Raw genomic sequence first — 56548 nt, forward strand, 5'->3', positions numbered from 1 at the left:
ACGCCGCGGGGACCCCGCACGCGAACATGGCGTTCTTCGCGGTGGGGAGTGAATTCGACCTCTTCTTCGTCAGCGAGCCAAGCACACGGCATGGGAAGAACTCCTCGGCGCGTGCGGACGCCGCCGCGGCGATCTGGCTGCCGCCGCCGGAGTTCGGCGAAGGGCTGCGGGGGATGCAGGTGAGCGGGGAGTGCGAGGCGGTGATCGGGACGGACGCCGAGGCGGCTTTCGAGGCGTACCGGGGGCGGTTCCCTTCGTTCGGGGGCGATCCGGAGGTGCGGACCGCTTATCTCGCGGGGACCGGCGCGGCGCGTTTGTACCGGTTGCGGGTGGCGCGGCTGCGGCTGGTGGACGAGCCGCACCTCGGACGGCGTAACTATCTGGAGCTCAGGGTGCTGAGGTAAGGGGCGGCGCTCGGGGCTTTTCACGCGCTCTCCGGGGCGTTTTCGGGCTCTCGGGCACGCTCGGCGGAGCTGACGTCACTGTGGGTGGCTCGCGGCCGGGGTCTGTGACGTGCCTCTTCTTTCAGACGTTGTGGTTGCGGCCCGCAATCAGGTAAACAGGCCTGCGTGAGGAACGGGCTGGTCGAGGGCGTGTCGCTGCGCGCGGTGCTGCGGGAGTCAGAAGCGATGACGCCGGAGGCCGCGGCCTCGGTGCTCGCCGGGATGCTGGTGACGCTGGCCGTGGTGCACGGCGACGTGCGCCCGGAGCACGTGCGGGTGAACGGCTCGGGCGGCATCGCCCTGACCGATTTCGCCGGCCCGAGCCCCCGGTTCGTCCCGAACGCCCCGACATATCTGGCACCCGAACGTCTTCGAGGCGGGGCGGCGAGCGCGGTCGGCGACGTCTTCAGCGCCACCGCGGTGTTCTTCGAGTGCCTGACGAACGAGAGCACCTTCGTCGCCGCGACCCGCGACGACCTCGAGGCACTGTACGAGTACGCGGAGGTCATCGCGGAGTTCGCGCCGCCGCTGCTCAGCCCCCTGGTACAGCGCGGGCTGGCGATGCACCCGAGCCGGCGGCCGGGGAGCCCGCACGAGTTCCTGGACGAGGTCACGACGGCCGTGACGGCGGCGTACGGGCCGGACTGGCAGGCGCGCGGGCAGGCTTTGTTGGCCGAGTGGGCCGCGGCGGCCGCGCGGACCGAGGGCGTGGAGCTGGCGGTGCCGCCGGCGCGGGCGGACTCGCTGCGGGCAGTGGCGGAGGCGGCTGAGGCGGCGGAAGCCGCGGAGGCTGTCGCGGCGATGGAGGCGGCTGCGGCTTTTGAGGCGCCGCCGGTCGGTGAGCCGATCGACGAGGCGTTGCTGGGGCTCGGGGGCGAGGACGAGGCGGCTGCGGCTGCTGGCGTCGGCTTCGAGGCGGAGGAGATGCCGCCGCCGATCGGGGAGCCCATTGACGCGGGGTTGCTGGGGCTGGGGGACGAGTCCGACGGCGACGGTTCCGGCGAGGTCGCTGCGGAGGAACCGGTCGAACCTGAGACGGTTCCAGTTGCCGAGGTTGTGCCTGAGCCGGAGACCCTGATCGAGGCCGAGAGCGCGACTGAGGCTGAGGTCGGGACTGAGGTCGAGGACGCCGAGGACCACGACTGGTTCAGCAAGTCCGGCAAGGCGGGTTCGGCGGCCGACGGCGAGGTGCCGGGTCCTGAGGGCGACGTGCTGACGTCGTTCGACGGCGCGCGTGCGGGGCGTTCGGCGGAACCGGCGCCGACGGACTTCACGCCTACGGGATTCGACGTGTTCGCCGACCGGTCGGGAGGAGCGGCGGCGGAGGTCGCGGCCGAGCCGGTGAGCGGGCACTGGGATGAGCCCGCGGCTGAGCTGGATGAGCCGGGCGATGTGCTGGCTGGGGACGGCTCTGACGCCGATGGCGATGGCGACTCGGAGTTCGAGCCGCTGATGGAGGACAGCGAGCTTTTCGCGGCATTCGATGCGTTCTCGCCGCCGGCTGCTGCCGAGGAGCCCGAGGAGGCGAGCGCCGAGCCGTTCGCGGGACTCGACGCTGCCGAGGACACGCCTGTTACCGAGCCACTGCCGAAGCGCGAGCCATTTGCGGGTCTCGGCATCGAGACGCTTGCCGCTGCATCGTTGTTTCAGGAGGGCTCCGATCCGGCCGGCGTCGAGGCCCCGGCCGAGACGGCGACCGGTTCCGAGCCCGAGGCCGAGGCCGAGCCGGAACTCGAGGCCGAAGCCGACGCCGACGCCGCATCCGAGCCCGAGGCGCAGTCCGAGCCCGAGGCGCAGTCCGAGGCCGAGCCTGAGGCCAAGTCCGAGGCCGAGCCCGAGGCCGAGGCTCAGGCCGAGCCCGAGTCCGAGGCCGAGTTCGAGTCCGAGCCCGAGCCCGAGGCTCAGGCCGAGTCCGAGCCCGAGGCCGAGCCCGAGGCCAAGTCCGAGCCCGAGTCCGCCGAACCCGAGCCCGACTCCTCCTCCGCCGCCGACTTCGAAGACGACTGGGTCTTCCCCACCAAGCCCAGCCCCAAGGCGCCGCGCTCGCTCTCCGCCTTCGCGGTGAGCCTGCCGAGCCTGCCGCGGCCGGCGGCGGAGACCGAGGAGCCGGCGCCGCCGGTGCAGACCAGCGCGCCGGACGACTGGTTCCGGCCGGGCGTGGTCGAGGCCGTGGGGGTCGACGCCGATCACACCCGGGTCATCAACCCGGATCGGGACAACACCATCGAGGCGGAGGCGACGCGGACCCTCGACGAGGTGCCCGCGGAGGTCGCCTCGGCCGCGTCCGCCGCTTCGGCCGCCTCGGCCAAGGCGGCCGGCGAGAGTGGCACGGCTGACGCGGGCGGCGGCGGCCGGGGCCGTGTCATCGACGACGACGAGTTCGACCAGCCCAGCGCTCCCGGGGGACCTCGGCGCAAGACGCTCATCGGGGCGGTGACCACGGCCGTGTTGCTCGTCGCCGGTGCGACTGCCGTGGTGTTGGGCGGCGGGTCGGGGAACTCTCCGCAGGGGACGAGCGGGACGCCCACCGAGTCGTCGTCGGCGAGTGCGCCGTCGCCGACCGACGTGCCGTCCACGCCGGTCGGGACCAGTACCGGCTCCGGCGACACCACGTCGACGGCCAACTCGCCGAGCCCGCGGCACACGACGTCGCACAGCCGGAGCCACACCTCCTCCCCCACCACGACCACGCACTCGTCCAGCGACGAGACGCCGACGCACAGCTCCTCCAGCGAGACGCCGACGAACCCCACGACCTCGTCCACGTCCTCGACGCCGACCAGCACTACTCCGACGTCGCCGTCGCCGACCTGCACCGTGGGCATCCTCGGGATCTGTGAGCCCACCAGCCCGTCGAAGACGCCGGGCGGCAACTAACCGATCGGCCGCTCGCCGGACGGCGGCGTCGCCACCAGCCCCCACCACCGCCACCCCCGCGCCATCGGCGACGCCTGCCCGCGCACGAGCGGGTAGCACCCCAGCCCGACCAGCACGGCCGTGAAGTGCCCCACGTCCGTGAACGTCCGTCCGCGCACCATCGCCACGCCGTAGAACACCAGTACGCCTCCCGCGTACGCCCACCGCATCCACCCGCGCGGCCACCAGTACGCCAGGACCGCGACGACGCCCGCCAGCGCGTAGCTCACGCCGTAGTCGAGCGTGTAGCGCATGCGGCCGGACACCGAGTTGTTGTGGATCGCCCAGGCGAGCACCCCTTCGCTCACGTACGTCGCCAGCACGTGGCACGTGAACGCGATGCCCAGCCAGCGCCAGGTGCCGAGCCAGCGCTCGGCCTGGGCGTGGAACAGCGTGTAGAGCGCGAGGTAGAACAGCCAGCTGCCGCCGTCGATGTACAGGGCCGACTGGATGAGGACGCGGACCGGGTCCTCAAGGAGGTAGTGGATGTTGGTGCTGCGGCGTTCCAGGATCCAGTGCGCGGTGCGCGGGCTGACGTGCTTGAGGATCGCGGTCGTGACCAGCAGGATCAGCAGCCAGGAGTAGGTGCCGGGAGCGCTGCGGACGTACCTCTCCACGCCCCGCGCCGCCCGGTTCAGCATGCCCCAAGCGTCACCGGCACGTCACAGCCGTGTCCCGACGGGTACCGCCGAACGGGCGAATCGTGGGAGGCTGCGTGGCCGTGAGCATGAGCATTTCCAACCTGGACGACGTCTGGCACCGCGTGACCGGCACCCAGCCCGATCCGCCGCGCAACCTGATCCTCGCGGTCGGTGCGGCGGCCCTGGTCGCGGTGCTGTGGCGGCCGGTGTGGCGGATAGCGCGCAACACGGTGACGATCGCGCACGAGGGCGGGCACGCCGTGGTGGCGCTGCTGTGCGGGCGGCGGCTGTCCGGCGTGCGGCTGCACCACGACACCTCCGGCGTCACGGTCTCGTACGGCAAGCCACGCGGCCTGGGCATGATCCTCACGGTCGCGGCCGGCTACACCGCCCCGAGCCTGGTCGGGCTCGGCGGCGCGTGGCTGCTGGCGGCGCAGCACATCACGATGCTGCTGTGGGTGAGCGTGCTGCTGCTGGCGCTGCTGCTGGTGGAGATCCGGAACTTCTACGGCGTGCTCACGGTGGTCCTCACCGGCGGCGCGGTGTTCGCGGCGTCGTGGACGAAGAACACGGATGTGCAGGCCGGGTTCGCGTACCTGATGGTGTGGTTCCTGCTGCTGGCCGGGGTGAAGCCGGTGCTGGAGCTGAGCCGGACGCGGGCACGGTCCGGGGCGCGGGACTCCGATGCCGACCAGTTGCATCGGCTGACCGGGTTTCCGGCCGGGGGGTGGTTGTTCTTCTTCGCGGTGGTGGCGCTGGGGTGTGCGGTGGCTGGGGGGCGGTGGCTGTTGCACTTGTGAGGCTCAAGTGTGCAGCCCGATCACGCCCACGAAGATCGGTCCGGTCAGCGGCAGCAGGAAGTTCGACAGCGTATAGGTGATCGTGTACCCGATCATCGGCACGCTGCTCTGCGCGGTGTTGGTGATCGCGGTGATGGCCGGCGTCGAGCACTGCTGGCCGGCGATGGCGCCGATCAGGATCGGCTTCTCGATCTTGAGGAACCTGCGGCCGATCCACAGTCCCAGGAAGGCCGGGATCAGCACCATCGCGATCCCGGACAGCGGCAGCAGGAGCGGGTACTTCTTCAGCAGCGGGCCGGCGTCCGGGCCCGCGGACAGGCCGGTGACCGCGATGAACACGGCCAGGCCGAGGTCCTTCATGGTCGCCGCGGCCACTGGCGGGTAGGCGCCGAAAGTCGGCTTCGTGGAGCGGAACCATCCGAAGATCAGGCCGCTGATCAGGCAGCCACCGCCGGTGCCGAGGGTCAGGTTGGCCGAGCCGAGGTGGATCACGATCTCGCCGAGCAGGACGCCGAGGCAGATGCCCAGGCCGATGTAGATCCAGTCCGCGCTCTCGGTGCGGACCTTGGCGCCGAAGGCCTTCTGGAAGCGGTCCACCTTCGACTTCATGCCGACCACGTTCAGCGTGTCGCCGACGTGGATCTCGGTGGTGCCGGAGGCCGGCAGGTCGTTGCCGAGGCGGTTGATGCCCGTCAGATACACGCCCTCGGTGGGGACCGGGAACTCGGCGTTGATGGTGTCGACGGTCTTGCCGTTGATCTTCTTGTCGGTGACCACCAGCTCGCGCGTCTGCATCGGGCTGTCCAGGCCCGGAACGGCGTTGGTCTCCGGCCCCAGCTCGTGGCCCGCCGTCATCACCGCCTCGCGCTGCCCGACCACCAGCACCCGGTCGCCGAGCAGCAGGCGCAGCGCCGGATCGACCGTGAGGACCTTCTTGCCGCGCTTCACGCCCTCGATCGAGGCGTGCTCGCCGACCGAGTCCTCCAGGCTCTGCACGGTGAGGCCGTCGCCCTTGGTGATCTGGTACGTCCGCCCGACCAGCTTGGGCATCGACGCTTCCTCGTCGGAGTCCAGCGCCGCGTTGCCGCCGCGCATCTTCTCCCACAGCTCGCGGGAGGCCTTGGCCAGGTTGATGCCCAGCAGCCGCGGGAAGATCTGGCTGGTCAGCAGGACGATCGAGATCAGGCCGAACAGGTAGCAGACCGAGTACGCGGTGGCCACGTGCGCGGAGAGCGTCGTGACCTGGCTCGGCGTGATGCCGGGCAGCTTGGTGATGGCGTCCTGCGCGGTGCCGACGACCGCGGACTCGGTCGCCGAGCCGGCCAGGATCCCGGCGCCGGTGCCGGTGTCCAGGTTCGCGACCTTCGTGATGCCGACCGCGATCACCAGGACGAGGACCATCTCCATCAGCGACAGCACGCCGAAGCGCAGGCCCCTGGGATTCAGGTTCGCGACGAATCCGGGCCCGGCGATGTAGCCGAGCGAGAAGATGAACAGGGCGAACATGATGTTCTTCACGTCGCTGTTCACGGCGATGTGCTTGCCGTTGACGGTCTGCGCCCCCAGCAGCATGGAGACGATCAGCACGCCGCAGATGCCGCCGAGGGTGATCGGCCCGACCCGCAGCTTGCCGACCAGGTAGCCCAGCGCCAGGCACGCGAACAGGGCCAGGACCGCGTTCTCCTGCATCAGCTTCAACACAGGGACCATCAGATCCCGACCATGATCGGCGCGCGCCCGCACCACGCCCGAACGGGTGAGCCGGGCGTGATCGGCATCGGGTACCGTCGTTGGGATTTTGTGCCCCGCCCAGCGGCGGCCGCGGTGTCATGGAGCGGGAGGAACGCCGTGCCCTTCTTCAAGAAGCGCAAGGATGAGCAGCACGGCGAGGAGGGCCCGGAGGTTCGGAAGGGCCCTGAAAGCGCGGCCGAAAACCTGCCCGCGAACGCGCCCACCAACGCGCCCGCGAACGCGCCCGAAAACCGGCCCGAGACGCCTCGCCGGTTCGCCGCCATCCGCCGCGTCCGACCCGGAACGACCTGGGGTGCCGGCCGCGTCGGCGCGTTCGGCGACGCCCTCGCCGGGCCGATGGGCTCGCTCGACAAGGGCATGGACACCGCGTGGCAGGGCCTGAAGACGGTCGGCGGTATCTTCCGCGACCGCCGCCGGGTAGGGGTGCGGGCCGAGGACCAGGCGACGGTGCAGTGGCTGCGGCAGCTGGCCGGGCTGCTGAGCACGCTCGGCGCGGAGATCCTGCGCTCCGGGGCGAACACCCGGGACGTCGAGACCCAGATCGTGGACATCGCGGCCCGGTACGGCGTGGACGCCCGCTGCTTCGCGCTGCCCACCGGGATCTTCGTGCGCGTCGAGGCGGTGGTCGGGGACGCCGGCAGCGAGCTGGACTTCGCGCCGGTCGGCACCGCCGGGATGCAGCTGAACCAGGTGGAGGCGCTGCAGAACCTGGTGCAGCGGATGCTCGGCGAGGCACTGCCGTTCGACGAGGTGCGCAAGGCGCTGCGCGAGGAGCAGAGCCTGCCGCGGCGGTTCCAGCCGGCCACGGCGATCTCCGGGTACGCGATGCTGACGCTGGCGCTGGGGATGTTGCAGCACCCGACGTGGAACGCGGCGGCCGGCTACGTCACAGCCGGGACGGCGGTCGGCGTGCTGCAGTACCTGGTGCGCCGCTACGCGCCGAACCTGCTGACGCTGCTCCCGGTGGCCGCGGCGATCATGGTCACGGTGCTGGCGCTGCGCTTCGCCGGGCCGATCCTGCATCAGGACCCGGGCTTCCTGTACATCCCGCCGCTGATCGGCTTCCTGCCCGGCGCCGCGCTCACCCTCGGGGCGATCGAGCTGTCGACGAACTCGACGCTGTCCGGGATCACCCGGCTGGCCGGGGCGCTGAACGTGCTGCTGATGCTGGCGCTCGGCATCCTGGTCGCGACCGACACCGTGCGCCCGCACCCGATCGGCGACCCGGTGCCGGCACAGCTCGGGGCCTGGGTCGGCTGGGCCTCGGTGCTGCTGCTGGCGGTCGGCTTCACGCTCAACCACGACGCCCCGCGCCGTTCGCTGGCCTGGCTGACCGTGGCGCTGCTGGCCACGCGCGTGGTCCAAACGGCCGGCACGCTGGTCGGCGGCCAGGCACTCGGCGCATTCGTCGCCGGAATGGCATTGGTACCGGTGGCAACCTGGATCGGCAAGCGCGCGACGATCCCAGACCAGGTGATCTTCCTACCGGCGTTCTGGATGGTCGTACCCGGTGCCCACGGCCTGTCGGGAGTCCAGCAACTGCTGGTCGCACACAGCTCGGCAGGCTGGCAGACACTACTGAACGTGATGATCACGGTCGGCTCGATCGCACTCGGCGTCCTCGCCGGCGCTTCACTGCGGCGCACGACGCGGCTGGAGGTACTGCCAGCGGACGAGGCGGGCGGGACCGGGTAGGTTGCCGGCCTCGATGTGAATCAGCAACCTCGAAACCCGGCCGGCAGAACTGCCCGGCTGGAGCTGCGACCTCGACGGCGACGGGCCAGGCCCGGCCGCCCACACGCTTCGTCGAGTCCGACCGGACCATGCGGGGTGTTGGTTCTGGGTCCCTCGCCGCGTCGGCGGGCGAAGCCAACCTGGCCGGTTTGGTGGTGTCAAGCCGGACGAAACAGCACCACAGCAGCAGCGATCCGGCTTTACTCCACCGGACCGGCCTGGTTCCGTTTACGGCGACGACGCGGCGAGGGACCCAGAACCTCGGCGACCACAAGCAACACCGCCACCCAACCACGCAACGCAGGCAACAGCGGATAGGAAGCCGAACAGTCGCGGGCCGCCGCCGAACCGCCGGACGCACGGGTCGCCCCCTCGCTGTAGAGCGCCCGCCGGAGGCCTCAAGGTGCCCACCACGCCCAACGATTGCCGCCTACGCAACGCGTGCGCAGTGACTCGGACCTGTGCGCGGTCGTGTCCGCGAAAACCGCCAGCCGCCAGCGAAACCTGCGGGGCACAACCGAACTGCGTCCCCCTGCGAGGCCATCAAACCCTGTGCGAAGCCGTAAAAATCGCCTGTAAACCCCCAGGCCAATCGCACACCCGGCAGCGCACCGACACCGAGCAGCGCCCGCCCCCCTTCGACCCTCACCAACCCTCGCCCCATCAGCCCTCCGCGACCGGCCCCCGCCGCTTCCGCCAGAACCCGCGGAACCCCGCATACAGCGCCGCGATCAGCCCCACCCCCAGCAGCCCCGGCTGCCAGTGCTTCGTCGCGCCGGGGGCGGCGGCGCCGGCGAGGGCGTCGGGGCCGTCCGTCAGTTGCTCGCGGACTGTGCCGCAGGCCAGGGCGGGGCCGGTGGAGGAGCTGCGGGCGCAGGCTGTGGAGGTGAACTGGTGAGTGACCGTCCCCGGCTTGGCGTCGCGAGTGCGCGGCGTCAGGTGCTCCGACTCCTCGACGGTGCCGGCCATCACCTGGTCGGTGAAGACCAGGGTGCGGCCGGCGGGGATGTTCGCGGTCCAGCGCAGGGTGTTGTCCTCCTGCTTGGCCTGGGGGCTGGAGTCCACGAGTTGGAAGCCTGCCGGGACGAGGTGGTAGACCTCCAGGTCCGGGTAGGGGGTCTGGGATTCGTTGTCGACCCGGACCGTGTAGTCGACGATGTCGCCGGAATGGGCCGAACGGGTGTCGTCGCTGATGTCGACCCGGACGCCGTTGGCGCTTCCGGTGGCGCTGGCGTCGGTGGGCAGGGTGGGCACGGCGCCTGCCCGGGCGGCGAGGGTGGACATGGTTCCGACCGTCACCGCCGCGGCGGTGACCACGCCGATGGCCGCCGCGCTCCGCATCATGGTCCGCATTCACTTTGCTTCGGCACAAACCGGGGTCCGGTTTAACCCATACGGATCTGCCGGCGTTTCGGGACCGCCTCGGCTGACCGACCACTCCCCCGTGAGCGATCCCTCGGTGCCGCCGCGCCAAGACCCCGGCCAGCCCTGGCGCGCGGAGGGCACGCCGCCGGAGAAGCCGGGTCCGCCGAACAAGCCGCAGCGGGGGCCGAACGTGCCCGGCGGCTGGTGGCGGCTGCTGCTCACCATGCTCCTGGTCTTCCTGGCCACGGATCTGCTGCTCTCGCTGTTCAACTCCGGCGCCTCCTCGACGAAGGTCCCTTACACCGAGTTCACCAGGCAGGTCGCGGCGAACAACGTCAAGGAGGTCTACTCCAAGGGCGACGCCATCCAGGGCGACCTGAAGGAGAAGGCGCCGGTGCCGGACGACGGGGGCGACACCTACGTCAAGTTCGACACGCAGCGGCCGTCGTGGGCCGAGGACCCGTTGTGGCAGCAGCTGTCCACCAACGGGGTGACGATCACCGCCAAGCCTGTGGTCCAGCAGCAGAGCGTCCTGCTCAACCTGCTGATCTCGCTGGCTCCGGTGGCGCTGCTGCTGGGCCTGTGGCTGCTGGTCGCGCGGCGGATGAGCGCCGGGGCGATGGGCGGCCTGGGACGGCGCGGGCCGCCCAAGCCGGTGGCGCCGGAGGAGGGCAAGCGGACGACGTTCTCCGACGTGGCCGGCATCGACGAGGTCGAGGCGCAGCTGGCCGAGGTCGTCGACTATCTGAGGAATCCGGCGCCGTTCCAGGCGATGGGCGCGCGGATGCCCGGCGGCGTGCTGCTGGCCGGGCCGCCCGGGACCGGCAAGACGCTGCTGGCGCGGGCCGTGGCCGGCGAGGCGAACGTGCCCTTCTTCTCGGCGTCGGCCTCGGAGTTCATCGAGATGATCGTCGGCGTCGGCGCCTCCCGGGTGCGCGAGCTGTTCAACGAGGCCCGCAAGGTCGCGCCCTCGATCGTGTTCATCGACGAGATCGACACCATCGGCCGGGCCCGCGGCCGCGGCTCCGGCATCGGCGGCCACGACGAGCGCGAGCAGACGCTGAACCAGATCCTCACCGAGATGGACGGCTTCACCGGCAGCGAGGGCGTGGTCGTGGTCGCCGCCACCAACCGCGCCGACGTGCTGGACCCGGCGCTGACCCGGCCGGGCCGCTTCGACCGGGTGGTGCAGGTCGGGCCGCCGGACCGGGCCGGCCGCGAGGCCATCCTGAAGATCCACACCCGTCGCATCCCGCTGGCCCCGGACGCGGATCTGCGCCAGGTCGCGGCGATGACGCCGGGCATGACCGGCGCGGACCTGGCGAACCTGGCGAACGAGGCGGCGCTGCTGGCGGTGGCGCGGCAGCGGCGGGACGTGGGCCCGTCGGAGTTCTCCGACGCGCTGGAGAAGATCCAGCTCGGCGCGGAGCGTCCGGTCCTGATCCCGGAGGAGGACCGGCGGCGCACGGCGTACCACGAGAGCGGGCACGCGCTGCTCGGCATGCTCCAGCCGGGCGCGGACCCGGTGCGCAAGGTGACGATCGTGCCGCGCGGCCGGGCGCTCGGCGTGACGCTGTCCACGCCGGAGAACGACCGGTACTCGCACACCGAGGACTACCTGCGGGGACGGATCTGCGGCGCGCTCGGCGGCATCGCGGCCGAGCAGGTGGTCTACGGGGACGTGACCACCGGTGCGGAGAGCGACCTGGAGCAGGTGACGGCGATCGCCCGCGGCATGGTCGGCCGCTGGGGCATGAGCGAGCGGATCGGGCGGCTGACGGCGATCCCGGACGACGCGGCCCAGGCGTACGGGCTGTCGGCGGCTCCGGCGACACTCGACGCGGTGGACTCCGAGGTGCGGCGGATCGTCGCCGAGTGCTACGAGAAGACGGTGACGGCGCTGATCGAGAACCGGGGACGGCTGGACGCGCTGGCCGCCGCGTTGATGGAGCACGAGTCGCTGGACGAGGCGGACGCCTATCGGGTGGCGGGGGTGCCGCGGCAGGTGCGGGACCCGGATTAGCGAACCAGGTCGGCGAGTCGGATTAGCAGGGGGCGGGCGTGGCTATCGTGACAGTGTGCTGAGCCGGCTGCCCGCCGACGTGTGGGACTACGTGCGCGACGCTCCTGGTACGTACCTGTGGCTGCTCGCGCTGGTCGGCGTGTCCCAGTACGTCAGGCGGCTGCCAGCGGACCGTGCGGCGAAGCTGCTGGAGGCGAACTCCACCAACCTGGACCGGCTGCGGCACGCCCCGATCAAGGTGATGATCACAAGTCTGTTCTTCACCGTCGGGACCAGCTGGTTGTTCTACGCCGTGACCTACAGCGTCTTCCACGCCCCGGCCGAGCACTGGCTGGGCACGTGGCGCTGGCTGGCGGTCCTGGGGATGGCGCACGTCGGGGCCACGCTGCTGAGCGAGGGCTGGGTCGCGCGGGAGATCCGGGCCGGGCGGCTCCCGCAGTCGGAGCGGACCACGACCGACTACGGGGTCAGCTACGCGCAGGCCGGGGCGGCGGCGGTGTTGGCGTACCGGATCCCGATGCCGTGGCGGGTGCCGTATCTCATTGTGCTGATCGTGTTCTACGGGTACGGGTGGTTCAAGAACCGGCGCGACTTCACGGCGATCGGGCATCTGTGCGCACTGGCGATCGGGTTCGCGTGCTTCTGGATCGCACCCTGAGTCGTTCACGCCTGAGGCATAGGGCGGACTTGAGGGACTTGAGAACTGTGCCGGTTGTCCACGCCTTGTTCTAGGTCTTGCCCTTCTTGTCTTCGTCGGACGGCCGAACTTTGATGGCGACGAACCGCCCGGCCTCCCACTCCAGTGCCGCCTTCTGCGCGGCGTGCCAGGTGCACAGGCCGAGGAGGTTGTCGACGGAGTGATCATCCTTCTTCCCCGCGTGGACGACCATGCCGGCCTCGCGGGAGCAGCCGACGGCGAAGTGCGCGTGCTTCCATTCGCAGCGCCGGTTGCAGCGCCGCATGACCTTGCGTACCAGCCGGTTCCAGTTTCGCGGTAGCTTCACCAGATCCTGCGATCCACTCACATAAGAGAGTTCCCCTGAATATCCGATCGGCGCGCGGGGCGCATGTATTGATCACCTCAACGAGTGACGCGCGCCGCCGTGAAGTGACAGTCGCAGTGAATGGTTAGGCTCGCGGGATGCTGATCGTCACCTCCGCGCTGCTGCGGCGCACCGGATCCGATGGACGTCCCGAAGTGCTGATGGGTCTGAAGAAGACCGGCTTCGGCGCCGGTCTGATCAACTGCCCGGGCGGCAAGCTCGAACCCGGGGAGACGCCGGCGGAGGCGGTCGTGCGCGAATTCGCGGAGGAGACCGGCATGACGCTGGCGGTGGGCGACCTGAATCCGGCCGCCGAGCTGGTGTTCCGGTTCCCGGATGTGCCGGAGTGGGACGACATCCGGCTGCATTACTTCACGGCGACGAAGTACGCCGGGGAGCCGCAGGAGAGTGAGGAGTTCGCCGCGGAATGGATGGCCGAGGCGGATCTGGACTACGGCCTGATGTGGGACGACTCATGCCTGTGGCTGCCAGCGGTGCTGGCCGGCGAGCACGTCGTGATGGACGTCACCTACGCCGGCCGCAGCAAAGTGGCCTCTTTTGTCCGCGAGCCGTCGCCGGCCGAGTGAGGTTACTGCTCCACCGGGTGCAGCGACATCGGACCGTAGACGACGGTGCCGTCCTCCAGCAGCGTGACCTGGTCGACTCCAGCTTCCAGCAGGTCCTTCCAGTTCTCTCCGATCCAGCTTTCGGCGTCGGACTGCGTGGAGAACTCCTCCGGCTTCGCACCGGTATCCTTCTCGCCGCCAGCGGTGTCCTCATAACGCCACATGAAAGTCACAGTGTTGACCCCTTCGATCGCCCAGCCGTCGTTGAATAACATAACGCGCACGTTGATCCTTGGCGGCGCGCGCTCGGGGAAGTCCGCCGAGGCCGAGCGCCGACTCACCCGGCTGGCTGATGACGCCGTGTATGTCGCGACCGGTGGCCACCGCGAGGGTGACGAGGACTGGGCCGAGCGAGTGCGGCGGCATCAGAAGCAGCGGCCGGACTCGTGGGAGACCGTGGAGACGACGGATGTCGCGGCGGTGTTGCGCGCCGCGACCCGGCCGGTGCTGGTGGACTGCCTGACGCTGTGGCTGACCGCGATGATGGACCAGGTCGGGGCGTGGGACGACGAGGCGTGGCGCGACGGCGGGGAGCAGGAGCTGGCGGCGCGGTTCGACGAGTTGGACGCGGCTTGGCGGGCGGCGGCGGTGCCGGTGCTGGCGGTGAGCAACGAGGTCGGGCTCGGGATCGTGCCGGAGAGCGCCGGGGTGCGGCGGTTCCGGGACGAGCAGGGGCGGCTGAACCAGCGGATCGCGGCGGCTTCGGACGCGGTGGTGCTGATGGTGGCGGGGATCGCGGTCGGGGTGAAGTAGGGCTTCCCCGTGCGCGGTGCGCCGCCGCTAGGCTGTTCGGCACCATGAACGCGTCCGAGAACACCACCCCCGAATCGGCCGACCAGCCCGAGCCCGTCGAGGTCGTCGAGGCAGCGGTCGAGACCGAGACCGTCATCGAGACCAGCGATTCGGCCGCGGATCCGGCCGCCGAGTCCGCCGACGAGCCCGACGTCTCCGCCGAGTCCGCCGACGCCCCGGCCGGTCCCGAGCCGCTGAACCTCGACAAGCTCGCCGACCAGGCCGAGCGCCCCGACGAGGCGGCGCGCGAAACGCTGCGGACCCGGCTCGCCGAGCTGGCGGTCCCGGCCGCCGGGCTCGGGCGGCTGGAGGAGCTGGCGGTCTGGCTGGCTGGCGCGCGCGGCGAGGGGCAGGCGCGGCCGATCGAGCGGGCCCGGGTCGTGGTGTTCGCCGGCGACCACGGCGTGGCCTCGCTCGGCGTGTCGGCGACGGCGCCGGAGCAGGCGCTGGCCGTCACCGCGGCGCGGGTGAAGCAGATCGAGGACGGCGGCGGCGCGGTCGGCGTGCTGGCCCGGCTGCACGGCGCGACGGTGCGCGTGGTCGACGTCACGGTCGGCCGTCCATCGGGCCGCATCGACAAGGAGGACGCCGCGACCCGCGAGGAGACCGAGGAGGCGTTCCGGCTCGGCATGGCGATCGCCGACGCCGAGGCCGACTCCGGCGCCGACGTGCTGATCCCGGCCATGGTCGGCGTGGGTGGCAGCACCGTGGCCTCGGTCCTGTCCGGGGTCCTGACCGGCAAGGACGCGGCGGCGGTGACCGGACGCGGCTCGGGCGTGGACGACGCGGCCTGGATGCGCAAGTGCGCGGCGGTGCGCGACGCGATGCGCCGCGGCCGTCCCGTGCTCGGCGACCAGATGGACCTGCTGGCGAAGGTCGGCGGCCGCGACTTCGCCGCGCTGACCGGCTTCCTGCTGCAGGCCGTGATCCGGCGCGTGCCGGTGCTGCTGGACGGCGTGACGACCACCGCGTGCGCGATGCTCGTGCAGCGCATCGCCTACCGCTCGCCGCAGTGGCTGCTGGCCGGCGCACTGTCGCCGGAGCCCGCGCACAAGGCGGCGCTGGACCGGCTGTCGCTGGAGCCGCTGGTCGAGGGCTACGACGTGCGCCAGGCCGAAGGGGCGCTCGGACTGCTGGCGCTGCCGATGCTGAAGGCCGCCGCCGCGCTGGCCACGGAGCTGGCGACGTTCGGCGAGGCCGGGATTCCGGAGCCGGTGCTGCGGTCGCGGGTGTGAGGGAGTTCGGCGTCGGGGCCTTCGGCGAGCGGACTTCCGGCGCGCAGGCTTCCGGCGCGCAGGCTTCCGGCGCGCGGGAGTTCGGCGCGCGGGAGTTCGGCGCGCGGGCTTCCGAGCGCGAAGGCTCTCGGCGCGAGGGGTTCTGCCGCGAAAACTCTCGGCGCGGGGGCTTCCGGCAGGCCGCCGCGAACTCGGAGCACCGCGCCATGACGGCAGCATGACCGCGCTCTCCGGCCTCCGTCTCGCCTTCTCGACCCTGACCGCGCTGCCCGTCGGACCGCCCCGCGACGTCGACCGGTCAGTGGCCGGACGCGCGATGGCCTCCGCGCCAGTGGTCGGCGCCGTGCTCGGCGCGGCGGCGGGGGCGGTCGGCGCGGGCTTCGGGTGGTGGACATCCAGTCCCGTCGTGGCGGCGGTCGGCGGAGTGGCGACGCTGGCCGCACTGACCCGCGGACTGCATCTCGACGGCCTCGCCGACACCGCCGACGGCCTGGGCTCGGCGAAGCCCGCCGCCGATGCGCTGCGCATCATGAAGGCCTCGGACATCGGCCCGTTCGGCGTCATCACGCTCGTCCTGGCACTGCTCGGGCAGGTGCTGCTCCTCGCGAGCGCCTGGAGCCGGCATGGCGCGTGGTACGGAGCCTGCGCGATCGCAGTGGCCTGCGTCACCGGACGCCTCACGGTGACCTGGGCCTGCCGCCCCGGCGTCCCCTCGGCCCGGCCCGACGGCCTCGGGGCGTGGGTCGCGGGGAGCGTGTCGCGGGCGGCGGTCGGCGCGGCGTCGGCCGGGGCGCTGGTCGCGGCGGGCGTCGCAGGGTTCTGCGTGAGCCATGATGGCGCGCGCTGGCTGCTCTGGCCGGCTGCGGTCGTGGTGGGCATCGCAGCGTCAACAGCGTTGCTGCGCCACACGATCCGCCGCTTCGGAGGGATCACCGGGGACGTGTTGGGCGCCCTCGTCGAAGTCGGCTTCACCGCGGCGCTGGTGGTTCTGGCCGGCCGCTAACGACCAAGCACCCGAGCCCGGAATCCCCGCGCCTGAAACAGGATCTTCGCCAGCCCCGCGGGCTCGGAGAACACGATGAAGTCCGCGAACCGGTGCGCACCGCGACGACCCTCGACCCGCACCGCCGCGTCCCGCAACGCGGTCAGCTGCGCGACCGTCATCGGCAGCGCCCGCTCGTGCGGCTGGTACGTCGAGCCGATCGGGTAGTCGCGGTACGGCCGGTCCGTCATCTCGACGTGGCAGCCCATCACCCACGTCACCTCGTGCGCGGCGCAGAACGCCACGAGGCGGTTCAGCGTGGCCACCAGTTCGGCGAAGTCCGCGACGTAGATCCGGCCCGGATACACCGTGTCGCCGGTCAGGAGGAAGCCGGTCGCGGGGTCGTGGAACACCACGCCCGCGGCGTGGTGCCCCGGCGCGCCGATGGCCCGCAGGACGCGGCCGCCGAGGTCGAACGGGACTTCCTGGTCCGGCCAGCGCGCGTCGTCGAAGCCGAAGAACGCGCGGACCGCCTCCGGCTCCTTCGCGACGACCACCGTGTCCGGCCGCCCCGCGAACTGCGCGTCCGCCGCGACGTGGTCGCCGTGGCCGTGGGTGTGCGCGACCACGAGGTGGTACCCGTCGCGCGGGTGGCGGCGCAGCCAGTCGGCGACCAGGGAATCGACCGTCTCGCGCAGCGGGAAGACCGCGGGGTCGGCGGTGGCCCCGGTGTCCAGCAGCAGCGCGCGGTCGGCGCCGAACAGCAGGTAGATGAACGGCGCCTCGTAGTTCGTGCTCTTGCTCTGCCGCAGGATCACCGTGCGCTCGTCGTACGCCTGCACCTGGAGCGGCGGCTCCGACGCCGAGCTCCAGCGGGAGACGCCGTGGTTCCAGCGGAGGTCCAGCGGGCTCGCCACCGCGCTACGCCGCCCCGACCACGATCCCCCAGGTGTGGGTCACCGAGGCGCCGGGGGCCAGGTCGATGACGCCCTTGCCGGTCGCGAAGGCGTTCGGCGGGCAGCTCATCGGCTCCACCGCGAGCGCCGAGCGGTGGTAGGGCTCGTCCAGCGGATCGCCGGAGAACAGCTGGACCCACTCCAGCCCCTCGCCGAACCACATCGTCACGCCCTCGGTGCCCTGGCCCAGGGTCACCCGGGCGCGGCCGTCGGCGTCGCGGACGATGTCGGTGTAGGCCGTGTCCAGCGTCACGCCGCGCAGCGAGCGGCGGTCGCGGAAGTCGTACGGAGTGCCGGCGACCGGCACCTCGCACTGCGGGATCATGCGCTCGTCCACCATCAGCCAGCGGCCGGCCGGGACGCGGGCCAGGCCCTGCGGGCCGTCCAGGCCGCCGTCGGTCTTCAGGTACGCGTGCGAGCCGATGCCGTAGGGCGCGTCCCAGTCGCCGGCGTTGCGCGCGCTCACCGTGATCGTCAGGCCCTGGTCCTCGTCCAGCGAGTACTCCGCGACGAGGTCGAGCAGGAAGGGGTAGCCGGGCTGCGGTTCCAGGCGGAGGGTCAGGCGGAGCAGGGAGTCTTCGTGGGTGTCCACCTGCCAGGAGGCGTGGCGGGTCAGGCCGTGGATGGCGTTGTTGCGGGCCGGCTCGCTGATCTCCAGCTCGCGCTCGACGCCGCGGAAGGTGTACTTGCCGTCGCGGATGCGGTTCGGCCAGGGGATGAGCAGCTGGCCGCTGCCGCCGACCGGGACGCCGTCCTCGGGGAACTCCATGATCAGTTCCCGGTTGTCCAGTCGCAGGGACCTGAGAGCCGCCCCGACTTCCGTCACCACGGCGGTGTACTCGCCCGCCTTGATCGAGTACTGCTCTCCGGTCGGCCGCTCGGCACCAGTGCCGGTATGGGGGACGCTGATCATGCCGCCATGGTCCCACGAGCACGCCCCCGGCGCTCGGGCCGGGGGCGGATCGCTCGAGCGGGGACTCAGCCGCGGGTGCGGACGTCGACGAACGGGGGCTTCACGACCGTGAACGCCGCCGCCTTTCCGCGCACGTCCAGGTACACGGTGTCGCCCTCGGTGTGGTCGCGGTCGAGCAGCGCCAGGCCGATGCCCTCGCGCAGGGACGGCGAGAAAGTTCCAGAGGTGACCTCGCCGATCTGCTTGCCGTCGGCGTCGTTCACCACCATGTGCGCGCGCGGGATCGCGCGGTCCACGGCGCGGATGCCGCGCAGCAGGCGCTTCGCGCCGGCCTCTCGCTCGGCCAGCAGGACCTCGCGGCCCCAGAAGGCCGGCTTCTTCCAGCCCACGGCCCAGCCGGCGCGCGCCATGTTCGGCGTGATGTCCATCGACAGGTCCTGGCCGTGCAGGGGGTAGCCCATCTCGGTGCGCAGGGTGTCGCGGGCGCCGAGGCCGCAGGCGCGGATCTCGAACTCCTCGCCGGCCTCGATCAGCGCGTCCCACAACGCTTCGGTCTTGTCCCACGGCGCGACCAGTTCGTAGCCGTGCTCGCCGGTGTAGCCGGTGCGGCAGACAGTGAGGGGCGCGTCCTGGAAGGTGGCGACTGCGAAGGACATGTAGTCGTGGTCGGTGGGCAGGCCGAGCTTGGCCAGCACCTCGGCCGACTTCGGGCCCTGAACCGCCAGCACGCCGAAGTCGCGGTGCCGGTTCTCGATCGTGACACCCTCGGGGGCGGCGGCCTGCAGGCGGCGGACGACCTCGGCGGTGTTGGCCGCGTTCGGGATCAGGAAGACGTCCTCGGGGCCGTTGAGGTAGGCGATGAGGTCGTCGACCACGCCGCCGGTGGCGTCGTCGCAGCACAGCGTGTACTGGGCCTGGCCGGGCTCGATGCGCTGCAGGTCGTTGGCCAGCACGGAGTTCACGAAGGCCGCGGCGCCGGGCCCGGTGACCGAGGCCTTGCCGAGGTGGCTGACGTCGAAGACGCCGACCTGCTCGCGGACCGCGGCGTGCTCCTTGAGCACCCCTCCGGTCTTGCTGTACTCGATCGGCATGTCCCAGCCGCCGAAGTCGGACATCTTCGCGCCCAGGGCGACGTGGCGGGCGTGCAGGGGCGAGGTCAACAGATCGCTGGTCACAGGCCGAGACGATACCCGAGGACGCGCCGTGGCCGGGCCGCGGGCGAGGGCCGCCGGCCGGTCCGGCACGCCGTCGCCGCGGCCCCGGCCCGCGCGGCCGGTGGTCATCCCGGCGCTTCGCCCGGCATGCCGGTACGGAATACAGTCGCCTAAAGTAACGATGACCCGGGTGACGGCCGCCTCGACCGTGTGAATGAAGGGCGACCCCCTTCCCCGCCAGAATCTGCAGATGTCCTAGCGAGAACTGGATCAACGATGACCTCGATCTCCCTGTCCGCTACCGCGACCGGCAAGGCGGACGCCGTCGTAGTCGGCGTGTACGCCACCGAGACCGCCAAGGGGGTCAAGGGCGTCGCCCTGGCGCCCGGCGCCGAAGCCGTGGACGCGGCCTACGGCGGCGCCCTGGCCAAGGCGCTGGACCTGGTCGGCGCAGCCGGCAAGGACGGCGAGCTGACCAGGGTGCCGGCGCAGGGCGACGTCAAGGCGCCGCTGGTCGTCGCCGTGGGCCTGGGCAAGAAGCCCGGCAAGGGCGGGCACCCGAGCACCGACACCCTGCGCAAGTCGGCCGCCGCCGCGGCCCGGTCGCTGGCCGGCAAGGCCAAGGCCGTGTTCGCGCTGCCGGCCGAGGACGCCGAGCAGGCCGGCGCGGTGGCCGAGGGCGTGCTGCTCGGCGCCTACGCCTGGGAGGGCCTCAAGGCCCCGCGCAAGGACGCGAAGGGCCCGGTGGCCGAGGTCACGCTGGTCACCGCGGCGGCCAAGCAGGCCGCGGTGAAGAAGGCCGTGGACCGTGCCGCCACCGTCGCCGGCGCCGTGAACCTGGCCCGCGACCTGATCAACACCCCGCCGTCGCACCTGTACCCGCAGACCTTCGCCGAGCGCGCGCAGGCCGAGGTGAAGGACGCCGGGCTGGCCACCCTGACGATCGAGGTGCTGGACGAGAAGGCACTGGTCAAGGGCGGCTACGGCGGCATCATGGGGATCGGCAAGGGCTCGGCCAAGCCGCCGCGCCTGGTGCGCGTGACCTACCGGCACCCGAAGGCGAAGAAGCACCTGGCGCTGGTCGGCAAGGGCATCACGTTCGACACCGGCGGCATCTCGCTGAAGCCGGCCAACGCGATGGACACCATGAAGTCGGACATGAGCGGCGCGGCCGCGGTGTTCTCCGCGACGCTGGCCGTGGCGCGCCAGGAGGTGCCGGTCAACGTCACCACCTACCTGTCGCTGGCCGAGAACATGCCCGGCGGCGGCGCGGTGAAGGTCTCCGACGTCATCACCATGTACGGCGGCAAGACCGTCGAGATCATGAACACCGACGCCGAGGGCCGCGTGGTCATGGCCGACGCGCTGGCCCGGGCCAGCGAGGACGGCCCGGACCTGCTGCTGGACGTCGCGACCCTGACCGGCGCGCAGGTCCTGGCGCTGGACCGGTTCTCCGCGGTCATGGGCAACGACGACGACCTGCGCACCACCATCGTGGAGACCGCGAAGGCCGCCGGCGAGGACATGTGGCCGATGCCGCTGCCGGAGTACCTGCGCGAGACCATCGACACCCAGAGCGCCGACATCTCGAACATGGGGCAGCGCATGGGCGGCATGCTGGTCGCCGGCCTGTTCCTGCGCGAGTTCGTCGGCGAGGGCATCAAGTGGGCGCACCTGGACATCGCGGGCGCCTCGTTCAACGAGAAGGCCCCGTACGGCGACACGCCGAAGGGCGGGACCGGCGCCGCGGTGCGGACGCTGGTGAAGCTGGCCGAGGACCTGGGCTCGGGGAAGTAGCGGCCTTGCCGCCAGCCTCACGCTGATCCGAAGCGGTCATTTCCCGGCATGGGAGGTGACCGCTTCGGCGTTCGCGGGTAGGCGTGTCGCCATGAGCGCGGACGACGGCACCGGTCCCGGCAGATCCGCCGATTCCAGCGGTTCCATCGAGTCCAGTGAATTCGGCGACTCCGGCGACTCCGGCGATTCCGCCGCGCATCCCGCGCACGACCCGCACGAAGGGCTCGGGGCGCGACTGAACTGGCTGCGGGCCAGCGTGCTGGGCGCCAACGACGGCATCGTCTCCACGGCCGGCCTGGTGGTCGGCGTCGCTGGGGCCACCGACACCCAGTCCACGCTGCTGGCCTCCGGCATCGCCGGACTGCTGGCCGGTTCGCTGTCGATGGCCTCCGGCGAGTACGTCTCGGTCTCCACGCAGCGCGACACCGAGAAGGCCGCCCTGGCGCTGGAGCGCAAGGAACTGGCCGAGTCGCCCGAGGCGGAGTTCGAGGAACTGGTCGGCCTGTACCGCGACAAAGGACTGACGGAGACCACCGCCCGCCGGGTCTCGCAGGAGCTCACCGCGCACGACGCGCTCGGCGCGCACGCGCAGACCGAGCTCGGCATCAACCCCGACGACCTGGCCAACCCCTGGAGCGCGGCGATCGCCAGCTTCGTCGCGTTCAGCGTCGGGGCGATGCTGCCGCTGCTGGCGATCGTGCTGCCGCCGCACGACTGGCGGGTGCCGGTGACGGTGGTCAGCGTGCTGATCGCGCTGGTCGCCACCGGCTGGGTCAGCGCGCGGCTGGGGCGGGCGGCGCCGGGGCGGGCGATCGCGCGGAACGTGGTCGGCGGGGCGTTGGCGATGGGGATCACGTATCTGGTGGGGACGCTGATCGGGAAGGTGGATTAGGGCGCTGATCCATGGCCAGCGTGCGCTTGACACCGCGTCGGACGAAGGCCCGGGCCCGGACCGCTCGGCGGCGAACCGTTCGAGCACGAGATCCGTATGACCGGCCATGCGGCCAGTGAACCACCTACGGTGTTGCCCTCGCGGAGTTGCGGCGAACGTTCGACGCGGGGCTGAATAGTTCCCCATGTGGCACGAGAAAAAGCGGATCGAGGGTTGGCACGCCGCGGCGGAGGCCGGCGACTCCGACGCGATGCTGCATCTGGCGCGCGCGGTGAAGCACAGCGATCCGGTGCAGGCGGAGCACTGGCTGCGGTCGGCCGCCGACCTCGGGAATCTGGAAGCGGTCCACAAGCTGGGCCTGGCGCTGTGGCACCGCGGCGAGTACGAGGGCGGCGAAGACCTGGTCCACCGGGCCGCGCTCGGCGGGTATCAGGACGCGATCGCCACGATGGGCCAGCTCTGCGAGAGGCGGGGCGATCTCCAGGGCGCCGACGCGTGGTTCTGCAAGATCGCCGCCGACGACGACAGCGACTGAGCGGGCGCGGAGCGCGGGCGGATGGCAGAGGGTCGACGGATGGCGTCGGCACGCGCGGGCGGCGACCCGCTGCGCCGTCTGGACAATTGCGCCTCAGCCCACAACCGGCTCACGCAATCCGCAGCACGCCGCCCCTCCTCGGCATCGCGCTAAGTCGCGCTGCGCCGGCCACACTCCGCCGCCGCGCAATGCCTCGCGCCGCCCGCGCCGGGCCGCCCCGCCCCGCGCCTCAGACCCCGTCCAAGCGCCGCTTGTCCTCCTCGGCGCGCTTGCGCGTCCAGTCCCGCATGCGCTGCGGGTAGCCGACCACGTCGGCGTCGTAAGCGGGAATCCCCAGCGCCCGCGCCAGCGCGTGCGCCTGTTGCGGGCTGCGCACGCGGCGCCGTGTCCACTCCCCGGACGCCGCGATGAAGACCACTGTGGTGTCGGTCACAGCGGTGCGCGGCTCTATGTACGCCTCGACGCCGACGCGGCTGCGGGCGAACTCGCTCAGGTGCGCTTCCGCCGCAGCCAGTTCCTCAGTGGATCTCCTGCTGGGCGGCGGGGCGGTCGGTCCGGGTGCCGGAGTGGACAGGCTGGGGCGGCGTCGGCGGAACAGGGGCATAACCACTCCCGGAAGATCGTTGCTCCCTCTGGCCGGGCCGTGGGGCTCGGCGAAAGTCGGGTCCGCACGCGGACTAGACTGGCTTTCCGGTCGTGGATGCGCTACCCGCGACTCCGCGTCCGTCCGTTTGCTGACCCTTCCACAGCAGTGTGTCAGTGTGGGGCGGAACCGGACCGGTGAATGCGACAGCAGGCAGCGAGAAGAGGAACGCACGTGGCAGGCGACAACCAGTTCGACTTGGTCATCCTCGGCGGCGGCTCGGGCGGCTACGCCTGTGCTTTCCGGGCGGCGGACCTCGGGATGAGCGTGGCGCTCATCGAGAAGGCCGAGGTCGGCGGGACCTGTCTGCACCGGGGCTGCATCCCCACCAAGGCGCTGCTGCACGCCGGCGAGATCGCGGACAACACCCGCGAGGCCGCGCAGTTCGGCGTCGCGGCCACCTTCCAGGGCATCGACATGGCCGCCGTGAACTCCTACAAGGACGGCGTCGTCGGCCAGCTCTACAAGGGCCTGCAGGGCATTGTGAAGGCCCGCAAGATCGAGTTCATCGCCGGCGAGGGCCGCCTGGTCTCGGCGAACACGGTGCAGGTCAACGGCCAGAACGTGACCGGCAAGAACGTGGTGCTGGCGACCGGCTCGGTGCCGAAGTCGCTGCCCGGCCTGGAGATCGACGGCAACCGCGTCATCTCCAGCGACCACGCGCTCAAGCTCGACTACGTCCCGGCCTCCGCGATCATCCTCGGCGGCGGCGTCATCGGCTGCGAGTTCGCCTCGGTGTGGAAGTCCTTCGGGACCGACGTCACCATCATCGAGGGCCTGCCGCACCTGGTCCCGCTGGAGGACGAGAACTCCTCCAAGCTGCTGGAGCGCGCCTTCCGCCGCCGCGGCATCAAGTACGAGCTGGGCAACTTCTTCTCGGGCGTCGAGTACACCGAGAACGGCGTCCGTGCCTCCATCGCCAACGGCAAGACCGTCGAGGCCGACCTGATGCTGGTGGCCGTCGGCCGCGGCCCGGTCTCCGCGGGCCTGGGCTACGAGGAGGCCGGGGTCGCGATGGACCGCGGCTACGTCAAGGTCGACCAGTACTGCCGTACCTCGGTCCCCGGCGTCTACGCCGTCGGCGACCTGATCCCGACCCTGCAGCTGGCGCACGTCGGCTTCGCCGAGGGCATCCTGGTCGCCGAGCACATCGCCGGCCTGAACCCCGCGCCGATCGACTACGACGGCGTGCCGCGCGTCACCTACTCCCACCCCGAGGTCGCCTCGATGGGTCTGACCGAGGCGCAGGCCAAGGCCAGGCACGGTGACACCGGTGTGAAGACGTTCAACTACGACCTCGCCGGCAACGGCAAGAGCAAGATCCTGAAGACCTCGGGCCAGGTGAAGGTGGTCCAGCAGGTCGACGGCCCGGTGCTCGGCGTCCACATGGTGGGCGACCGGATGGGTGAACTCGTCGGCGAGGCCCAGTTGATCTTCAACTGGGAGGCGCTGCCGCAGGAGGTCGCCCAGCTCGTGCACGCGCACCCGACGCAGACCGAGGCGCTGGGCGAGGCCATGATGGCCCTGGCCGGCAAGCCGCTCCACGTCCACGACTGATAAGCCTGCTGTATGGACACCGCAGGACACAGCCTGCGGAAAACCCTGAGAATTCTGCACGGAATGTTCTGCGAAGGAGATAGAGAGCGCTCATGTCGGTCTCAGTAGTTCTGCCCGCGATGGGTGAGTCGGTCACCGAGGCCACCATCACCCGCTGGCTGAAGAAGGAAGGCGACCGGGTCGAGGTCGACGAGCCGCTGCTCGAAGTCTCCACCGACAAGGTCGACACCGAGATCCCGTCCCCGGCGGCCGGCTTCCTGGTGTCGATCAAGGTCGGCGAGGACGAGACGGTCGAGGTCGGCGCGGAGCTGGCGGTCATCGGGGACACCGCGGACGCCGCTCCGGCGGCTCCGGCCGCGGCCGCTCCGGCTGCCGCCCCGGCTCCGGCCCCTGCTGCTCCCGCCCCGGCCCCCGCCGCTGCACCGGCCCCCGCGCCGGCTCCGGCTCCGGTCGCCGCCCCGGCTCCCGCGCCGGTCGCCGCCGCCCCGGCCCCCGCTGCCGCCGCTGCCGCCCCGGCCGCCCCGGCGGCCCCGGCCGGCGGTGCCGCCGCCGGCACCCCGGTGTTCCTGCCGGCGATGGGCGAGTCGGTCACCGAGGCGACCGTCACGCGCTGGCTGAAGGCCGTCGGCGACACCGTGGCCGTGGACGAGCCGCTGCTGGAGGTCTCGACGGACAAGGTCGACACCGAGGTGCCCTCGCCGGTGGCCGGTGTGCTGCTGGCGATCAACGTCGCCGAGGACGAGACCATCGACATCGGCGCGCAGCTGGCCGTGGTCGGCGCCCCGGGTGCCGCCGCGCCGGCCGCTCCGGCTCCGGCCGCCGCGCCCGCCGCCCCGGTCGCGCCGCCGGCGCCCGCTCCGGCTCCGGCCACCCCGCCGGTCGCTCCCCCGGCGCCCGCGCCGCTGCCGGCGACCCCGCCGGTCGCGCCGCCGGCTCCGGCTCCGGTCGCGCCGGCCCCGGCCGTCGCCGCCACGCCGTCGTTCACCGCGACCGCCCCGGCCCCGGCCCCCGCCGCCCAGGCGCCCGCTCCGGCCCCGGCCGGCGAGTTCCGCCCCGGCACCCCGGCGGTCGTCGCGCAGGCCACCACCGCGGCCCGCATCGACGCCCCCGGCGCCGGCTCCGAGCCGGCTGCGGCCTACGTCACCCCGCTGGTCCGCAAGCTGGCCGCCGAGCACGGCGTGGACCTGGCGAGCGTCACCGGCACCGGGGTCGGCGGCCGGATCCGCAAGCAGGACGTGATCGACGCGGCCAAGGCCAAGCCGGCTCCCGCCGCCGCACCCGCAGCCTCGGCTTCGGCCCCGGCCGCCAAGGCCCCGGTCAGCCCGAGCCCGCTGCGCGGCCGCACCGAGAAGCTGACCCGGATGCGTGCGCTGATCGCCAAGCGCATGCTCGAGTCGCTGCAGACCTCGGCGCAGCTGACCACCGTGGTCGAGGTGGACGTCACCAACGTCGCCCGCCTGCGGGCCCGCGCCAAGAGCGAGTTCGAGGCGCGCGAGGGCGTGAAGCTGTCGTTCATGCCGTTCTTCGCGCTGTCCGCGATCGAGGCGCTCAAGCAGCACCCGAACCTCAACGCGGTCATCGACACCGAGGCTGGCACGGTCACGTACCACGACTACGAGAACCTGGCCATCGCGGTGGACAGCGAGAAGGGCCTGATGACCCCGGTCATCAAGAACGCCGGCGACCTGAACCTGGCGGGCCTGGCCCGCGGGATCGCGGACCTGGCCGAGCGGACCCGCACCAACAAGGTCCTGCCCGACGAGCTGGCCGGCGGCACGTTCACGCTGACCAACACCGGCAGCCGCGGCGCGCTGTTCGACACCCCGATCCTGAACCAGCCGCAGGTCGGCATCCTGGGCACCGGCGCGGTCGTGAAGCGCCCGGCGGTCATCAACGACCCCGACCTCGGCGAGGTCATCGCGGTGCGCTCGATGGTGTACCTGGCGCTGACCTACGACCACCGGCTGGTGGACGGCGCCGACGCGGCCCGATTCCTGGTCACGATCAAGGAGCGGCTGGAAGAGGGCAAGTTCGAGGCCGACCTCGGGCTGTAGCGCTCACGAGCTCATAGAAACTGCCCCGGTCCGTGTGGACCGGGGCAGTTTCGTGTCTCAGCGCGAGTAGAACTCGACCAGCAGCTGCTCGTCGAACGGCACCGGCACCTCGGCCCGCTTCGGCTCGTGGGTCAGCAGCACCGCGAGCTCGTCCCGGCGCACGTCCAGGTAGGCGGCGGTCCGCTCGTCGGCGTACTGGCCGGCCGCGGCGGCCTGGAACGCCGGCATCAGGCGCGACTTCGCGCGCACCGCGACCACCTGGCCGGGCCGCACGGCGTAGGAGGGGATGTCCACCTTCGCACCGTCCACGGTCACGTGGCCGTGGTTCACGAACTGGCGCGCCGCGTAGATCGACGGCGCGAGGCCGGCCCGCAACACCACCGTGGCCAGCCGCGACTCCAGGGCGGCGATGACGTTCTCGCCGGCCCGCCCGGAGCGCCGCCGGTTCTTGTCGAACAAGGTCCGCAGCTGCCGCTCGGACAGGTCGTAGTACCAGCGGATCTTCTGCTTCTCGGCCAGCTGGCGGCCGTAGTCGCTCTGCTTCCCGGCGCGCGGGCCGGCCGCGTGCTGCCCCGGGGGCAGCGGACGGCGCACCATCACGCGCTCGGCCTTGGCCGTCAGCGGCACCCCGGCCCGGCGGGACCGGCGCACCTTGGGGCCTGTGTACCTCATGAATCACCTTGCTTCTGTCGTCTCGTCTCCAACTTAGGTTAGCCTAACTTAACTTCGGAGCGACCCGCCTCCCGGGATGGCGAGGATCACAGGTCTATGCTGCTGATATGCGGATCGCCATCACCGGTTCCACGGGAATGATCGGCACGGCGCTGTCCGCCGCGCTCACCGAAGACGGCCACGAGATCGTCCGCCTGGTCCGGCACACGCACCCGGACGAGGCCGCCGGAGAACGCCACTGGTCGCCCTTCGGAGACCCGGACCCGAAACCGTACGAGGGCTGCGACGTCGTGGTGCACCTGGCCGGCGCGGGCCTCGGCGACAAGCGCTGGTCCGCCGCGTACAAGCGGGAGATCACCGAGAGCCGCGTGCACGGCACCGACACACTGGCCCGCTCGCTGGCCCTGTTGTCCGACAAGCCGAAGGCCCTGCTTTCCGCGTCGGCGATCGGCTTCTACGGCGACACCGGCACCACCCCGGTCACCGAGGAGTCCCCGGGCTCCGAGGACTTCCTGGGCGCGCTGTGCCGGGACTGGGAGGCCGCCACCAAGCCCGCCGAGGACGCCGGGATCCCGGTGGCACACCTGCGCAACGGCGTGGTCCTGGGCGGCTCCGGCGGCGCGCTGGCCCGGATGCTGCCGTTCTTCAAGGCCGGGATCGGCGGCCCGATCGGCAGCGGCCGGCAGTACTTCTCGTTCATCGGGATGGCCGACTACCTGGCCGCGGTCAAGCACATCATGGCCCTGACGGTGGACGGCACCATGACCGGCGCGGTGAACGTCACCGGTCCCCTGCCGGTCACCAACCGCGCCTTCACCAAGGCTCTGGGCCATGTGCTGCACCGGCCGACGGTCATGCCGGTGCCGGGGTTCGCGCTGCGCGTGCTGTTCGGGCAGATGGCGAACGAGCTCACCGGCAGCCAGCGGGTGCTGCCGGCCCGGCTCACGGAGTCCGGGTTCGCGTTCGGCACCCCGGATCCGCGCGCCGCTCTGGCTGCCGCGTTGGGCTAAATCAGTTCCCTTAAATGCGTGACGGTCCGAACACGCTGAGTTCTCGAATGCTGAGACAGCAGGCGTTTCGCAAGAGTACGCCACCGGCGCAGGGGTAGGCATTCCTCCACAAACGCCGACGCTCGGCCGGCTTCGCCGTGCCCAGTGCAAGCCACGCGGCGCCCACAAGGCGCCGCCGGGGAGGTCGGCTCTAGAGGGTGGAGGGGCTCCTGTGACAGTGCGAAGTCCGAGCCACCGGCATCACTCGGACGCGGACGTGATCGTCGTCGGCGCCGGAGTGGCCGGATTGCACGCCGCGGGACGGCTGCACGAGGCGGGTTTGGACGTCCTGGTCGTCGAGGCTTCCGACCGGGTGGGGGGCAGGGCCGGGACCGAAAGGGTCTCCGGGTTCGTCGTCGACAAGGGGTTCCACCTGGTGAACTCCGTCGAGCACGGCGAGAACGCGAAGCTGGAGCTGGGCTGTTTCGCGCCCGGTGTGGACCTCCAGCTGGACGGCAAGCGCATCCGCTACGGCGACCGCGCCGGCAGCGACGGCGCGGTGCACGCGGGCACGGTCCTGCGCACGCCGCTGGGCTCGCCGGCCGAGCGCCGCCGGCAGTCCGGCTGGCTGCTGCGGGTGGCGCAGAGCCGTCCGGAGACCATCCTGGCCGGCCCGGAGCGGTCCGCGGCGGAGCTGGTCGCCGAAGTGGGGCTGTCGCGGCGGGTGGTGGACGGCTTCCTGCGGCCGTATCTGGAGGCGTTCGCCGCCGAGCCCGATCCGGCGCTGCCGGTGTCCGGCCGGGCGATGGAGCTGGCGCTGCGGCAGCTGGTGCGCGGCCGGTGGTGCCTGCCCGCGCCGGGGATAGCGGCGATACCGCAGCGGCTGGCCGAGCGGCTGCCGGCCGGGGCGGTACGGCTGGAGACCGAGGTCCTGATGGTGTACGCGAACGGGGTGGTCACCGCCGACGAGGTGCTGCGCAGTTCGGCGGTGGTGGTGGCGACGGACCCGGCCACGGCGGTGGAGCTGCTGCCGGGGCTGCACGAACCGCAGCTGCGCTCGGTCACCTCCTTCCACCACGCGACCGTGCTGCCGCCGCCGCGCTCGGAGCCGGCAGTCCTGGTCGACGCCGACCCGCGCTCGCCGGTGGCGCGCACGGCGGCGGTCAGCCAGGCCGTGCCGGGCCGCAGCCCGGACGGCCGGACGCTGGTCTCCACGAACGTGGTCGGGCACACCGGGACCCGCACCTCCGAACTCGAAAGCGAGGTGCGGGCCCGGCTCAGCGAGCTGTACTCGGCCGCCGACGACCGGTGGGAGTGCGTGGCGGTGCACCACTTCCCGTACGCGGTGCCGGCGATGACCTCGCCGCACAACTTCCGGCGGCCGGTACGGCTGATCCACGGCCTGTACGTGTGCGGGGACCACCGCGGGACCGCCGGGATCGACGGGGCGATGGAGTCGGGACAGCGCGCCGCGCGGTCCGTGTTGGCTGATCTCGGGATTTCGTTTCGTACCGGGGACCTGGTGACCGCCTGACGGCTCAGGCCACGGCGGCCATCTCGCGCGAGCGGGTCGGCGCCGTGGCCTCGTCGACGAGCGCGAGCGCCAGGTCGGCGTACGCGAACGTGGCGGCGCCGGGGATCGCCTGGGTGTCGCCGAGCCGGTAGCCGCCGGTGCCGGGGCCCTCGTCGAGGAACACCAGCGGCGGGGCCAGGACCACCCAGTCCAGGTTCGAGGCCTGCAACAGGGGAAGCTGCGCGGCGTGGCTGCGGGAGAAGGCCCGGGCCTCCTCGGGAAGACCGTCGCTGTCGTAGGCCGGCACCCCCGGCGCCACTTCGAGCGCGCCGCCGATGCCGACCGCGACCAGCCTCCGGACTCCGGCCGTGCCGAGTCCTTCGACCAGCGCGCGGGCGGCGGCCACGAAGTGGCCCTGGTCCATGGCCGCGGCGGTGTTGACCGCGACGTCGTGGCCCTTCGCGAGGGCGGCGACGCTCGCGGCGTCGGTGACGTCGCCGGCGACGACGGTCACGCCGCCTGCCGCGAGGTCCTGGTACTTGGCCGGGTCGCGCACGACGGCCGTGACCGTGTGCCCGCGCCGCGCCGCCTCGGCCACCGTGGGCCGTCCGGCGCGACCGCCGGCTCCGAAAACGATGATGTTCGCCATGTCCGCGACCGTAGGACCGCTCGCCCCAGTCACTGCAACGTAACTAGGCTCGACCTGTGGATGAGCGTGCTGCCCTGAGCCCGGAGATGTTCGACGCCGCCTGCCCCTCGGCCGAGTCCCCGTTCCGGATCGCCGACAAGTGGGGCGGCATGGTCGTGCTCTGCCTGGAGGCGGGGCCGCGCCGCTTCACGGAACTGCGGGCGCCGCTGCGGCGGGTCGCGCCGAAGGTGCTCACCGAGACGCTGCGCTCGCTGGAACGCGACGGGTTCATCACCCGCACGGTGTTCGACGAGAACCCGCCGCACGTCGAGTACGAGCTCACGCCGCTCGGGCGCAGCCTGCTGCCGGCGATCGCGGCGTGCCGCGAGTGGGGGTTCGCGAACCTGGAGAACCTGCGCGAGGCGCGGGACCGGTACGACGGATAGGCGGCCTCCCCGGGCCGCCTCACGCGCCTACTCCGCTATCTACTTCACTGTCTACTCCGCCACTGGGAAGTTCGCCACGAACCGCCCCTGCGGGTCCCAGGTCTGCTTCACCGCGCGCAGCCGCTCCGCCTCGGCGGCCGACACCGTGTCGGCGAAGGTGTCCGTCGGCCCCAGGAACGTCGCCAGCTTCGTGCCAGTCACCGCGTCGCCGAGGGCCGCGACCAGCTCCGCCTGCCTGGCCGCCACGGCGGCGCCGCCGTCCGGCGTGATCGCCAGCCCCAGCAGGTAGACCAGGTACTCCTCCGCGACCGGGCCGCGCGGTCCGGGGCGGGCGCCGGTCAGCGCGCCGCCGAGGTGCCGCACCTGGACCGCCAGCAGCGGGGCGACCGGCTCGGCAAGCAGCGTCGCGACCACATCGGCGTCGAAGCGGCCGAGCAGCTCGCTGCGCGACACGCTCGGGGCGGGGTCGACCGGGTCGTTGGTGATGGCGGCGATCTCCTCGAACGGCAATGCCTTCCACTCCCCCGACAGCGCGCCGTCGACGGCGTCGAAGGGCTTCAGCAGCGCGCGGGCGTCATTCTCCGAGCCCAGATACGCCGCCGTCACCGCCACCATCGCCGGGGCGCCGCCCGGGAACTGCGCCCGCGAGATCCAGACGCTCAGCTCCTCCGGCGCAGTAGCCGTGACCGCACGGAAGGCGGCGAACAACTCGGCGGCGCGGGCGTCCGGCCAGAACATCGTGCCGCCGAACAGCTCGGCCTCCTCGTGCAGCCGGACGGTCAGCGCGGTCACGATCGCGAAGTCGCCGCCGCCGCCGGCCAGCGCGTGGAACAGGTCGGGGTTCTCGTCGGCATTCGCTTTCTGATGCTCGCCCGAGGCGTCCACGACCTCGAACTCGATCACGTGGTCCGAGGACATGCCGTACTTGCGGGCGAAGAAGCCGACGCCGCCGCCGAGCGTGTATCCGGCCACGGACACGGTCGGCGAGCTGCCGGGCTTGGCGACCAGGCCGTGCGCGGCGGCCGCGACGTTGACGGCGCCGGACTTCACTCCGGCGCCGATCCGCGCGGTGCGCGCCTCGGGGTCCACGCTCAGCTCGTCCAGGCGTCCGGTACGCAGCAGGACGGCGCCGGCCGCCGTGCCGGAGGCGCCGTGGCCGGTGGGCTGGACGGCGATCGGCACGCCGGCCTGGTTCGCGTACCGGACCAGGGCGGCCACGTCGTCGGCGTCGGCGGCGGTCACCACCGCGCGCACGTCCTGGGCGACGGCCAGGTTCCAGGGCTTGTGCGCGGCGTCGAAGCCGTCGTCGCCGGGCAGCAGGACCTCGCCGCGGACGGCGTCACGCAGGGCTGACAACTCGGGCTCGGACATGGTTCGCGCTCCTGTTCACCGTGGTCGGTAAGGCGGTCCCCACCATACGGACCGGCACTGACAGCTTGATCGACAGCTGATGGACGCGCATGTCCGACGGCGGCCGGCGCTCTCAAGCGCCGTCCGGCTCACGCCGCGGAAGCCGGGATGGTCCGCAGCACGTCGTCGATCGGCGTCGGCGCCAGGCCGAAGGTCTTCTCGGTCAGGGTGCTGTCGAGGACGAAGGGCTTCGCGAACTGGTAGCGCGTGGCCCGCAGCTCCTTCGACATCTTGTCGAACAGGCCTGCGCCCCACAGAACCGCGTAGGGCAGCTGGGTCAGCTTCGCCGGCTTCAGGCCGCGGGCGGCGACGTAGCGGTCGGACAGCTCGCGCACGGTCAGCGGCGCGGTGGTCGGTACCAGCCAGGCCTGGCCCCAGGCCCGCTCGTCGCCGGAGACCAGGGCCAGCAGCCGCGCCACGTCGGCGATCGCGGTCCAGCTGTGCTTGACGTTCAGCGGCGCCGGCACGTAGGCGCGCTTGCCGTTGTCCAGCGGCTTGGCCAGCAGGTAGGACAGGATCGAGTTGGCCTCGATGTAGTCGCTGGCCCGGACCTCGGTCATCCGGATCCGGCCGGCCTGGTGCCGGGCCAGCGCGTCGCGGTACATGTCGGCGCGCAGCTTCAGCTTCGGGTGGGTCGCGGCCAGCGGGGTGTCGGGGCCGATCGGGCCGGTCACCGGGCCGTAGCCGTAGAGGTTGTTGGCGACGGTGAGCACCGCGCCGCTGCGCTCGGCGGCGGTCAGCAGGGCCGCGGCAAGCGGCGGCCAGTCGGCGAACCACTGGTGGTAGGCCGGGCTCGCGCAGTTGTAGAGCGCCGCGGCGCCCTCGGCCAGCGCGCTGAGCCGGTCGGCGTCGGTGGCGTCGGTGGCCACCCGCTCGATGTTCGCGTGCTCCGGGCCGGAGCCGCTGCGCGTCACCACGCGCACCTGCTCGCCGCGCTCGGCCAGTACCTTCGCGGTGGCCGTGCCGACCGGTCCCGCACCCACGATGACGTGCAGTGCCATGATGTCCAACCCCTCTTCGACCGCTGAGCGGCGTGCGATGCTTCCCTTTGAGAGCACTGCTCTCTGTTGACATCACTGTGCGCCAGATCGGCGCACTCTGTCAAGAGCAGTGCTCTCGCCTGTGTGCAATACTCTCGATATGAACGCCGCAAAGGATTCGGGCCCCGCGCGGACCCCTGCGAAGACCCCGGCACTGTCAGTTCGCGCCCGGGTCCGCGCCGAGATGACCGGCGAGATCAAGAAGGTCGCGCTGGAGCACCTGACCCGGGACGGGGCCGCGCTGTCGCTGCGCGCCGTCGCCAGGGACATGGGGATGGTCTCGTCGGCCATCTACCGCTACTTCCCCAGCCGCGACGAGTTACTGACCGCGCTGATCATCGACGCGTACACCTCCCTGGGCGAGGCCGTGGAGAAGGCCGACGGGGACGTGGACCGCCGGGACGCGTACCTGTCACGCTGGTTCGCGGTCTGCCACACCATCCGCCGCTGGGCTATAGCCAGGCCGGCGGAGTACGCGCTCATCTACGGCAGCCCGATCCCCGGCTACCTGGCGCCGGACGAGACCATCGAGCCGGGGTCGTGGGCCATGGTGGCGATGGCGCGGTGCGTCGCGGAAGCCGAGGCTGCCGGGAAGCTCGACACTTCTGAGGGGGCCGGGGTGTTCCCCGCCACAGCGGACGCCACCTATGCGGAGGAGCTCCGTACCGTCGCGGTCGGCATGGGGTTCAACGAGGATTCGCACGTTATTGAGCGTGTCTTGAGTGCGATAACGCAGGTCTTCGGGGCGGTGAACTTCGAAGTGTTCGGACGGCTCAACAGAGTGTTCTCGGAGCGGGGCGAGTGGTTCGACCGGCAGGTGCGGGAGTTGGCCGTGGGGATGGGGTTGGCGCCGCGGTGATCAGCCGGCGGTGATGAGGACGCGTATCTCTTCGGCGATGGGGTCCAGCTTGTCCTGGACGCCGATGCCGCAGAAGAAGTCCCAGAGCTCGAAGCTGTGGATCACCTGGAACAGACGGAACCTGCGCTCCCATTCGATCGGGACTTCGCCGTAGCCCTCAAAGAGTCCGTCGAGCTTCGCGCGGTTGTCGCCGACGGAGTAGCTGTGGGTCTTGGAGAGGTCCGCTATGGGATCCCCGGCCATGGCGTTCTCCACGTCGATCAGGCCGCTGAGGACCGGGCCGTCGGGGGTCTGCGTCACTATGACGTTCCCCTCGTGGAAGTCGTTGTGGAGAAGTACCGGCCCTCTACAGAGGGAGAACAGCTCTGCGCGCTCGCCGACGTACTTGTGCGCCGCCTCATAGAGTTCTCGATCGCCGGTGGTGTCCAGATAGCTCTGTGAAACGCGCTTAAGCGTTGCCTGCATCTGGGCTTCGTTGGTCGGCTGGGGATCGAGGATTTCCGTGGTGAGGTAGCCGTAGGCCTCCTGTCCGATCGTGTGGATCCGTGCCAGGAGTGCTCCCATCTGGCGGTAGACGTCCTTGAGTTCGGGCTCGGGGAGGGTGCCGCTGATCGCCGCGACCGTGGTCCCGGGCAGTTTGCTCATCAGCAAGTACGGCAGGCCGAGAAGTCCGTTCGGACCGGCCCCTCCGAGGAGCTTCGGCAGCAGCTCTATAGCGTTCTCGCGCAGGAGACGGTAGACGCCGATCTCTTTGAGGAGTTTCCATCCGTCGTCTTTTCCGTAGACCTTCACTACAGCGTTCTGTAGAGGGTCTGCGCAGACGACCTCATAGGCACCGGTCTCGATGCCGCCGTCCATCCGCTCCACGGCAAGGACCCGCGCACCGGGGACCGCTTCCCGCATCATCTCAGCAGCCTGTTCCCGGGTCAGCTCAGCCACCGGGCCACCGTAGTGACGGTCCGTGATGGATCTCAACGGATTTTCGCTCGTTAGAATCACGGCATGGGTGACGAACCGCGGTGGCTGTCCGATCAGGAGATGAAGGCCTGGACGGGCTTCTTGGCCGCGACCGCGCTGGTGGAGCGGCGGATCGATCACCAGCTGCGGGAGGACGCCGGGCTGTCGCACACGCAGTACGAGATCCTGGTGCGGCTCTCCGCCGCCCCTGAGGGTTCGCTGCGCATGACCGAGCTCGCCGAGGCGCTGCTGAACTCCAAGAGCGGGCTGACGTACCAGATGACCCAGCTGGAGAAGGCCGGGCTGACCGAGCGCCGGTCGTGCCCGACGGACGTGCGCGGGGTTTTCGCCGTCCTCACGGAGGCCGGACGGAAGAAGCTGGAGCAGGCCGCGCCCGGACACGTGGCGGTGGTACGTGAGGCACTGATCGACGTGTTGACCCCCGAGCAGCTCACGGTGCTCGCGGACGGTCTCGGAGAGGTCTCCCGGCGGCTGCGGGAATAGCCCCGGTGCGGGTGGGGTTTGTTCAAATTCGAACGCCGGTCTACAGTCGGCGCAGCAGGTTGTTCGAATTGGAACAGCTCTGGAACAGCTCGTCACGGAGGGACCCGTGCCATGAACGAGACACCCGAGGCATCTATCCGTACCCGCGTGCGCGTGCCGCTCCGGTTCGGTGACGGCTACAGCGTGGACGCCGAGCTGGTGACGTTCCACGGCCTGGTCGACGGCGGCGAGCACCTGGCCATCGTGCTCGGCGAACCGGGCCGCACGCCCCTGGTGCGGATGCACTCGGAGTGCCTGACCGGCGACGTGTTCGGCTCCGCGCGCTGCGACTGCGGGCCGCAGTTACGCGAGTCCGTCGAGCGCATCGCCGAGGCCGGCGGCTACCTGCTGTACCTGCGGCAGGAGGGGCGCGGGATAGGGCTGTACAACAAGCTCGACGCGTACGCGCTGCAGGACTCCGGGCTGGACACGTACCAGGCCAACGTCGCACTGGGGCTGCCGGAGGACGCGCGGGACTACACCGTCGCCGCGCAGATGCTGACGGCGCTCGGCGTGGACAGCGTGCACCTGCTGTCGAACAACCCGGACAAGGAGGCGCAGCTGGCCGGGCTGGACGTGACGGTCGCCGAGCGCGTCCCGACCGGTGCGCACGCCACCGCCCAGAACCTGCGCTACCTCCGGGCCAAGGTCGAGCACACGCGGCACAGCATCGTGCTGGACGACGTGCTGTCCGTGGCCTGAGCCGCTCCGCACACCCAGGAGATGCCATGAGCACCGAGACGAGCACACCCCCTGCGTCCCCGTCGTCCCCATCCGCCGACCGCATGCCCGCGATCTACCTCAGCCACGGCGCGCCGCCGCTGGCCGACGACCCGCTGTGGCCGGACCAGCTCGCGGCCTGGTCGGCGGACCTCCCGAAGCCGAAGGCCGTGCTGATGGTGTCGGCGCACTGGGAGGAGGCGCCGCTGGCCCTCGGCGCCACCACGACGATCCCCCTGGTCTACGACTTCTGGGGCTTCCCACAGCACTACTACGAGGTCCAGTACCGAGCGCCGGGCGCACCGGCGCTGGCCGAGTCGGTCCGCAAGCTGCTGCACGCCCCGGGCCTGGAGGTCCAGGACGAGCCGACGCGCGGCCTCGACCACGGGGCGTACGTCCCGCTGGTGGAGATGTACCCGGAGGCGGACGTCCCGGTACTCCAGGTGTCGATGCCGACACTGGAGCCGGAGAAGCTGATGGCCATCGGCCGCCGCCTGGCGCCGCTGCGGGACGAGGGCGTCCTGATCGTCGGCAGCGGCTTCTTCACGCACAACCTGCGGGCACTGAGCCAGGAGGGCAAGGTGCACTCGGTGATGTCGGAGTTCGACGACTGGGGCAAGCGCGCGCTGGACGCCGGAGACGTGGACGCGCTGCTGGACTTCGAGAACAAGGCCCCGGCCGGGAAGCTGGCGCACCCTCGGACGGAGCACTTCGCGCCGCTGTTCGTGACGCTGGGGGCGGCCGAGGCGGAGTTGGGGTCGCAGCGGACGGTTATCGACGGGTTTTGGATGGGGTTGGCCAAGCGGTCGGTGCAGGTCGGGTAGCGGGGGCCAGGGGTAATCAAGCTCGCGCCGAAGACAGTCGGTAACGATTGGCACGCCCGACCGCTACGCCACCACGTGCCACCCTTAGCATGACGCGTACTCAGCTGCACGTCGTCACCGAAGTGTGCGCAAAGGGGCCTCGTGGACCACGTAGTCAACATTCTCGAAGGCATCGCAGCGGCTGTCATCGGCACGATGCTCTGGATCGCCGCCTTGGCGAAGTTCTTCTCGCCGAAAATACGGATCACGCCGATGATCATCAGAGGTGTCAGCAGCGACGGCACGACCACCTACAGAATCCAGATCGAGAATCTCGCTCGACGCTCCGTGATCGACCTGCGCTTCGACTGTTCGCTGGTCTTCCCGCACGGCGACACCACCCGAAGTTTCGTCGCCAGGGAACCCGGCCGCGAACCCCTGATCATTCCCGGCAAGCGCCACAACCAGGACCACGTCTTCGCGATGCTCCTACGCAGCGATCTCCCTGAGAGAATCGCGGAGTACGAGGGCACGTGGCTGCGACTGCGGGTCTTCGCCCGCGACGGCGTGTCCAGCGTCGGCAAGGTCTTCAGCCACGAGTTTCACAAACCACTGGATCTCATCGTGGACAAGATGCGCGGACAGAACCCGGCGGAAGGCGCGGTGGAAGACATCGCGGAATGAAACCTCTCCGCCGCCTTGCCCTCGACAGGAGAGGACTCGCCTTACCGCGGTGGCGGCGGAACCGATTCCCCGGCTCCGCCGCCCTCACCAGCCCACTCAAGCCCTACCGACAGGGCCCAGGCTCAGCTGCACCCGCTCGTAGACCCACACCCCTCGCACACATAGCAGCTCCCCGAAGGCCGCATCTTCGTCCCGCACGTCAGGCACAGGGGCGCGTCGGCGGCGTAGCCGAGCTTCGCCTCCAGCAGTTCCGTGGAGGAGCCGATGCTCTGCGGCATCGGGAGGGGGGCCGGGTCGGTGCTCTTCTTTGCCGGGGCGGCCGGTTCGGTCCGGTGCTCTATCGGCGCGGACTGGGCGAGGGTTTCGTGGTCGAGCTGCTCGTCCTCGTCCGGGAGGTAGCTGCCGGTCTCCAGTTGGCGCTGGCGCTCCTCGTTCGTGTAGATGCCGTAGGCCGCTCGGGTGTCGAAGTCCAGGTGGTCCAGGGCCAGGCGGCGGAAGATGTAGTCGATGATCGACTGGGCCATGCGGACGTCCGGGTCGTCCGTCATGCCGGCCGGCTCGAAGCGCATGTTCGTGAACTTCGCGACGTACGTCTCCAGGGGGACGCCGTACTGCAGGCCCACCGAGATGGCGATCGAGAAGGCGTCCATCATGCCGGCCAGGGTCGAGCCCTGCTTCGACATCTTCAGGAAGACCTCGCCGAGGTCGCCGTCCTCGTAGGAGTTGGCCGTCATGTAGCCTTCGGCGCCGCCGACCGAGAACGAGCTCGTGATGCCGCGGCGGTTCTTGCCCAGGCGCTTGCGGACCGGCTGCGCGTACAGGGTCGCGGCGGCCGGGGCGATGGCGGTGCCGGCGGTGGCGGCGGCCGAAGCGGCCGGCGCCGAGGAGGCGGCAGCAGCGGCCGCGGCCGCCTTCTGCCCCTTCGCGTCCTGCAGCGGCTGGCCCACCTTGCAGTTGTTCCGGTAGATCGCCAGCGCCTTCAGGCCGAGCTTCCAGCCCTCGAAGTAGATCTCCTCGACGTCCTCGACCGAGGCCTGCTCGGGCATGTTCACGGTCTTGGAGATGGCCCCGGACAGGAAGGGCTGGATCGCCGCCATCATCCGGACGTGGCCCATCGGCGCGATCGAGCGCTCGCCCATCGCGCAGTCGAAGACCGAGTAGTGCTCCGGCAACAGGGCCGGCGCGTCCACCACGTGGCCGTGCTCGCCGATGTACTCGACGACCGCCTCGATCTGCTCCTGCTGGTAGCCCAGGCGCTTCAGGGCGCGCGGGACCGTGTTGTTCACGATCTGCATCGAGCCGCCGCCGACCAGCTTCTTGAACTTCACCAGCGCCAGGTCCGGCTCCACGCCGGTGGTGTCGACGTCCATCATGAAGCCGATGGTGCCGGTCGGCGCCAGCAGCGAGGCCTGCGCGTTGCGCCAGCCGTTGGTCCCGCCGATCTCCAGGCCGCGCTTCCACTCGGTGCGCGAGAGCTCCAGGATCTCCTTGTCGAAGCTCTCGTACGGCTGGTAGGCGTCCGCCGCGTCCGAGTGCTTCTTCATCACGGCCGCGTGCGGCTTGGCGTTGCGGGCGAAGCCGTTGTACGGCCCGACCACGCCGGCCAGCTCGGCCGAGCGGCGGTAGGCGACGCCGGTCATCAGCGAGGTGATGGCCGCGGCGATGGCCCGGCCGCCCTCGGAGTCGTAGGCGTGGCCGGTGGCCATCAGCAGCGCGCCGAGGTTGGCGTAGCCGATGCCCAGCTGGCGGTAGTCGCGGGTGGTCTGGCCGATCTCCGGGGTCGGGAAGTCCGCGAAGCTGATGGAGATGTCCATCGCGGTGATGATCAGCTCGACCATCTTCACGAAGGTCCCGCTGTCGAAGGTGTCGTCGTCGCGCAGGAACTTCATCAGGTTCAGCGACGCCAGGTTGCAGGACGAGTTGTCCAGCGACAGGTACTCCGAGCACGGGTTGGACGCGGTGATGCGGCCGGTCTCGGGGTTGGTGTGCCAGGCGTTGATGGTGTCGTCGTACTGCAGACCCGGGTCCGCGCACTCCCACGCCGCCTGCGCGATGTCGCGGAACAGCTTCTTGGCGTCCAGGGTCTCGATGACCTCGCCGGTCTGCCGGGCGCGCAGGCCGAAGCGCTCGCCGTTCTCCACCGCGGTCAGGAACTCGTCGGTGACGCGGACCGAGTTGTTCGCGTTCTGGTACTGGACGCTGGTGATGTCCTTGCCGCCGAGGTCCATGTCGAACCCGGCGTCGCGCAGCGCGCGGATCTTGTCCTCCTCGCGCGCCTTGGTCTGGACGAACTCCTCGATGTCCGGGTGGTCCACGTCCAGCACGACCATCTTCGCCGCGCGCCGGGTGGCGCCGCCGGACTTGATGGTGCCGGCCGAGGCGTCGGCGCCGCGCATGAAGGAGACCGGGCCGCTGGCGTTGCCGCCGGAGGACAGCAGCTCCTTGGAGGAGCGGATGCGGGAGAGGTTCAGGCCGGCGCCGGAGCCGCCCTTGAAGATCAGGCCCTCCTCGCGGTACCAGTTCAGGATCGAGTCCATCGAGTCGTCGACCGACAGGATGAAGCACGCCGAGACCTGCTGCGGGGACTTGGTGCCGACGTTGAACCAGACCGGGGAGTTGAAGGCGAACATCTGGTGCAGCAGCGCGTAGGCGAGCTCGTGCTCGAAGACCTCCGCGTCCTGCGGGCTCGCGAAGTACCCGTGGTCCTCGCCGCCCTTGCGGTACGTCTTCACGATCCGGTCGATGAGCTGCTTGAGCGACCACTCGCGGACCGGGGTGCCGACGGCGCCGCGGAAGTACTTGGTGGTGACGATGTTCGCGGCGTTCACCGACCAGAACTCGGGGAACTCCACACCCTTCTGCTCGAAGTTGATCGAGCCGTCGCGCCAGTTGGTCATCACGACGTCGCGGCGCTCCCACACGACCTCGTCGTACGGGTGCACGCCGGGAGTGGTGTGGATCCGCTCGATCTGCATTCCCTTACCGCCCTTGGCGGGAGCCTTCGCCTCATGGGAAACACCCGGGGCGGGCACGACCTGCCCGGGCTTCATGGGAGCCTTCCCGTTGCCGCGGGCCGACGCCGCACCGCGCGGTCCGCTAGCCGTCTCCGTCATACTTCTTCCCTCTCCCGTTCTGGGAAACCATTCCGACGCCCCGTGGCGGTTCGCCGCCTACGGAATTGATCAAGTTCTGGATCGCCGGACCCCAAGCGGGGGCCCCGCGAAGATTTTCATCATGTCCCCGCCTTGACGGCGGGCCGTGGGGCCGTCAGGCCCGTTCGCGCTCCGCCCGCAACAGCAGGATCTCCGCCTCGAAGTCCTCCAGCGACTCGAAGGCCCGGTACACCGACGCGAAGCGGAGGTAGGCGACCTCGTCGAGCTCCCGGAGCGGGCCGAGTATCGCCAGCCCGACCTCATGGGTGGCGATCTCCGCGGAGCCGGCGGCCCGCAGCGCGTCCTCCACCCGCTGGGCGAGCACGGCCAGCTGGCCCTCGCTCACCGGACGTCCCTGACAAGCCTTCCGTACGCCACCGACGACTTTGTCCCGGCTGAACGGCTCGGTCGCGCCGGAGCGCTTCACCACCAGGAGCTGAGCGCTCTCCACCGTGGTGAAGCGGCGCCCGCACTCGGGGCACTGGCGGCGGCGGCGGATCGAGGTGCCGTCGTCGGAGCTGCGAGAGTCGACGACCCGGCTGTCGTCGTGCTTGCAGAAGGGGCAGTGCACGGTTTCGCACCTCCTTCTCAGAGCTGACGGCTTTGACGCGCGAAGGGATGGCGTCACCCTCCGCTGTGGTCTACTAACCACAACCTGTGGAGCGTTGACGCTATTCCAATCACAAGATGTAGGGGTACGTTAGCCAACCCGCCGCACCGGCCGCAACCCGGATCGGGGTCTGCCGTAAGGGTCGCGAGGGGTACATGGGACTACTGTTCGCGATCGCCCCAGCTACAGGGCCAAGACCGGTGCGCTGTTCGAATGACCAAGATTCTTCACGGTTTCGCCCGACCGGACCAACGCGCCGCGCCCCGCCGGGCGCGAGTTTTCCGAACGGAGTATGGAAACAGGCCGTTACCTTCCCGGCGGAGCCGCGTTAGACATTCCGTACGCCCGTCCCCTCGCGGGTTGTCGAACAGCCGTTCGTCACCGTGTGGGTGGCACCCGCTACGGTTGATCCGAGCGAACAAACTTTCACACGACCAGCCACCGCCCAGCTCAATGGCGAAGGAGCCACAAGCCATGGCCGTCCGGAGTACTACCCCGACCGACACCCGAGAGGCCGCGCATGACGGACATGTGCCGTCCCCGCGCCTGACCGAGCGTCAGACCGCGGTCCTGAACGTGATCCGCGACTCGGTCCGGCGCCGGGGCTACCCGCCGTCGATGCGCGAGATCGGCGAGGCCGTCGGCCTGCAGTCCACCTCCAGCGTCCGGCACCAGCTGGTGACCCTGGAGAGCAAGGGCTTCCTGCACCGCGACGCGAACCGCCCGCGCGCCTACATCGTGCGCGGCGCCGAGGGCTCCGCCCGCAACGGCAGCGCCTCGGAGCCGGAGCCGGCGTACGTCCCGCTGGTCGGCCGGATCGCCGCCGGCGGCCCGATCCTGGCCGAGGAGCGGGTCGAGGAGATGATCCCGATCCCGAAGCAGATGGTCGGCGAGGGCGAGTTCTTCGCCCTGAAGGTGGTCGGCGACTCGATGATCGAGGCCGCGATCTGCGACGGCGACGTGGTCGTCATCCGCCAGCAGAAGCAGGCCGAGAACGGCGAGTTCGTGGCCGCCATGATCGACGGCGAGGCGACCGTCAAGGAACTGAAGAAGGAGGCGAACGCGGTGTGGCTGATGCCGCGCAACGCCGCCTACGAGCCGATCCCGGGCAACGACGCGGTCATCCTGGGCCGGGTCGTGACGGTGCTACGCCGCCTCTAGACCGACGCCGCACGGCGTCCGTGCGCCGCCTCGGCGGGTCCCGATTGGGCGGGACCCGCCGAGGCGGCGCAGGTCACGGACTTTCCTCAACGCTTTAGGGTTGTCAGCAACCTGTCCTACAGGTCGCACGTCACCCAGGCATGAATCGACTGAACAGCATCGCACTCCTTGCCGGCGGCGCTCTCGTGGCGGTCGCCGCGACCGGTTGCGCGTCGAGCGCCGCCAAGCCCGCCGCTTCGGGTCCGGCTGCCACCAGTTCCTCTGCCGCGTCGGGCGCCCCGAGCACCGCGGCCTCCTCGGCGCCGGGCGGCGCTTCCTCTTCCGGCGCTGCCGGCGGCTCCACCTCCGCCCCGGCGGGCGACAGCACCACCGCTCCGGCCGCCGCGTCGTCGAGCGCGGGCGGCACCAGCGGCGGCAACAGTGGCGGCACCGGCGTCAACGGCGGCGCCGTCCCCTCCGCGCCCCCGGTCAGCCACGCCGCCTGCGGCAACGCCAACGTGAACGTCTCGCTCGCGCCGGCGGTCTCGGGCCAGAAGTCGTCCGTCTTCGTGATCGCCGTGAAGAACACCGGCGCCACGTGCACGCTCGGCCCGATCCCCTACGTGTGGATCACGAAGAGCCCGACCGACGCCTCGGACCAGACCCGCCCGCTCATCCCCAGCGTCGACACCGGCAAGAAGAACGTCATCCTGTCCGGGACGACCCTCTACGCGGCGATCGACATGCTGCCCGGCGCCCTCGCGACCACGACCGGCAACTACGGCGACCTGGCCGTGACCGCGAACCCGACGCCGAGCACCAGCGGCAAGGACGTGCAGGACGTCGTCCTCCCGGCGTCCACCGCCGAGGGCAACGCGATGCTCGGCGTCTACGCGCTGACGCCGGCCAGCGCCATCAGCCAGATCCAGTACGCGACCACGCCGGAGAAGTAGAAGTCGCCGACGGCCGAAGGGGCGGGCAGACGACAGCTGCCCGCCTCGGCGCTGTGCGGAGCTGCGGAGCTGCGGAGCTGCATTTGGCGAAGTTGTCAGCAACCACCGGTGTGTGTCGCACGTCATGTGGAAGTGAAACCCCTGAATCGCATCGCACTCCTGGCCGGCAGCGCTCTTATCGCCGCGGCGGCAACCGGTTGTTCGTCGAGCACGTCCGCGCCCGCCGCTTCCGGGCCGGCCTCGACGGATGTCTCCACCGCCGCTTCCGGCACATCCGGCACCGCGACGAGCGGAACCTCCGACGGCGGCACGACCACGCCGACGAGCGACGCCTCCACCGGTGCGGCATCGAGCCCACGGTCGACCACCGCTGCCACCGGCGGCTCAACGACCTCCAGCGGCATCCCGGCACTCTGCGACAACGCCAAGCTGAACGCCACGCTCGCGCCGGCCGGCGCCGGGCAGAAGGCGTCCGTCTATGTGATCGCCGTGAAGAACGTCGGCCCGGCGTGCGACATCGACTATCTGCCCTTCGTCTGGATCACCGCGGGCCAGAGCAGCAGCCCGGCGCAGACCCAGCCGCTGATCGAGAACGGACTCGGCGGCGGCCCGAACATCATCGCCCCGGGTCAGACGTTCTACGCGGGGATCGACCTCGATCCGCAGTCGGCGTCGAACGCGGTCTCCGGCTACACCTACCTGGAAGTGACCGCGAACCCCACCAAGGACAGCAGCGGCAAGGACGTCCAGGACCTGCGGCTGCCGGCGCCCGCGAAGGTGGCCGGTGCCAAGCTCGGGACCTACAACCGCGACGAAGCGACGGCGATCAAGCAGATCGCCTACGCCAGCGTTCCCCAGCAGTCGCAGCACTGACACAATCGAGGCGGGCAGTCGCGCGACTGCCCGCCTCGATCACGCTCGTCTCCGTCGTGCCCGGCTCAGTTCTGTTCGCCCGTCTTCGCCATCGCGTCGATGGCCCGCAGCGACTTCAGCACGCGGTCGGTGTCGTCGGTCTGCCAGAACGACGGCATCGACGCGCGCAGGAAGCCGCCGTACGGCTTGGTCGCCAGCCGGGAGTCCAGGACCGCGACCACGCCCTTGTCGTCGATGGCCCGGATCAGGCGGCCGGCACCCTGGGCCAGCAGCAGCGCGGCGTGCGAGGCGGAGACCGCCATGAAGCCGTTGCCGCCGCTGCGGCCCACGGCCTCGGTGCGGGCCGCGGACACCGGGTCGTCGGGGCGCGGGAACGGGATGCGGTCGATCACCACCAGCTGGAGCGAGGGGCCCGGGACGTTCACGCCCTGCCACAGGGACAGGGTGCCGAACAGGCAGGTCTCGGGGTCGTCGGCGAACTTGCGGAGGAGTTCGGCCAGCGAGTCCTCGCCCTGGCACAGGATCGGCAGGTCGATCTTCTCCCGCAGCTTCTCCGTCGCGGTCTGCGCCGCGCGCATCGAGCTGAACAGGCCCAGGGTCCGGCCGCCGGCGTTGTCCATCAGGTCGGCGAGCAGGTCCAGCTGGTCGTCGCGGATGCCGTCGCGGCCCGGCGGGTCCAGGTGCCGCGCGACGTAGAGGATGCCCTGCTTCGGGTAGTCGAAGGGCGAGCCGACGTCCAGGGCGCGCCAGTGCTGCGGCAGGTTCTGGACCGTGTCCAGGAACTCCTCGCCGTCGCTGTCGCCGTCGCGCAGCAGCTTCACCGCGGCGTCGTAGATCTCCTCCGGCAGCTCCGGCTTGAAGTCCAGCTCGACGCGCTCGTTGCTGTAGAGGCCGACGCTGCCGGCCACGCCGGTGAAGTCGCCGCCGAGCTTGAGGGTCGCCGAGGTGAGGACCACCGGGGTGCGCGCGAACATCTTGAAGCGGAGCAGGTGCTCGATGCCGAGCGGGGCGATCTTGAGCGTGGAGTTCTTGACGCCCTTGAACTCGCTGCGCTCCAGCCAGACCACGTCGGCCTCGGCGCCCTCCAACACGCGCTCGGCGACCTGGTGCACGTTCTCGCACGCGGCGCGGGCCTGCTTGCGGGCGCCGTCCATGTCCAGGTCGCCGCCCTTGTTCTTGGACAGCTCGGTGAGCGCCGCGCGGCTGGCGTCGCGCAGCGCGGTCAGCGCCATGCCGATCTCCTCGGGCAGTCCGCGCTGGAACCGGCCCTCGGGGGTGTTCTCCAGGGCCTCGGTGAAGTCCAGGGTCGCCACCGCCAGGTTCGCCGCCGTGGCCTCCTTCACCAGCCGGTCGGCGCGGTGGTGCGCGCGCTCGACGGCGGTCTTGGTGAGCTCGCCGGTCGCCGCGGAGGTGACGCGGTTCACCAGCTCGTGCGCCTCGTCGACGATCACCGCGTCGTGCTCGGGCAGCACCTGCACGTCGGAGTCCATGGCCGCGATGGCCAGCAGCGCGTGGTTCGTGACGACCACGTCGGCGGACCGCGCCAGCTCCTTGGCCTGCTCGGCGAAGCAGTCCTCGAAGTACTGGCACTTCGATCCCAGGCACTCCCGCGCCGAGACCGACACCTGGGCCCAGGCCCGGTCGGACACGCCCGGCGACAGGTCGTCGCGGTCACCGGACTCGGTCTCCTCGACCCACTCCCGGACCCGCAGCACCTCGGCCCCGAGCTTGCCCACCGCCAGCGGGTCGAAGAGCACGTCCTGGTTGTCGTCCTCGGCCGCGCCGCCCTCGACCTTGTTCAGGCACACGTAGTTGTTGCGCCCCTTGAGCAGCGCGAACGCCGGCTCCCGCTTGATCAGCGGCTTTATCGCCGTGGCCAGCCGCGGCAGGTCGTGCGCGACCAGCTGGCGCTGCAGCGCGAGCGTCGCGGTGGCCACGATCACGCGCTTGTGGTGCGCCAGCGCCGGGACCAGGTACGCCAGCGACTTGCCGGTGCCGGTGCCGGCCTGCACGAGCAGGTGCACCCGGTCGTCGAGGCTGGCGGCGACGGCCTGCGCCATCGCGATCTGACCGGGGCGTGTCTGGCCGCCCAACGCCTCGACTGCCGCGTCGAGCAGGGGGGTCAGGTCGTCTTCGGGAGTATCGGGGGTGGCCCCGCCAGAGTTCGGCATGGTCGCACCAGAGTACTTGGCGGCGCCGACAGGACGGGACCGAACTCCCGTTACGCCAGAGGTTCCGCGAGGGTCGGCGACAGTCAGCGGCCGGGACGGGGAAGCACCGCCGCGGCCCGGGAACTGTGCTGGTAGAGGACCCGGTTCCGATCACGGACCCGGGTCACCAGGCCGGAGCGGTGCAGGATGCCCAGGTGGTAGGACACGGTGCTGGCGGCCAGGAAGTGCCGCTCGCCGAGCTCCACGGTCGTGCGCGGAATGTCCAGATCCGCCAACAGCCGGGCCCGGGTCGCGCCGAGCAGATCCGGGGCGGCGGAGTCCGGCTGATCGCCACCGCCACCTCGACCACCGTCACCTCGACCACTGCCGCCACTGCCACCACTGCCGCCGACATCCCAGCCCGGCTCGCGCGGCACGCCGTGGGCCCATCGGCTCTGCGGACCCGGAGCCGCGGGGTAGGCGAGCATCGGCGCCCGCCGATCGGGCGCCGGGATCGAGTCCGCGATGATCCTCAGCACACTGCCGAACACCGTGGGCACCAGCGTGAGCCCGCCGCCGGCCGGGATCCGGCCCTTGAACCGGCTCGCCACCCGCAGGTGGTCGTCGGCGGGCATGGCCAGGCTCGGGTGCAGCCCGGGCCAGACCGCGGCCAGACCGTGGCGCGCCATCACCTGCGCCCGCCCCAGGATGTCCGCCTCCAGCCGGGCCCGGACCGCCGGCCACGCGGGCGCCACGGCGATCCGCCAGAGCTGCTCGAGCTCGGCGGCCAGCCGTTCGGCCGTCGCGCGCTCGCCGCGCTGCGCCAGATCCAGGAGCGCGACCGGGGCACGTCCGCCGGTGACCCCCGCGACGTTCTCGCAGGGCACCCCCTCCACCGTCACCCGCAGCTCGAAGGCCAGCCGCTCGGCCCCGGTCGTGGCGATCGCGTGCAGCTCGTCGCCGAGTTCTGCCTCGGGGCCGAGGGGCTGCGGGGTGAGGAAGTCGGGGACGTAGTCGCCGGCGGTGCCGAACAACGCGCCGAGCGCCACCAGCCGGTGCTCCCGGACGGCCGCCCGCAGCCGGGCCTGCCAGCCGCCGCCGACCGGCCGAGCGCCCGGGGACAACAGCGACAGCGCGTGGACCGCCGTGGCGGCCGGCGAGATCGCGAACCGGGTGTTCGCCAGCGCCGGCGCGTCGAGGTCGAATCGCAGCACCCTGTTCCCCCAGATTCGGTGTGACTTTCGAACCTGATCGAAACATGGAGTCAGGGCTCTGCGCATCCCTTTGTATTGAGGAGGGACAGCACAGCCGCCGCGTGCGCACGGGGGGCACGCGACGGCTGTGGTCAGCGTCCTGTCGCCGGCTCGCCGGTCGCCGGCTCGGCGGTCACAGGCTCAGCGGGTTGCTCACCGTCCCGTAGGCCTCCACGTGCGGCCGCTCCGCGCGGTCCCGGTAGCCGTCCAGCAGCAGCCGGTTCCGGTTCAGGCACAGCCGGTCGATGCGCTGGGTGAACAGGTCGAAGGCCTCGAACCGGTCGGCGAGTTCGGGGAACGTGGCCTGGTAGTCCAGGATCCGGTCGGCGACCAGGCCCCAGAACAGCCTGCGGTCGACGTTCAGGTGCTGCTCGGCGATCCGCGCCAGGTAGCGGAAGTGGCCGACGAACAGGCCGGCGTGGATGAACTGGCACAGGTAGTCCGGCATCTCCCGCAGCAGCACCGCCGCCACGTCCTCGGGGATGTCCGCCAGCTCCGGCAGGTCCTTCGCCGAGATGTTCACGTCGTCGACGAAGTCCTTCACCGCCAGCCGGGTCGGCCACTCGCGCTCGTCGTTGACCAGCACCGCGTTCTCCCCGTGCGGGGAGAAGACGACGCCGTACTTGTAGAGGAAGTGCAGCAGCGGCGGCAGGATCGCGGCGAACATCTTGTCCAGCCAGTCCGCGCCGTCCAGGCCGGAGCGCTTGACCAGCTCCACCACCATCGGCCGGCCCGCGGAGTCCACGTGCAGCAGCGAGGCCATGGTGCGGGCCCGCTCCCCCGGCTCCAGGCGCGGCGGCAGCGGCTGGCGCCAGATCGCGCCGAGGAGTTCGCGGTACTGGTACGGCGCGTCCGGCATGCGGTCCAGGACCGGGTGCCGGACCGCCACCGAGGCCACCTCGCCGAGCAGGATCACCCGGCACTCGTCGTTCAGGTACGGGTCCGCGTCCGCGATGTCCAGCAGCCAGGAGGTCACCGCCGGGGCGGCCACCGAGCGCTCGGTCGGCAGCCCGCGCCAGACCATCGTGTTCAGGATCGACAGCGGCAGCTTCACGTGGTGCCGCTCGGGGTGCGAGACGTTGGAGAACGTCCGGATCGACTGCTGCGGCAGGTACTCGTCGTCGGCGTAGCCGAGCGGGACGATCAGGCCCGCGGCCACCTCGGCGCCGAACAGCGGCTGGATCATCTCGTCCCACTGCCACGGGTGCACCGGGAGCCACCAGTAGCGGGCCGGGTTGAAGCCGTTGCGGACCAGCTCCGAGCCGAAACGGATGCGGGTGTTGGAGTCCAGCTCGGTGGTGTACAGACGCTGCGACGTCAGGTTCCGGACCGCGTTGAACTCCGCGAGGTCCTGGTCCACCGCGATCCAGGGCAGGCGCATGTGGTGCCGGGCCTCGGGGGCGTAGCGGAGCGCGTCGGAGGCGGAGAAGCCGAAGCGCCCCTTGTTGAACACGATCCAGGGGTGGCCCTCCATGTGCCCTTCGAGCTCGGCGTAGGGCAGGTCGGCGAGCTCGGACACGGTCAGCGCCGAGCGGGCCAGGCACACGTCCGCCGCCAGCGTCGCCGCCAGCTCGCGAACCAGGTGCCCGGCGGTGTCGCCGGGCAACTCCAGGCGGCCCTGGGCATCGCGGACGAACAGCATCGGGTCGTGCGGGGTGCTGTCCGCGCCGCGCTCGGAGCGGCGCAGGGACTCCGGGTCGACGAACCAGGACCCGTAGTCGCCGCGGTCGGCGCGGAAGCGATAGCAGACGCCCTGGTCCAGATCGAGCCGGTAGAGGTCGGCGCCCTGCGCCTCGGGATCGGGCTCGGGGGCCAGCAGTCCCTCGTAGCAGAACTCGCCGACGCACTTCGCCAGCAGCGCGCGGGCCGCCTTGCGCCAGGCTTCCGACGCCGCGCCGGTCTCGGCACGGAGATTGCGGGCCGAAGGGGACATACTCAGGGCACCTCGATTCGGATTCCGGGATCACGCTCCGCGGCCGCCTCCGGGTCGAAGGCGGTGTGCGCGGCACGCCGGGGCAGGTCGTAGACGGTCCGGCCGGTCACGGCGTTCAGGATGACGGCCGCCCGGTGCGCGCCCAGGCCCAGGTCGGGGGTGCCGACGCCGTGCGTGCGCTGCTCGGCGTTCTGCACGTAGACGCCCGGGGCGACCCGGTGGTCCAGGTCGGCGGGCCCGAGCAGCTGGGCCACGTCGGCGTCCAGGAAGGCCGGGACCCGATCGCGGTGGCCGGTGGCCAGGACCACGGCGTCGGTGACGACGCGGAACTCGCGCTTGAGGCGGTCGTGCAGGCAGGTGAGCTCGACCGGACCCGCACCGTCGGGTCGCCACAGACCGCCGGTGACCGACACCCCGGGCAACAGCGTGGCGCCGGTGTCGCCGGCCAGGCCGAGGGTGCCGCCGTAGAGGCTGTCGAAGGAGCGCATGTGCAGCTCGGCGTGCAGGTCGGCGATGGTCTCGACGCTGATTGCCTTGTGCAGGCGGCCCTGGCTGCGCAGCAGGTCGGCGCGGACATCGTCGCGCAGACCGTGGAAGAACCTCGTGTAGTCCGGCGTGAAGTGCTCGAGCCCCAGCTTCGAGTACTCCATCGGCTCGAACGCCGCACTCCGCGTCAGCCACCGCACGCGCTGCCCCGGCGCGCCGGAGCGCAGCAGGTCCAGCACGATCTCGGCGCCGGACTGGCCCGAGCCGATCACCGTGACGTCGTCGAGATCGCGCAGGCGCGGACGGTGCGTCGCGTAGTCGGCGCTGTGCAGGACCGCGTACGGCGCGGCGCCGGAGACCTCGAACGGCATCGTCGGCTCGGTGCCGATGCCCAGCACCACGTTCGCGGCCGAGACGACCGCCGGTCCGCTCGGCGCGGTGTACGCGATCTCGAAGCCCGACTCGGCGCGGCGCACCCGGGTCACCGACGTGCCGAACCGGCAGAAGGGAAGCTGCGCGGCGACCCACTGGCAGTAAGCCTCATACTCGCGACGTTCCAGGAACAGGTTCTCGGCGAAGTAGAAGCTGTAGAGCCGATCGGTCTCCCGCAGCCAGTTCAGCACCGAGAAGCGGCTGGTCGGGTCGGTCAGCGACACCAGGTCGGCGAGGAACGGGACCTGGAGGGTGGTGCCGTCGAGCATCATGCCGCGGTGCCACGCGAACTCCGGCTGCCGCTCCAGGAAGAGCGCTTCCAGGCTGTGGTTCTCGCGCAACGGCTCGGCGAGGGCCGCCAGCGACAGGTTGAAGGGACCGATTCCGACGCCGACCAGATCGAAGTGCGGCGTTCCCGACGTCGCGTGCATCAGCCCGCCCTCCGCGTCTCGGGGATCAGGGTCCGGTCGTAGACCATGAGCATCGCCTGCTTGTCCGGCAGGTCCAGCACGCCGCGCGGCTCGAACCCGGCGTTGGTGAAGGCCCGGATGGAGCGCTGGTTGCGCAGGTCCGGCTCGGCGACGACGCGCGAGGAGGCGGTCCGGGACAGGGCCCAGTCGGCGACCGCGCGGATCAGGGTCGAGCCGATCCCGCGTCCTCGGTACGAGCCGGGGCCGATCAGCACGTGGACGCCCACGTCGCCGCGCCGGGCCGAATAGTGCTCGGCCAGCGGGTCCTGGTCGGCCCGGTAGACCTCCCAGTAGCTCATCGGCTCGCCGTCCAGGCGGCCGAGGTAGGGGTCGGAGTGCGCCGAGGAGAGCTGGGCGGCGATGTGCCGGTCCAGCACCTCGCGCGGGCCGGCCAGCTCCCAGAACGCGGCCACCTCCGGGTCGTTCATCCAGCCGTGCACCACGGCCAGGTCCTTCAGCGGCCGCAGCTGCTCCATCTCGAAGCGGCCGAACGGCGTGGGCAGCAGCCAGCCGTTGCGGGACGGCGGCGTCTTCATGATCGTCATGGCTACGGCACCGCCAGCGGGTTCGGGATCTGCACGTACACGCTCTGCGTCTCCAGCGGGCCGACCAGCTCGTCCAGGCCCGCGACGCGGGTCAGCAGGTTGGCCTTGCACGGCAGCGTCGGGCTCTCCAGCAGCGCCTCGGTGACCCGGTGCGCGCGCCCCTGTGCCTGCCGCGAGGCGGCGAAGCGGCCCAGCACCTCGCGGGCCCGGCGCAGCAGCTGGCGCTCGTCGATCAAGGCGGTGGCGCCGAGCGCGCCGATCATGCCGATCAGGTTGTTGACGCCGACGTAGTAGGTCAGGCGCTCGTCCACGATGGTGTCGGAGACGACGGTGTCGCTGTCCTCGCCGGGGCGCGGCACGAAGTCGGCCAGGTGCGCCACCGCCGACTCGCGGAAGTAGTAGCCCTGGTTGTCGCGGTAGCGGCCGCCCTCGGGCAGGCCGTGCGGGTCGAGCATGACCAGCGTGTTCTGCTGGTGCGCCTCCAGGGTGACCCCGTGGGCCGCGTCCAGCCACAGGATCGGCACCACAACGGTCTCCAGGTAGCGCGTGAACCAGTCCAGCACCGCCTCGGCCGGCCGGACGCCGGTGCGCTCGGCCGAGCCGACGATGATGTCGGCGAGCAGGTTCTCGCGCAGGTGGCCGTTGCGGGAGGGGCCGTAGCCGAGGTCGGCGAAGGCGGCGACGCAGTAGACGCGGTCCATCGGGCCGAAGGGGTTCTCGCGCAGCAGCACGTCCAGGCCCAGGCCGCCGGTCTCGGCGGCGATCCACGCCGGGTCGCCGAGGATGCCGAAGCCGGGGTGCGCCGCGGCGATGGCCTTGGCCAGGCCGCCGTCCAGCATCCGGCGGACCTCGATGCCGCGCAGCAGCTCCTTGCGCAGGTTCTCCCGCTTGGAGTTGGTGATGTGCAGAGCCAGGGGCAGCTTGAGCATGTAGGGCGCATCGGCGCGGTAGACGGTGCGGATGGAGCTGGTGGCGTGCCAGGGGCAGCCGTGCGGGCCGAGGTCGGCGAGCAGGCCCTGGTCCGCCAGGGTCCGGATCTCCGGACGCTGGCGCAGGTCGTGCGACTGCCAGGGGTGGGTGGGGATCAGGATGCTGTTCGGCGTCGCGCCGCGCGGCAGGTCGCCGCCGAGGAGCTTGTGGACCAGCATCGGGGCGGCATCGGCCTCGGCGGAGTCGTGGCTGGCGATCGCCGGGTCCACGGCCCACCAGTGCAGCTGGAACGTGCCGTCGAGCTCGGGCGAGTAGCGCACGGCCTCCTCGTCGGACCAGCCCTCGCGGGCCTTCGGCGCCGGGTGGAAGGGGTGGCCGGCGACCAGGGCCTTTTCCGCCCACAGGAAGCGGGTCTCGCCCTGGGAGGTGCCGTGCGACAGGTGCGCGGCGATCCGCCGGGAGGAGTCGACGACCCGGCCGACCAGCTCGGCCACCGCCGGCACGCCGCCGCCGGCCTCGCGGGCGATGAGCGTGGCCAGGGTGGCGGCGTCCAGCGGCGGCGGGGCGGCCGGCGGCAGCCAGGACTCGGCGGTCCAGGCACTGTCCGGCTCGATCTCGTCGCCGACCGGCCGGCCGAAGCCCTTGTTCTTGGGCGCGGCGGACTTGCGGTTCGCGTGCGGCAGGGCCAGCGGGTAGATCGGGCCGAACCGGTGCCAGCCGACCGCCGACCAGGCGTCGACGTCCACCTCGACGGTGACCCCGGTGGCCGGGAAGGTCAGCCGCATCGGGCCGCCGGTCGGCACCGGGATCCGGGCCTCGCGGACCCAGCAGCGGAGCAGGACTTCGGCCGACAGCTCGTCGGCCGCGAATGTGTTCATGACGGGCCCCTGACAGTCGCTGAGGATCCTGCGGATGCCGCGTCGCCGGCGGCGCGGACGGCGGCCAGCAACGCGTCGATCTGCAGCTCGGTGGTGTGCGGGTTGAGGAGGGTGAGCTTGAGGCGGACCCGGCCGGGAGGCGTCCCCGGCCGCTCGCGCGCCAGCTCGGTGCGGCCCAGGACGGCACGGCCGGCCTCGAGCAGGTGCCGCCGCAGCACCCCGTTGACGCGGTCGGCGTCGCGGGGGTCCGGCGGCAGGAAGCGGAACAGCACGGTGGTCAGGTGCGGCTCGGCGGTGAGTTCGAGGTCGTCGTGCCGCCGCACCGCGCCGGCGGCGTACCGCGCCAGCGCCAGGCAGCGGTCGGTGAGCTGCTGGAAGCCGTCCCGGCCGAGCGCGGTGAAGGCGGCGGCGAGCTTCACGGCGTCGGCCCGCCGCGTGGTGCGCAGCGAGCGGCCGAGCAGCGAGGGGTAGCCGGCCTGCTCGTCGTCGACGGAGTTGAGGTAGGAGACGCGCTTCTCCAGCGAGCGCAGGCTCGCGGCCTTCTTCACCAGGAAGCAGCCGGCCGGCACCGGCTGCCAGCCGAGCTTGTGCAGGTCCAGGGTGACGGAGTCGGCGGCCTCGATGTCGTGCAGGCGCTCGTCGCCGTCGGTGCCGAGCAGCAGGCCGCCACCGTAAGCGGCGTCCACGTGGAACCAGGCGCCGTAGCGCGCCGCAAGCTTGGCGACCGGACCGAGCGGGTCCATCGCCCCGAGATCGGTGGTCCCGGCGGTGGCGACGACGGCGAGCGGGATCTCGTCCCGGTCGACGAGCGCCTCGAACGCCTCGGCCAACGCCTCGGGCCGCATCCGCCCCTCGATGTCGGAGGCGACCGGGATGACGCAGCGCTCACCGAGCCCGAGGATCGCGGCATTACGCGCGACGGAGAAGTGCGCCTGATCGGAGGCGAGCACCCGCATCCGGCCGGCCGCGAAGGGCGGGACCCCGTCGAGATCGGGATCGACGTCGAAGCGCCGGCACAGCACATCGTCGCGCGCGAGAAGCAGGCCCATGAGATTGGACTCGGTCCCGCCGGAGGTGAGCACACCGGCACTGGCGCCGGAGTAGCCGACGGCGCGAGCCAGGGTCCGCACGACCCGCTCCTCGATCTCGCCGGCCGCGGGCGACTGGTCCCAGGAGTCGAGGGACTGGTTCAGCGCGGCGACCGCGGTGTCGGCGGCGACACTGGCCGCGAGCGGCGGACAGTGCAGGTGCGCGGCACAGTGCGGATGCGCGGGATCGGCGGAACCCCAGGCCAGCAACCGGCCGAGGGAGGCGAGGGTCTCGAAGGGGTCCTGCCCCTTGTCGGGGAGCTCACCGAAGCCGGTGGCGGCGACCGCGTCGCGCACAGCCGCCGGACCGCCGGGCGGGAGGGGGCCGAGCCAGTCGGCGCGGCCGCGGTCGAGCCCGTCGAGGACGGTGGCGAGGAGGAGGGCCAGGGCGCCGGTGCCGGCGGGGCCGGAGGCGAGGGCGGTGGCGTCGATGGTGGGGAGGGTGAGGGGGGCCGGGGCGGTGGGGAGGTTGGCGGCGTGGTTGGCCGCGATGCTGAGGGCGGGGCCGGTGGCGAGTTCGGCGGCGATCGCAGTGCTCGGCGGCTCCGGCGCGGCGGCGAAGTTGGCGGCGATACTGAAGGCGGGTCCCGCCTCGGACGCATGGCTCGTCGCGAGCGGCCCCGGCGGCTCGGCGCGCAGAATCCCGCGCACCACATCGGCCTCGATGCCGGTGAGGTCCCCGATGTCGACGTGGGCGCCGGCGTGCGCGTGCAGGTGCGTGGCGGCGGGGTCCCGCTCGATCTGCTCAGACACCGGCTGCCTCCAGGTCGCGGCGGGTCGTGGGGGCGGACACCGATTCCAGGGCGCCTTCCAGGGTCCCTGTCAGGTGGTCGGCTTCGGCGCCGCTCAGGTCCCCGAGCTCGACCGGGGCTCCGGCGTGGGCGTGCAGGTGCGTGGCGGCGGGCTCCTGCTCGATCTGCTCAGACACCGGCTGCCTCCAGGTCGCGGCGGGTCGTGGGGGTCGACACCGATTCCAGGGCGCCTTCCAGCACGGTCAGGAGGTGGTCGGCTTCGTCGTCGGCGAGAGTCAGGGGTGGCAGCAGCCTGAGGACCGCGCCGTGGCGTCCACCGAGCTCCGCGATGACGCCGCGGGCCAGTAGTTCCGCGCGCAGGCGGCGTGCAGTGGTCGGGGCCGGGGGGAACGCTCCGAGGGCGTCGGGTTCGGCGGCCGGGTCGACGATCTCCATGCCGAGCATCAGGCCTCGGCCGCGGACCTGGCCTACTAGGGGGTGGCGGGCCTGATATCTGGTCAGACGTCCCATCAGTCGCTCGCCCAACGATGCCGCGCGCGCCGCCAGTCCCTCGGCCAGGATGTGGCGGATGGTCGCCGCGCCTGCCGCCATGGCCAGCTGGTCGCCTCGGAACGTGCCGGTGTGCGCGCCCTCGGACCAGCGGTCCAGTTCCGCGCGGTAGACCACCACCGCCAGCGGCAGGCCGCCGCCGACCGCCTTCGACAGGACCATGACGTCCGGCACCACGCCCGCGTGGTCCACGCCGAACAGCGCGCCGGTGCGGCCGAAGCCGGTCTGGACCTCGTC

The 56548-nt window shown here is 71.4% G+C and carries 52 protein-coding genes (2 of these 52 only partly in view); 27 read left to right on the forward strand and 25 right to left on the reverse strand.

Annotated features, from left to right (window positions below; translation table 11 throughout):
• Both ABH920_RS10160 and ABH920_RS10165 read left to right on the forward strand, forming a co-directional pair.
• Positions 1-404, forward strand: the 3' portion of a protein-coding gene (locus ABH920_RS10160; RefSeq protein WP_370348650.1) for a pyridoxamine 5'-phosphate oxidase family protein. Its footprint begins 109 nt before the window's first position; only the last 404 of its 513 coding nucleotides appear in the window; its start codon lies off the left edge, out of view; it ends in the stop codon at positions 402-404.
• A 165-nt stretch (positions 405-569) separates the two neighbouring features.
• Entirely contained in the window at positions 570-3320 is a 2751-nt protein-coding gene (locus ABH920_RS10165) for a serine/threonine protein kinase (protein ID WP_370348651.1), read from the forward strand.
• Here the strand turns inward: ABH920_RS10165 and ABH920_RS10170 are convergent.
• Positions 3317-4000, reverse strand: a complete 684-nt coding sequence (locus tag ABH920_RS10170; protein ID WP_370348652.1) for a rhomboid-like protein — start codon at positions 3998-4000, stop codon at positions 3317-3319. The two genes, ABH920_RS10165 and ABH920_RS10170, sit on opposite strands and share 4 nt — an antisense overlap.
• A gap of 86 nt (positions 4001-4086) precedes the next feature.
• Here ABH920_RS10170 and ABH920_RS10175 point away from each other — a divergent pair, with 86 nt between their 5' ends.
• Entirely contained in the window at positions 4087-4800 is a 714-nt protein-coding gene (locus ABH920_RS10175) for a M50 family metallopeptidase (protein WP_370349021.1), read from the forward strand.
• Positions 4801-4803: 3 nt separating this feature from the next.
• Here ABH920_RS10175 and aspT read toward each other — a convergent pair whose 3' ends face one another.
• The gene (gene aspT, locus ABH920_RS10180) at positions 4804-6498 is read right to left on the reverse strand and encodes an aspartate-alanine antiporter (protein ID WP_370349022.1); all 1695 of its coding nucleotides are present in this window, start codon (positions 6496-6498) and stop codon (positions 4804-4806) included.
• A gap of 150 nt (positions 6499-6648) precedes the next feature.
• Here aspT and ABH920_RS10185 point away from each other — a divergent pair, with 150 nt between their 5' ends.
• Entirely contained in the window at positions 6649-8247 is a 1599-nt protein-coding gene (locus tag ABH920_RS10185) for a threonine/serine exporter ThrE family protein (protein ID WP_370348653.1), read from the forward strand.
• Between the two features lie 702 nt (positions 8248-8949).
• On the opposite strand, the gene ABH920_RS10190 is transcribed toward ABH920_RS10185, so the two are convergent.
• Positions 8950-9639, reverse strand: coding sequence for a hypothetical protein (locus ABH920_RS10190; RefSeq protein ID WP_370348654.1), 690 nt, complete (start codon positions 9637-9639; stop codon positions 8950-8952).
• A 91-nt stretch (positions 9640-9730) separates the two neighbouring features.
• Between ABH920_RS10190 and ftsH the strand changes: the two genes are divergently transcribed.
• Together ftsH and ABH920_RS10200 are read left to right on the forward strand one after the other, a co-directional pair.
• On the forward strand, positions 9731-11674 hold the full coding sequence (gene ftsH / locus ABH920_RS10195) for an ATP-dependent zinc metalloprotease FtsH (RefSeq protein WP_370348655.1): 1944 nt from the start codon (positions 9731-9733) through the stop codon (positions 11672-11674).
• A gap of 55 nt (positions 11675-11729) precedes the next feature.
• A complete protein-coding gene (locus tag ABH920_RS10200) occupies positions 11730-12332 on the forward strand; it encodes a rhomboid-like protein (protein ID WP_370348656.1) in 603 nt (200 codons plus the stop codon).
• Positions 12333-12402: 70 nt separating this feature from the next.
• Here ABH920_RS10200 and ABH920_RS10205 read toward each other — a convergent pair whose 3' ends face one another.
• Positions 12403-12678 (reverse strand): hypothetical protein, encoded by a 276-nt coding sequence (locus tag ABH920_RS10205; protein WP_370348657.1) that lies wholly within the window; start codon positions 12676-12678, stop codon positions 12403-12405.
• A 137-nt stretch (positions 12679-12815) separates the two neighbouring features.
• Between ABH920_RS10205 and ABH920_RS10210 the strand changes: the two genes are divergently transcribed.
• Positions 12816-13304, forward strand: coding sequence for an 8-oxo-dGTP diphosphatase (locus ABH920_RS10210; protein ID WP_370348658.1), 489 nt, complete (start codon positions 12816-12818; stop codon positions 13302-13304).
• Between the two features lie 2 nt (positions 13305-13306).
• Here the strand turns inward: ABH920_RS10210 and ABH920_RS10215 are convergent, their stop codons facing one another.
• Positions 13307-13507 (reverse strand): hypothetical protein, encoded by a 201-nt coding sequence (locus ABH920_RS10215; protein WP_370349023.1) that lies wholly within the window; start codon positions 13505-13507, stop codon positions 13307-13309.
• Between the two features lie 61 nt (positions 13508-13568).
• Here ABH920_RS10215 and cobU point away from each other — a divergent pair, with 61 nt between their 5' ends.
• From cobU to ABH920_RS10235, 4 genes are read left to right on the forward strand one after another with little or no spacing between them, the layout of a single operon-like run.
• A complete protein-coding gene (gene cobU / locus ABH920_RS10220; protein WP_370348659.1) occupies positions 13569-14096 on the forward strand; it encodes a bifunctional adenosylcobinamide kinase/adenosylcobinamide-phosphate guanylyltransferase in 528 nt (175 codons plus the stop codon).
• Between the two features lie 44 nt (positions 14097-14140).
• Positions 14141-15370, forward strand: coding sequence for a nicotinate-nucleotide--dimethylbenzimidazole phosphoribosyltransferase (locus tag ABH920_RS10225; RefSeq protein WP_370348660.1), 1230 nt, complete (start codon positions 14141-14143; stop codon positions 15368-15370).
• Entirely contained in the window at positions 15367-15591 is a 225-nt protein-coding gene (locus ABH920_RS10230) for a hypothetical protein (protein ID WP_370348661.1), read from the forward strand. Before ABH920_RS10225 ends, ABH920_RS10230 begins: the two co-directional genes overlap by 4 nt.
• Positions 15588-16373, forward strand: a complete 786-nt coding sequence (locus ABH920_RS10235) for an adenosylcobinamide-GDP ribazoletransferase (protein WP_370348662.1) — start codon at positions 15588-15590, stop codon at positions 16371-16373. The genes ABH920_RS10230 and ABH920_RS10235 overlap by 4 nt, the downstream gene beginning before the upstream one ends.
• Here ABH920_RS10235 and ABH920_RS10240 read toward each other — a convergent pair.
• The 3 genes from ABH920_RS10240 to gcvT form a co-directional block, all read right to left on the reverse strand.
• Positions 16370-17269 (reverse strand): MBL fold metallo-hydrolase, encoded by a 900-nt coding sequence (locus tag ABH920_RS10240; RefSeq protein ID WP_370348663.1) that lies wholly within the window; start codon positions 17267-17269, stop codon positions 16370-16372. The two genes, ABH920_RS10235 and ABH920_RS10240, sit on opposite strands and share 4 nt — an antisense overlap.
• Positions 17270-17273: 4 nt before the next feature.
• Complete coding sequence (locus tag ABH920_RS10245; protein ID WP_370348664.1) at positions 17274-18221, reverse strand: aldose 1-epimerase family protein; 948 nt, start codon at positions 18219-18221, stop codon at positions 17274-17276.
• A gap of 65 nt (positions 18222-18286) precedes the next feature.
• Entirely contained in the window at positions 18287-19396 is a 1110-nt protein-coding gene (gene gcvT, locus ABH920_RS10250) for a glycine cleavage system aminomethyltransferase GcvT (RefSeq protein WP_370348665.1), read from the reverse strand.
• Between the two features lie 255 nt (positions 19397-19651).
• Here gcvT and ABH920_RS10255 point away from each other — a divergent pair, with 255 nt between their 5' ends.
• From ABH920_RS10255 to ABH920_RS10265, 3 genes are all read left to right on the forward strand, one after another.
• Positions 19652-21172 carry a leucyl aminopeptidase gene (locus ABH920_RS10255; RefSeq protein WP_370348666.1) on the forward strand — a complete coding sequence of 507 codons (1521 nt, stop codon included), beginning with the start codon at positions 19652-19654 and terminating at the stop codon, positions 21170-21172.
• A gap of 91 nt (positions 21173-21263) precedes the next feature.
• A complete protein-coding gene (locus ABH920_RS10260; RefSeq protein WP_370348667.1) occupies positions 21264-22064 on the forward strand; it encodes a VIT family protein in 801 nt (266 codons plus the stop codon).
• Positions 22065-22248: 184 nt separating this feature from the next.
• Positions 22249-22599: a hypothetical protein gene (locus ABH920_RS10265; protein ID WP_370348668.1), complete on the forward strand. Its 351-nt coding sequence runs from the start codon at positions 22249-22251 to the stop codon at positions 22597-22599.
• Between the two features lie 229 nt (positions 22600-22828).
• Here the strand turns inward: ABH920_RS10265 and ABH920_RS10270 are convergent, their stop codons facing one another.
• Positions 22829-23203 (reverse strand): hypothetical protein, encoded by a 375-nt coding sequence (locus ABH920_RS10270; RefSeq protein WP_370348669.1) that lies wholly within the window; start codon positions 23201-23203, stop codon positions 22829-22831.
• A gap of 180 nt (positions 23204-23383) precedes the next feature.
• On the opposite strand from ABH920_RS10270, the gene lpdA reads away from it, so the two are divergent.
• Together lpdA and sucB are read left to right on the forward strand one after the other, a co-directional pair.
• Entirely contained in the window at positions 23384-24799 is a 1416-nt protein-coding gene (gene lpdA / locus ABH920_RS10275; RefSeq protein ID WP_370348670.1) for a dihydrolipoyl dehydrogenase, read from the forward strand.
• A 92-nt stretch (positions 24800-24891) separates the two neighbouring features.
• The gene (gene sucB / locus ABH920_RS10280) at positions 24892-26853 is read left to right on the forward strand and encodes a 2-oxoglutarate dehydrogenase, E2 component, dihydrolipoamide succinyltransferase (RefSeq protein WP_370348671.1); all 1962 of its coding nucleotides are present in this window, start codon (positions 24892-24894) and stop codon (positions 26851-26853) included.
• Positions 26854-26910: 57 nt separating this feature from the next.
• On the opposite strand, the gene rpsD is transcribed toward sucB, so the two are convergent.
• Positions 26911-27525: a 30S ribosomal protein S4 gene (rpsD, locus tag ABH920_RS10285; protein ID WP_370348672.1), complete on the reverse strand. Its 615-nt coding sequence runs from the start codon at positions 27523-27525 to the stop codon at positions 26911-26913.
• A 107-nt stretch (positions 27526-27632) separates the two neighbouring features.
• Between rpsD and ABH920_RS10290 the strand changes: the two genes are divergently transcribed.
• Together ABH920_RS10290 and ABH920_RS10295 are read left to right on the forward strand one after the other, a co-directional pair.
• Entirely contained in the window at positions 27633-28535 is a 903-nt protein-coding gene (locus tag ABH920_RS10290; protein WP_370348673.1) for a TIGR01777 family oxidoreductase, read from the forward strand.
• 211 nt (positions 28536-28746) lie between these two features.
• Entirely contained in the window at positions 28747-30048 is a 1302-nt protein-coding gene (locus tag ABH920_RS10295) for an NAD(P)/FAD-dependent oxidoreductase (RefSeq protein WP_370348674.1), read from the forward strand.
• A 4-nt stretch (positions 30049-30052) separates the two neighbouring features.
• Here the strand turns inward: ABH920_RS10295 and ABH920_RS10300 are convergent, their stop codons facing one another.
• Positions 30053-30676: an NAD(P)-dependent oxidoreductase gene (locus ABH920_RS10300; RefSeq protein WP_370348675.1), complete on the reverse strand. Its 624-nt coding sequence runs from the start codon at positions 30674-30676 to the stop codon at positions 30053-30055.
• Between the two features lie 86 nt (positions 30677-30762).
• On the opposite strand from ABH920_RS10300, the gene ABH920_RS10305 reads away from it, so the two are divergent.
• Positions 30763-31101 (forward strand): winged helix-turn-helix transcriptional regulator, encoded by a 339-nt coding sequence (locus ABH920_RS10305; RefSeq protein WP_370349024.1) that lies wholly within the window; start codon positions 30763-30765, stop codon positions 31099-31101.
• Positions 31102-31152: 51 nt separating this feature from the next.
• Here the strand turns inward: ABH920_RS10305 and ABH920_RS10310 are convergent, their stop codons facing one another.
• A complete protein-coding gene (locus tag ABH920_RS10310; RefSeq protein ID WP_370348676.1) occupies positions 31153-32472 on the reverse strand; it encodes an FAD-binding oxidoreductase in 1320 nt (439 codons plus the stop codon).
• Between the two features lie 128 nt (positions 32473-32600).
• A complete protein-coding gene (locus ABH920_RS10315; RefSeq protein WP_370348677.1) occupies positions 32601-33512 on the reverse strand; it encodes an NAD-dependent epimerase/dehydratase family protein in 912 nt (303 codons plus the stop codon).
• A gap of 139 nt (positions 33513-33651) precedes the next feature.
• Between ABH920_RS10315 and ABH920_RS10320 the strand changes: the two genes are divergently transcribed.
• Entirely contained in the window at positions 33652-34410 is a 759-nt protein-coding gene (locus tag ABH920_RS10320) for a TetR/AcrR family transcriptional regulator (protein ID WP_370348678.1), read from the forward strand.
• On the opposite strand, the gene ABH920_RS10325 is transcribed toward ABH920_RS10320, so the two are convergent.
• Positions 34411-35349, reverse strand: coding sequence for a phosphotransferase family protein (locus ABH920_RS10325; RefSeq protein ID WP_370348679.1), 939 nt, complete (start codon positions 35347-35349; stop codon positions 34411-34413).
• A 63-nt stretch (positions 35350-35412) separates the two neighbouring features.
• On the opposite strand from ABH920_RS10325, the gene ABH920_RS10330 reads away from it, so the two are divergent.
• The 4 genes from ABH920_RS10330 to ABH920_RS10345 all read left to right on the forward strand — a co-directional run bounded on the left by ABH920_RS10330 (position 35413) and on the right by ABH920_RS10345 (position 38117).
• Positions 35413-35871 carry a MarR family winged helix-turn-helix transcriptional regulator gene (locus ABH920_RS10330; RefSeq protein ID WP_370348680.1) on the forward strand — a complete coding sequence of 153 codons (459 nt, stop codon included), beginning with the start codon at positions 35413-35415 and terminating at the stop codon, positions 35869-35871.
• Positions 35872-35982: 111 nt separating this feature from the next.
• A complete protein-coding gene (gene ribA / locus ABH920_RS10335; protein WP_370348681.1) occupies positions 35983-36612 on the forward strand; it encodes a GTP cyclohydrolase II in 630 nt (209 codons plus the stop codon).
• Between the two features lie 26 nt (positions 36613-36638).
• Entirely contained in the window at positions 36639-37454 is an 816-nt protein-coding gene (locus ABH920_RS10340; protein ID WP_370348682.1) for a dioxygenase, read from the forward strand.
• Positions 37455-37595: 141 nt separating this feature from the next.
• A complete protein-coding gene (locus tag ABH920_RS10345) occupies positions 37596-38117 on the forward strand; it encodes a hypothetical protein (RefSeq protein ID WP_370348683.1) in 522 nt (173 codons plus the stop codon).
• 122 nt (positions 38118-38239) lie between these two features.
• On the opposite strand, the gene ABH920_RS10350 is transcribed toward ABH920_RS10345, so the two are convergent.
• The gene (locus tag ABH920_RS10350) at positions 38240-41230 is read right to left on the reverse strand and encodes a vitamin B12-dependent ribonucleotide reductase (protein WP_370348684.1); all 2991 of its coding nucleotides are present in this window, start codon (positions 41228-41230) and stop codon (positions 38240-38242) included.
• 154 nt (positions 41231-41384) lie between these two features.
• On the reverse strand, positions 41385-41840 hold the full coding sequence (gene nrdR, locus ABH920_RS10355; RefSeq protein ID WP_194911356.1) for a transcriptional regulator NrdR: 456 nt from the start codon (positions 41838-41840) through the stop codon (positions 41385-41387).
• A 492-nt stretch (positions 41841-42332) separates the two neighbouring features.
• Here nrdR and lexA point away from each other — a divergent pair, with 492 nt between their 5' ends.
• From lexA to ABH920_RS10370, 3 genes are all read left to right on the forward strand, one after another.
• Positions 42333-43040 carry a transcriptional repressor LexA gene (gene lexA, locus ABH920_RS10360; RefSeq protein ID WP_370348685.1) on the forward strand — a complete coding sequence of 236 codons (708 nt, stop codon included), beginning with the start codon at positions 42333-42335 and terminating at the stop codon, positions 43038-43040.
• Positions 43041-43180: 140 nt separating this feature from the next.
• Positions 43181-43972: a hypothetical protein gene (locus ABH920_RS10365; RefSeq protein WP_370348686.1), complete on the forward strand. Its 792-nt coding sequence runs from the start codon at positions 43181-43183 to the stop codon at positions 43970-43972.
• Positions 43973-44104: 132 nt separating this feature from the next.
• Positions 44105-44845, forward strand: a complete 741-nt coding sequence (locus ABH920_RS10370) for a hypothetical protein (RefSeq protein ID WP_370348687.1) — start codon at positions 44105-44107, stop codon at positions 44843-44845.
• A 65-nt stretch (positions 44846-44910) separates the two neighbouring features.
• On the opposite strand, the gene ABH920_RS10375 is transcribed toward ABH920_RS10370, so the two are convergent.
• The 9 genes from ABH920_RS10375 to ABH920_RS10415 all read right to left on the reverse strand — a co-directional run.
• Positions 44911-47016, reverse strand: a complete 2106-nt coding sequence (locus tag ABH920_RS10375; protein ID WP_370348688.1) for an ATP-dependent DNA helicase — start codon at positions 47014-47016, stop codon at positions 44911-44913.
• An 83-nt stretch (positions 47017-47099) separates the two neighbouring features.
• Entirely contained in the window at positions 47100-48209 is a 1110-nt protein-coding gene (locus ABH920_RS10380) for a hypothetical protein (protein ID WP_370348689.1), read from the reverse strand.
• A 172-nt stretch (positions 48210-48381) separates the two neighbouring features.
• Positions 48382-50181 carry an IucA/IucC family siderophore biosynthesis protein gene (locus ABH920_RS10385; protein WP_370348690.1) on the reverse strand — a complete coding sequence of 600 codons (1800 nt, stop codon included), beginning with the start codon at positions 50179-50181 and terminating at the stop codon, positions 48382-48384.
• Between the two features lie 2 nt (positions 50182-50183).
• Positions 50184-51530: a lysine N(6)-hydroxylase/L-ornithine N(5)-oxygenase family protein gene (locus tag ABH920_RS10390; RefSeq protein ID WP_370348691.1), complete on the reverse strand. Its 1347-nt coding sequence runs from the start codon at positions 51528-51530 to the stop codon at positions 50184-50186.
• On the reverse strand, positions 51530-52114 hold the full coding sequence (locus ABH920_RS10395; RefSeq protein ID WP_370348692.1) for a GNAT family N-acetyltransferase: 585 nt from the start codon (positions 52112-52114) through the stop codon (positions 51530-51532). Before ABH920_RS10395 ends, ABH920_RS10390 begins: the two co-directional genes overlap by 1 nt.
• Before the next feature lie 2 nt (positions 52115-52116).
• Positions 52117-53922, reverse strand: coding sequence for an IucA/IucC family siderophore biosynthesis protein (locus ABH920_RS10400; RefSeq protein ID WP_370348693.1), 1806 nt, complete (start codon positions 53920-53922; stop codon positions 52117-52119).
• Complete coding sequence (locus ABH920_RS10405; protein WP_370348694.1) at positions 53919-55763, reverse strand: aspartate aminotransferase family protein; 1845 nt, start codon at positions 55761-55763, stop codon at positions 53919-53921. The genes ABH920_RS10400 and ABH920_RS10405 overlap by 4 nt, the downstream gene beginning before the upstream one ends.
• Complete coding sequence (locus ABH920_RS10410) at positions 55756-55938, reverse strand: hypothetical protein (RefSeq protein ID WP_370348695.1); 183 nt, start codon at positions 55936-55938, stop codon at positions 55756-55758. Before ABH920_RS10410 ends, ABH920_RS10405 begins: the two co-directional genes overlap by 8 nt.
• Positions 55931-56548 carry the end of a diaminobutyrate--2-oxoglutarate transaminase family protein gene (locus ABH920_RS10415; RefSeq protein ID WP_370348696.1) on the reverse strand. The gene runs 891 nt beyond the window's last position, so only the last 618 of its 1509 coding nucleotides appear in the window; the start codon falls outside the window, past its right edge; it ends in the stop codon at positions 55931-55933. The genes ABH920_RS10410 and ABH920_RS10415 overlap by 8 nt, the downstream gene beginning before the upstream one ends.

Source organism: Catenulispora sp. EB89, from assembly GCF_041261445.1.
Lineage (GTDB): Bacteria > Actinomycetota > Actinomycetes > Streptomycetales > Catenulisporaceae > Catenulispora.

Excerpts from the sequence above, each read along its gene's own strand:
- ABH920_RS10215 (WP_370349023.1), bottom strand. The coding sequence starts at position 13,507 with ATGTGGCGTTATGAGGACACCGCTGGCGGCGAGAAGGATACCGGTGCG.
- ABH920_RS10310 (WP_370348676.1), bottom strand. The coding sequence starts at position 32,472 with ATGTCCGAGCCCGAGTTGTCAGCCCTGCGTGACGCCGTCCGCGGCGAG.
- ABH920_RS10235 (WP_370348662.1), top strand. The coding sequence starts at position 15,588 with ATGACCGCGCTCTCCGGCCTCCGTCTCGCCTTCTCGACCCTGACCGCG.
- ABH920_RS10375 (WP_370348688.1), bottom strand. The coding sequence starts at position 47,016 with ATGCCGAACTCTGGCGGGGCCACCCCCGATACTCCCGAAGACGACCTG.
- lexA (WP_370348685.1), top strand. The coding sequence starts at position 42,333 with ATGGCGAAGGAGCCACAAGCCATGGCCGTCCGGAGTACTACCCCGACC.
- ABH920_RS10265 (WP_370348668.1), top strand. The coding sequence starts at position 22,249 with ATGTGGCACGAGAAAAAGCGGATCGAGGGTTGGCACGCCGCGGCGGAG.
- ABH920_RS10225 (WP_370348660.1), top strand. The coding sequence starts at position 14,141 with ATGAACGCGTCCGAGAACACCACCCCCGAATCGGCCGACCAGCCCGAG.
- sucB (WP_370348671.1), top strand. The coding sequence starts at position 24,892 with ATGTCGGTCTCAGTAGTTCTGCCCGCGATGGGTGAGTCGGTCACCGAG.
- ABH920_RS10350 (WP_370348684.1), bottom strand. The coding sequence starts at position 41,230 with ATGACGGAGACGGCTAGCGGACCGCGCGGTGCGGCGTCGGCCCGCGGC.
- ABH920_RS10315 (WP_370348677.1), bottom strand. The coding sequence starts at position 33,512 with ATGGCACTGCACGTCATCGTGGGTGCGGGACCGGTCGGCACGGCCACC.
- rpsD (WP_370348672.1), bottom strand. The coding sequence starts at position 27,525 with ATGAGGTACACAGGCCCCAAGGTGCGCCGGTCCCGCCGGGCCGGGGTG.
- ABH920_RS10385 (WP_370348690.1), bottom strand. The coding sequence starts at position 50,181 with ATGTCCCCTTCGGCCCGCAATCTCCGTGCCGAGACCGGCGCGGCGTCG.
- ABH920_RS10290 (WP_370348673.1), top strand. The coding sequence starts at position 27,633 with ATGCGGATCGCCATCACCGGTTCCACGGGAATGATCGGCACGGCGCTG.
- ABH920_RS10300 (WP_370348675.1), bottom strand. The coding sequence starts at position 30,676 with ATGGCGAACATCATCGTTTTCGGAGCCGGCGGTCGCGCCGGACGGCCC.
- ABH920_RS10210 (WP_370348658.1), top strand. The coding sequence starts at position 12,816 with ATGCTGATCGTCACCTCCGCGCTGCTGCGGCGCACCGGATCCGATGGA.
- ABH920_RS10190 (WP_370348654.1), bottom strand. The coding sequence starts at position 9,639 with ATGCGGACCATGATGCGGAGCGCGGCGGCCATCGGCGTGGTCACCGCC.
- ABH920_RS10255 (WP_370348666.1), top strand. The coding sequence starts at position 19,652 with ATGACCTCGATCTCCCTGTCCGCTACCGCGACCGGCAAGGCGGACGCC.
- ABH920_RS10245 (WP_370348664.1), bottom strand. The coding sequence starts at position 18,221 with ATGATCAGCGTCCCCCATACCGGCACTGGTGCCGAGCGGCCGACCGGA.
- lpdA (WP_370348670.1), top strand. The coding sequence starts at position 23,384 with ATGCGACAGCAGGCAGCGAGAAGAGGAACGCACGTGGCAGGCGACAAC.
- ABH920_RS10330 (WP_370348680.1), top strand. The coding sequence starts at position 35,413 with ATGGGTGACGAACCGCGGTGGCTGTCCGATCAGGAGATGAAGGCCTGG.
- ABH920_RS10390 (WP_370348691.1), bottom strand. The coding sequence starts at position 51,530 with ATGCACGCGACGTCGGGAACGCCGCACTTCGATCTGGTCGGCGTCGGA.
- ABH920_RS10395 (WP_370348692.1), bottom strand. The coding sequence starts at position 52,114 with ATGACGATCATGAAGACGCCGCCGTCCCGCAACGGCTGGCTGCTGCCC.
- ABH920_RS10365 (WP_370348686.1), top strand. The coding sequence starts at position 43,181 with ATGAATCGACTGAACAGCATCGCACTCCTTGCCGGCGGCGCTCTCGTG.
- ABH920_RS10260 (WP_370348667.1), top strand. The coding sequence starts at position 21,264 with ATGAGCGCGGACGACGGCACCGGTCCCGGCAGATCCGCCGATTCCAGC.
- ABH920_RS10175 (WP_370349021.1), top strand. The coding sequence starts at position 4,087 with ATGAGCATTTCCAACCTGGACGACGTCTGGCACCGCGTGACCGGCACC.
- ABH920_RS10170 (WP_370348652.1), bottom strand. The coding sequence starts at position 4,000 with ATGCTGAACCGGGCGGCGCGGGGCGTGGAGAGGTACGTCCGCAGCGCT.
- ABH920_RS10305 (WP_370349024.1), top strand. The coding sequence starts at position 30,763 with ATGTTCGACGCCGCCTGCCCCTCGGCCGAGTCCCCGTTCCGGATCGCC.
- ribA (WP_370348681.1), top strand. The coding sequence starts at position 35,983 with ATGAACGAGACACCCGAGGCATCTATCCGTACCCGCGTGCGCGTGCCG.
- ABH920_RS10340 (WP_370348682.1), top strand. The coding sequence starts at position 36,639 with ATGAGCACCGAGACGAGCACACCCCCTGCGTCCCCGTCGTCCCCATCC.
- ABH920_RS10320 (WP_370348678.1), top strand. The coding sequence starts at position 33,652 with ATGAACGCCGCAAAGGATTCGGGCCCCGCGCGGACCCCTGCGAAGACC.
- ABH920_RS10400 (WP_370348693.1), bottom strand. The coding sequence starts at position 53,922 with ATGAACACATTCGCGGCCGACGAGCTGTCGGCCGAAGTCCTGCTCCGC.
- ABH920_RS10270 (WP_370348669.1), bottom strand. The coding sequence starts at position 23,203 with ATGCCCCTGTTCCGCCGACGCCGCCCCAGCCTGTCCACTCCGGCACCC.